This is a genomic window from Streptomyces sp. NPDC050617, assembly GCF_040654795.1.
GTDB lineage: Bacteria > Actinomycetota > Actinomycetes > Streptomycetales > Streptomycetaceae > Streptomyces.
On sequence record NZ_JBFAIS010000038.1, the window covers coordinates 1 to 57,671 of the forward strand.

A 57,671-nucleotide genomic window follows, 5' to 3' on the forward strand; every position below is an offset into this window, starting at 1 on the left:
GGGGGGCCCCCCCGCCCCCCGGGCGGGGGCCCGCCCCCCGGCCGGGGCCCGGCGGGGCGCCGCCCCCCCCCCTGGGGGGGGGGGCCGCCCCCACGACCCACCAGTTCGCGGGCCTGGCCGATGCCGGCTCCCGCGTGCGCGGGGGCCACCGGGCACACCGTCATTCGTAGCGTCCCCAGAACCTGGCGACGCCGTCCGCCAGGCGGCCGTAAGGGTTGAGGCCGCTGAGTTCCACGGCGCTTGTGGTCACGCCGAAGAAGGCTCGCCGGAGAATCAGGCCGACCTCTTGAGATTCCAGGTAGGTACGGGCGACTGCCCGGTCGACGTCGATGAACAGGCCCTCGTCCGTATCGCTCGTCGCCATTCCTTCAGAGCCGACGACGACGTGACTCCATATTCGAGGAATGAGGCTCCGCAACTCTTTCTGGGATTCGCGAGAATGGACCGGCTTCCCGTCCAGATCGAGAACTCCAGTATCGAACAGTTTGCACCATTTTTCCGACAAGGCGCACAAACTTTCCGTATCGGTGAGGCTCTCGCACCCTTCGAGGACCTCCTTCGCGTCGGCTCGAAGGGTCTCGATCACGGGATCGATCTCCGCTTCACGGGGAAGTCGTATCCTCCGGGCCGTTCGCCTTGCGAGGTCCTCGACAGCGGCCCGCGAATCGGCGCCCCTGTCACCGGCGCCCTGGGGCTCCTTGAACCACAGCGGCTCCCATTCGGGCGAGTGCAGCGTATTTCCGGCCGCCAGAGCGGTGGAGGAAACATCGGTCAGCCTCTCGCCGCGAGGAAGCCAGTCGAAACTGGCCCGCACGTCGTCTCGCGGCGTACGTGAAAGGCAGTCGATCTGAGCCCTTCCACGATATCGAGGAACCATCAGATACCACAGGCAGGCCCCCATGGCCATTTCTGCCGCTTCTTGGTGACCGTCCTCTTGACAGCCGCAATCGATAACGCGGTCCGTCACGGCGGCCAACGCGTTGGCGTAGCCGATTACGCTGCCGCTCCCCTTTGCGGACAGTGCCACATGAAGTTCGTTGAACGCCTCTCGGCTTGTATAGTCGGAGATGACATCGATGATGTCATTGTACCGAATGAGATTCTCGACGGCGCGCTTCATCCGGCCACAGGTCTGGATCGCTTGAAAACATCCGAGTTCATCCGAGAGGTGCCTGTACTCGGCTGTCCCCATGGCCAGGCGGTAGAAGCCGACCATGTCCCCGTCCCACCAACGGGCCACCAGGTATTCGTCGGGCGTGACGATCTCGGGAGCAGGCAGGCAATCTTCTTCCCCGCCTGAAGAATCCAGACAGGACTCCGTCATGGAATTCTTCATCAGGATGACCGCGTCGGTCACCGCCGAATCCTTCAGGGCCTGTGTCGCGGCTTTCCCGCCCAGGCACGCGAGACCTTCACTTGCTGCTGCGACGTATGAATCATAACCGCCCCCGGCTGAATCATCAGGGGCGCCGGGGTAGTCGACAGCCATAGTGAGGTTGCGCGTCGCTCCGCAGAGATCGAGCATCCGGCCGTCACGGACTCGCGGGATCTGCCAACGATAGATACTGGCAAAGAAGTCACGCAAAATCATCGGTATCGCCGCTTCGGCCGACGCGGCGTTTCGCGCCACGTACTCGTCCAGCAGCCTGCGAACCTCCCCTCCTTTTTTCGGATTAATTTCGGAGAGTAAATCCATCGCCTTGGACTGCGCTCCTTCCGCTCCCCATAGCTCGCGCCTCACCAAGGAGACCACATTCATCACCGTTTCAGCGACAGGGCTTGATTCTATCGACTCCCGCAGCTCGCCTGAATGCGCGGCCCGGATCACCTTCCAGCCCATATCGTCGCCCTGGTGATGCCGCCGCACTTTCCCGGACACGTGCGGAGTGTACGACGGCTCCGCAATCATGTACGTGGTCGCATCGCTATCCGAGTTCGGCGCCCCCTCGCCCTGGGCCCGGACCGCCTCCTTCCCCTCCGGGTTCATCCGAATATCGGCCAACTGAGTAAAACGTGTGCTGCCGGCATCGATGAGGCCACAGGATTCGGCACTCCACACATTGGCGAACGCGTCCATATGGCGCAACTCCTTCAGACGTTTCCGCGGAATTTTCCCGTGCAGCGCATGCAGGCCGTTGGACGGCTATCCGGCGAATCAGCCGGACAATCTCGACAGGGGACAGATGCAGCACTGTCGCAGCGAGCTGACGCCCCCGGAGCGATGCGCCAAGCGGAACAGACTTCCATCTGAACGCACTCTGCTGTGCCGGGCCAGACCAGCCCCGACCAGAATGTGTTGCAAGTTGCCCCGTGTTGAAAGCCTCTGATGACTCTCGCCGAGTGGGTGGATCAGTTCTGGGGCTGGGCAGGTGCCTTGTATGGTGCGGCGTCTTGAACCGACCGACGCACGGCGGCGGCAGACCGAGCCGTTGTTGCCGGTGGGGCGGCTGTTCCGTGGAACGGCACCCTGACCGTGAGAACGATCGTCAGCCGGCTTCGCGACACCGCTCAAGAGCCATCGGAAGCGAAGCGACCTAGGTGGTGGGGCCGGATGGTAAGCGGCCGGGCGCCGAATCTCCCCTTGCGGGCCCTGCTCGACGAAGCTCGGTGGACGGGGCGGGAACTGGCTGCCGCGGTCAATGCGTGCGGCGGCGAGAACGGCCTGATGCTGCGTTACGACCGTACGTCGGTCGCTCACTGGCTCGCCGGTACCCGCCCCTCCGCTCATATCGCCGAACTGGTCGCCGAAGCTCTCTCCCGCAGGCTCCACCGCCCCATTACGCTCGCCGACACGAATCTGGCCCGCCCCGATCACCCGACCCCCGCGAACGCCGCGCCTCGACAAGCGGAGGATCCGGTGGCGCGCCTGGTCGAGCTCGCCGGAACCGGCCGCGGCCGACGGGCGGTGCCGCGGCCCATGGCCTACAGCACCGGCACAACGCTCCCCGGCCTGCCCTCGCCCCTCTCCGCCGGCAGCCCTGCACCCACTTCTGCGTCCGCCGCCGCCAAGGTGGGGCCCGTGCACGGGCAGTCGGCGGAACTGATGGTCAAAGTCTTCGCGGACAGCGACGCGATGTTCGGCGGCGGCCGCGCCCGCACCGCGCTGACCGCCTACCTGGCCACCGACGTCGCCGGCCGGCTGCGTGCCCCCGCGAGTGCCAGTACCAGACGCCGTCTCCTCCGGACGGCATCCCAACTCGCCTACCTGGCCGGCTACATGTGCTTCGACGAGCATCTCAACGGCGTCGCCCAGGTCTACTACCGCAGCGCCGCCGAGTTCGCGGCGGCGGCGAGCGACCTGGTCGGGTACAGCACCGCGCTGCGCGCCATGAGCATCCAGGCCTACCACCTCGGCCACCGCGCCCAAGCCCTGGACCTGGCCGAGGCCGCCGGCCGCCACCACCACCGGGTGCCCGGCGGGCAGGCGGGGCTGCTCACCGCGCAATTGGCGGTGGCGGAGGCCGGGCGGGGCGACCGGCGAGCCTCCTTCAGCCATCTCGCCCAGGCCGAACGCCTCCTGGACCAGGGGGAAGACGATCAGGGCACCATCGGCGTCTACCATCCGGCGGCACTCGCCCACCAGGAAGCCGAGGTGCTGCTGTGTACGGGGGACCGTGCCGGTGCGATCCGCGCCCTGAACCTCTCACTGCGGCACCGGCCCGCGGGGGAACGGCGGGCACGCGCCTTGACCACCGCCCGCCTGGCCCACCTCCACTTCGACCAGGGCAGCATTGAGGAAGCCGCCGCCCGGTGCCACGCCTTCCTCGACGACGCGACAGGTCTGCAGTCCACGCGCGCCGATCAGGTGCTGGCGTCCCTGCGTTCCCGGCTACGCACCCACCAGCGATCGGCCGCGGTGCGGACGGTGATCGAGCGTCTCGACCAGGCGCGGCACACCGAATCCGCCGGCGCCTGAAGGAGCGTCAGGCACTTCCCCGGCGGCCGCGGGCATCGCCGTGGTGAACGTCTCCTGACGCGTCACCGCACACGGCCCCAGCCCCGAGAGCGCCTCCAGCACCCCGGACACCGCAGCCGGCGATACGCCGGATACGGCCGTCACCCCGACCGCGCCCGCCCCCGACAGCCACTGCGGCCGCACGTCACCGGCCGCCCCCGCCGCGTAGGCCCCCGTGCCCGCACGCTCCAGGACCGCCACCGCCGGCCGGGCGGCCCGCACGGGCCCTACCACCAGCACGACCTGGCACGCGGCCGCCAGCCCGCGCAACGTACGGATCCGGTCACCGGCGGCGTGGCAGTACGTGGCCGGGTCCTGCGGCAGCACATGGCCGAACCGGGCCCGCACCGCCTCCGCGACCCGCTCCGTCTCTTCCACCGGCAGCCCCGGCTGAAGCACCACCGCCACCCGTGCGTCGTCCGCCACCCGTACACGCCGGGCGCCCTCCTCGCTCTCCACCACGCGTACCGCCCCGGGCGCCTGGCGCACCAGGCCGGCCGCCACCGCATCGCCGGGCCGCCCCACCACGATCACCGTCTCCCCCATCGCGGCGAACCTGCGTACTTCGTCCTGGGCCGCCGCGATCAGCGGACACCCCGTATCCACCGGCCTCACTCCCCGCGAGGCCAAGCCGGCGCGGATCGCGGGCGGCGCTCCTTCCGGTCCGATGATCACCGTCGCGCCGTCGGGTACGGCCTCCACGTCCATAGCCGTCACCAGGACCCGACCGGTCCTGCCGTCCCGTTCCAGAGCCGGTTCCAACACCGCGCCGCCGAGCAGGGCGAGGGGGCCGGCCCCGGACGCCAGCGCCGCGTCCACCGCGGTCAGGGTCCGACGCGCACCTCCGCACCACGGATCCGTCCCGGCCACGACCACCCGGCGCGTACGCATCACCCTCGTCCACACCGCGAGAGCCCGGGCCACCGCCGGCTCCGACACCGGCGCCGACACCGCACCCAGCCCCACCGCACGCCCGTCCCGCCCTACGTAGGACAGCAACTGCCCCACCGAACCCGCCGCCTCGCCCCCGCACTCCGAGCCGGACCGCGTCACAGAGTCCGCGAACCGCACGGACAGTCCCGTACGCCGTAACTCCCCCGCCAAAAGCTCCGCACCCCGGCACTCCACATGGCCGCGCCCGGTATGGACCACCGCCCGCGCGACCACCACGTCACCCGCCGGCACCGCGTCCGGCGCCGTCCACCGATGCGATCTGAGCGTCCTTTGCACCTGCCTCTGTCCTCCAATCCGTACCCGGATGTCTGAGCAATCCCTGGTACACGGACAGACGGCCGCGACGAAAGCGGGAACGCCGCACTCGGAGTTCCCCGCCCGGCCCCCGACCAGGTGGGAACAGGATCGGAGGTTCCCACTGGGCGGAATTCACAAACGCGCAAGCGTTCAACGCGTGCACGCACCCGAAGTCGGCCCGGCCTTCCGCGGGTTCTCGTCCGGGCGTGTACTGGGAGACGCGGGACGGCGCCAGTCGGCCACTCCGCAGGCTTTCAACTCCCGGAATGGCGAGGGATTCTCATGGCTATGTCCGCGCGGGCCGACAGTCCTCCGCTGGATTTCGCGGAGATCCGCAGCGATGTAGAGGCGGTGTTGGACGGCTTCCTGGCAGCCAAGACTCACGTCGGCGCCGGGGGCGGCCGGGCCGTTGCGGACGAGGGCGCGGAAACGCTGCGCGCCTTCCTGAGCGGGGGCGGCAAAAGGATGCGGCCCATTCTGTGTGCCGTCGGCTGGTGCGCGGGGGGCGGCGGTCCACTGCCGCCCCAGGTGCTGCGGGTGGCCGGTTCCCTGGAGATGTTCCACGCGTTCGCCCTCATACATGACGACCTCATGGACTGTTCCAGCAGCCGTCGCGGCCGCCCCACGGTCCACCGGGCACTCTCGGCGCGCTACCGTCCGGGCAGGACCGCCGAGGCCGCCGACCAGCTCGGGGCGAACGCCGCGATGCTCATCGGCGACCTGGCACTGGCCTGGTCCGACGAGCTGCTGCATACCGCGGGTCTGACAGCGGGCGAGCTCGCCAGGGTCCTCCCCGTGGTCGACGCCATGCGAACCGAGGTGATGTACGGCCAGTACCTCGACCTCACCTCCACGGGACACCCCACGCCCGATGTCGACCGGTCCCTGGCGATCAGCCGGTACAAGACGGCCAAGTACACCGTCGAGCGGCCGCTTCACATCGGCGCGATCCTCGCCGACGCCGGGCCGCCGGTGCTGTCCGCGCTCAGCGCCTTCGCCCTCCCCGCCGGCGAGGCCTTCCAGCTCCGTGACGATCTTCTGGGTGTGTACGGCGACCCCGCCGCCACCGGAAAGCCGGCCCTGGACGATCTGCGAGACGGCAAAGCCACCGCCCTGATAGCCCTCGCCCTGCGACGTGCGTCCTCCGCCCAGATCAGCGAAGTACGCCCGCTCCTCGGATGCCCCACCCTCACCGAAGCGCAGGCAGAGGTCGCAAGGGGCGTCATATCCGATACCGGCGCCCGCGCCCGAGTCGAAGACATGATTCGCGTCCGTCATGAGAAAGCCGTACAGGCGCTGCGGAACGCGGACCTGCCGACCGAGGCCGTCGAGTACCTCACCGACATCGCACGCCTCCTGGTCGAGCGGGACCAGTGAACAGCGGTGCGGGCCTGGCGAGTTCGCGCAGGCTCCCCCACCGCACCCGACCGGCGGCTAGGCCCTGTCGTACGGTTCACGGATGTACGCTCGCCTTGCACGTGATCGCGGACCGCGCGTTCCCGCCCGGCCCCACGGCGGCGGGCGCGGCGCCTCCGACCCGCCGTCGTCGCAGGTCGGGGAAGTCTGGGGTGGAGGTGCCCGGAGCCGGACTTGAACCGGCACGGCCCGAGGGCCAGCGAGGTTTAAGCTCGCCGTGTCTGCATTCCACCATCCGGGCAGGGGCCCTCGGTCCGTGCGTACAGGGAGGCGCACGGCCCTCCCCTTGGAGAGCATGACGAGCCTAGCCCCGAGCGGCCCCCCGAACAGCGGAACGTTGGCCCGAGGTTGTCTTATTTTATTGGCAACTGAGGGTGCATCAGTACCCGGCCGACGCCAACGGCACATGCCACGGGCTGTTCCCGACCGGTCACCCTCCCGTCAGGGCCCGGAGGCGGAATTGTCGCAATCTCGCCGCCCCGAACGGGCCGCGGCCGTCGTTCCGGGGTCAGGGTCGCGCTCCTACCAAAGGATGATGTGACTCCTGCGCGGTACCTCCCTGGTCTCCCAAGGGAACGGGAGCAGGGTCTGATCCCCGGGCGGCTTTCGGCACGGACCATGGTGTCAGTCCCCAAAAAGCTCGTTCCGACAGGAGTCCCCCGCCGTGACCACCTCCCCCTTCGGCGCCCAGACCGCCGTACGCACCACCGCGGTGGCCGCCCGCGCCACGGATCTGACCAAGGTCTACGGACAGGGCGAGACCCAGGTGGTCGCGCTGGACGCCGTCTCCCTCGACTTCCACCAGGCGGAATTCACCGCGATCATGGGCCCCTCCGGGTCCGGCAAGTCGACGCTGATGCACTGCATGGCCGGGCTCGACTCGGTCTCCGGCGGTTCGGCCCGGATCGGCGACGTGGAGCTGACCGCGCTCAGCGACAAGAAGCTCACCCAGCTGCGCCGCGACAAGATCGGCTTCATCTTCCAGGCGTTCAACCTGCTCCCCACGCTCAACGCCCTGGAGAACATCACGCTCCCCATGGACATCGCCGGCCGCAAGCCCGACAAGAAGTGGCTGGACATGGTCGTCGACACCGTCGGCCTCTCCGGGCGGCTCAAGCACCGGCCCAACCAGCTCTCCGGCGGTCAGCAGCAGCGCGTCGCCGTCGCCCGCGCCCTCGCCGGCCGCCCCGAGATCATGTTCGCCGACGAGCCCACCGGAAACCTCGACTCCCGCTCCGGCGCCGAGGTCCTCGGCTTCCTGCGGAACTCCGTGCGCGAGCTCGGCCAGACCGTCGTCATGGTCACCCACGACCCGGTGGCGGCCGCCTACGCCGACCGCGTCGTCTTCCTCGCCGACGGGCGGCTCGTCGACGAGCTGCGCGAGCCCACCGCGGACGCCGTGCTCGACCGGATGAAGCGCTTCGACGCCCGGGGGCGCACCAGCTGAGCCGACGGAGCCGCTGAGCAGGCGCGCCGAGTCGGCCGGGCCGAGCGGACGCCCCGCCTCCCCGGCCCGTACGAGCCGATGGCCCGAGCCCGCCCGTAGGAGCCGACGCCGGCCCCGGCCCGCCCGTACGAGCCGACGCCGACGCCGACCCGCCCGTACGAGCTCAGCCGCCGCAGCACACCCCGCCCCCACCCGCCCAGACTTCCCCGCAGCCCCCGCGCCCCGGCCCCGTGCCCGGCCGACCACGGGCGCGGAGCCTCCCCCCAGGACTGACCATGTTCCGTACCGCCTTGCGCAATGTGCTCGCGCACAAGGCCAGGCTGCTGATGACCGTGCTCGCCGTCATGCTCGGCGTCGCCTTCGTCTCAGGCACCCTGGTCTTCACCTCGACCATCACCGGCGCTCTCCAGAAGAGCTCGGAAAAGGGCTTCACCAACACCGACATCGCCATCACCCCCTCGGGGTCCTCCGACAACAACAGCAACGAGGGCACCGACAAGCCCAGTGAGTGGCACGAGCTGCGCCAGAGCCTGCTGACGAAGGTCTCCAAGGTGCCCGGCGTCGACTCGGTCACCGGCACCGTCAGCGGCTTCGCCGCCGTCTCCGGCAAGGACGGCAAGCTCGTCGGCAACGGCTTCACCTCCGCCGGCGGCAACTACTACGCCGGCAAGGGCGGCGCCGATATCCGGTACCCGCTCAAGGACGGCCGCGCGCCGCACAGCCCCCACGAGATCGTGCTCGACACCAAGACGGCCGACCGCGCGGGCGTCAAGGTCGGCGACACCGTCCGGATGTCGGTCAACGGACCCGTCCTGAAGCAGAAGGTCGTCGGCGTCTTCACCACCGACGACGGCAACGTCACGGCCGGCGGCAGCCTCGCGCTCTTCGACACCCGAACGGCGCAGAAGCTCTACAGCAAGCCCGGCGAGTTCAGCGAGATCGACGTGAAGGCCGCACCGGGCACCTCCCAGGCCACGCTCAAGAGCGCGATCGACAAGGTCCTCCCCCACACCGCCAAGTCCACCACCGGCCAGAAGCTCGCCGACGACCAGGCCAAGGCCATCGCCACGAGCATGAGCGGCATGCAGACCGGCCTGCTGGTCTTCGCCGGCATCGCGCTCTTCGTCGGCATCTTCATCATCGCCAACACCTTCACCATGCTGGTCTCGCAGCGCACCAAGGAGCTGGCGCTGATGCGGGCGGTCGGCGCGAGCCGCCGCCAGGTGACCCGTTCCGTGCTCATCGAGGCGTTCGTGGTCGGCGCGATCGCCGCCGTCACCGGTCTCCTCGCGGGCATCGGCATCGGCGCCGCGCTGCGCGCCCTGATGAACGGCAACGGCGCCACCGTCCCCGACGGCCCGCTCGTCATCGAGCCCTCCACGATCGTGATCTCGCTGATCGTCGGCATCGTGGTGACCATGCTCGCCGCCTGGCTGCCGGGCCGCCGCGCCGCGAAGATCCCGCCGATCGCCGCCATGAACAGCGTGCACGCGGTCGCCACCACCCGGTCCCTGGTCGTCCGCAACACCATCGGCGCGCTGTTCTCCGGCGCGGGCATCGCCGCCGTACTGGCCGCCACGGGCATGGGCGCGGACAGCGGCAAGGGCGTGCTGGGCCTGGGCGCCGGGCTGCTGCTGATCGGGGTGTTCGTGCTGACCCCGCTGCTGTCCCGGCCGCTGATCGCCGCCGCCGGGCCCGTACTGCGCGCCTTCGGGATCTCCGGCAAGCTCGCCCGGCAGAACGCGGTCCGCAACCCCCGCCGCACCGCCGCCACGGCCTCCGCGCTGATGATCGGCCTCACCCTGATCACCGGTCTGACCGTCATCGCGGGCAGCGTCCAGAAGGCCGTCGGCAAGATGGCCACGGACTCCCTCAAGGCCGACTACGTCGTCTCCATGGCGAGCAAGCTCCCGCTCTCCCCGCAGGTCAGCAAGGACATCGCCGCCGACCCGAACGTCATCGCGTCCAGCCCGATGCGCAGCTCGGGCGCCCACATCAACGGCGACAGCGGCTATCTGACGGGCGTCAACGGCAAGGACCTCGACAAGCTCACCAAGCTCGACCTCGCTTCCGGGTCCCTGAACGTCGGCGGCCACAACACCGTCATGGACGAGGACTCCGCCAAGGAGCACGGTCTGAAGGCCGGCTCCTCCTACGTCGCGACCTTCGAGGACGGCAAGAAGAGCCGGATGACGGTCTCGGGCGTCTACAAGGGCAACGAGCTGATGCGCGGCATCCTGGTCGACACCGCCACCCTCGATCCGCACCAGAAGGACGCCACCGACCGGCAGGTGCTGGTCAAGACCAAGGACGGCGCGGGCGAGAGCTCCAAGGACGCGCTGCGCACGTCGCTCGGCGACAACCCGGCCATCCAGATCCAGGACAAGGGCGACATCGTCAACGAGATCGCCTCGATGGTCAACCTGATGCTGAACATGCTCTACGGGCTGCTCGCCATGGCCGTGATCGTCGCGGTGCTCGGCGTCGTCAACACCCTGGCCATGTCGGTCTTCGAGCGCTCCCAGGAGATCGGGATGCTGCGCGCCATCGGCCTGGACCGCAAGGGCATCAAGCGGATGGTGCGGCTGGAGTCGCTGGTCATCTCGGTCTTCGGCGGCGTGCTCGGCCTCGCGCTCGGCGTGTTCTTCGGCTGGGCGGCCGGCGAGCTGATCGGCACCAGCCTGGCCACGTACGAGCTGGTGCTGCCGTGGGGCCGGATGGGGATCTTCCTGCTGCTGTCCGCGCTGGTCGGCATCCTGGCCGCGCTGTGGCCCGCCCGGCGCGCCGCCCGGCTGAACATGCTGACGGCGATCAAGTCGGAGTAGTCCGTTCCACTCCAGCGCGCGCGGATGCCGCGCACAACAGGTCCGGCCCCGCGGTCTCCACCGCGGGGCCGGACCTTTCGCAGTCTTCGGTCAGGAGGCCGTGCCCCACTGCCGCATGCGCAGCGGCGTCCCGGACGTCCCGCTCTCGGGCGTACGGACCGCCAGCACCTGGTTGACGCCGATGCGGTTGCGCTCGAAGGAGAGCGCGGAGGCCGCCATGTACAGCCGCCAGACGCGGGCCCGGCCGGGCGTGGTCAGCCGGACCGCTTCCTTCCAGTGGCGCTCCAGGTTGGCCACCCACTGGCGCAGCGTCAGCGCGTAGTGCTCGCGCAGCGCCTCCACGTCGCGCACCTCGAACCCGGCCTCCTCCAGCTGGGCGACGGTCCGGCCGACCGGGGCCAGCTCGCCGTCCGGGAAGACGTACCGGTCGATGAACTCGTCGACCTGGTAGTTCTCCTCGTCGAGCAGCGGACGGCGGGCGATCTGGTGGTTCAGCAGCCGCCCGCCCGGCTTGAGGAGCCCATGGAGGTCGGCCGCGTACTCCGCGTAGAGCGCCGAGCCGACGTGCTCGGCCATGCCGATCGAGGAGATCGCGTCGTAGGGGCCGTCGTGGATCTGCCGGTAGTCCTGCACCCGGATCTCGACGCGGTCCGTCAGCCCGGCCTCGGCGACGCGCTTGCGCCCGTAGGCGGCCTGCTCCTCGGAGAGCGTGATCCCCACGGCGCGCACGCCGTACTCGCGCGCCGCGTGCAGCACCATCGAGCCCCAGCCGCACCCCACGTCCAGCAGCCGCTGGTCGGCTTCGAGGCCGAGCTTGCGGCAGACGAGGTCGAGCTTGTCGTACTGCGCCTGCTCCAGAGTGGACTCCGGGGACTCCCAGTAGGCGCAGGAGTAGACCATGGAGGGACCCAGCACCAGCTCGTAGAAGTCGTTGCCGACGTCGTAGTGGTGGCTGATGGCCTGCTTGTCGCGGCGCAGGGTGTGCAGCGGTCCGTGGCTCTTGGGGGCCTCCTCGCGCGGCGGCGCGGGCGGCAGGCCGGCCCCGGCGAGCGAGAGGAGCTCGCGGCCGGCGGCGCGCATCCGGGGGTCGCGCACGGCGGCGAGGGCGGTGGACAGTACGGGCTGGCGTCTGGCCGGGGTGCCGCGCTCCCAGATGAGGCCGGCCATCAGGTCGAGGGCTTGGTAGAGGTCGCCCTCCACGTCGATGTCACCGGCCACCCAGCCGCGGGCGAGGCCGAGCTCGCCCGGCTTGTAGAGGAGTCGTCGCAGGGCTCTGCGGTGGCGTATGACGAGCACGGGGGCGCCTGGCGGGCCGGCCTCGCTGTGGTCCCAGGCGCGGATGCGGACCGGGAGCGGGGCTCCCAGCACCTCCTCCGCGAGCGCGGTGAGCCGTCCAGCGGCGTCGGCCATGTCGCACACCTCCGTGGTGGAGCATCAGAGACAAAGTACGTTCACTGACCACGTAAACACCGGAGAGCTTCCATCCCATCCCGGAAACGGCCTGGAATCTGCAAAATAACCCGGTACGCCGAAGGACGCCCACCCCACGGATTGGTGGACGCCCTTCGGTTTCGGTCGTTGTTCGGCCCGGAAGGCCGGGGGCTCCTCAGCCCCGGAAGGCGGGCGAAGCCCGGCCCGACCGCGAGGTCAGGAAGCCTTCGCCTTCTCGCCCTTCGCGGCCTTCTCGCCCTTCGCGGCCTTGTCGGCCTCGTCGCTCTTCCCGGCCGGAGCGGCGGCCTGCGGGGCGGGCTTGGCCGCCTCGTAGAACTCCTCGCGGGGGTGCTCCATCGCGCCGAGGGAGACGACCTCGCGCTTGAGGAACATGCCGAGCGTCCAGTCGGCGAAGACGCGGATCTTGCGGTTGAACGTCGGCATCGCCATGCCGTGGTACGCGCGGTGCATGTACCAGGCGATCCGGCCCTTGAGCTTGATCTTCGTCTTGCCCATGACGATCATCGCGACGCCCTTGTGCAGGCCGAGACCCGCGACCGCACCCTTGTTGGCGTGGCTGTACTCCTTCTGCGGGAAGCCCCGCATGCCGGAGACGACGTTGTCGCCGAGGACCTTGGCCTGGCGCAGCGCGTGCTGGGCGTTCGGCGGGCACCAGGCGTTCTCGTTGCCGGCCTTGCGGCCGACGAGGTCCGGGACCTGGGCGTTGTCGCCGGCGGCCCAGATGTAGTCGGTGCCCTGCACCTGGAGGGTGGCGCCGGTGTCGACGTGGCCGCGCGGGCCCAGCGGCAGGCCGAAGCGCGAGAGGACCGGGTTGGGCTTGACGCCCGCGGTCCACACGATCGTGTTGGCGTCGACCTCAAGGTCGTTGTTGAGCACCACGTGGCCGTCGACGCAGGAGTTCATGCCGGTCTTGAGGTAGACCTCGACGCCGCGGCTCTCCAGGTGCTCCTTGCCCCAGGTGCCCAGCTTCGGGCCGACCTCGGGGAGGATCTTGTCGGCGACGTCCACCAGCAGGAAGCGCATGTCCTCGCGCTTCACGTTGGGGTAGTACTTGGCGGCGTCGCGCGCCATGTCCTCGACCTCGCCGACAGTCTCCGCGCCCGCGAAGCCGCCGCCGATGAAGACGAAGGTCAGCGCCTTGCGGCGGATCTCCTCGTCGGTCGTGGAGTCGGCCTTGTCGAGCTGCTCCAGGACGTGGTTGCGCAGGCCGATGGCCTCCTCGACGCCCTTCATACCGATGCCGTTCTCGGCGAGGCCGGGGATCGGGAAGGTGCGGGAGACGGCGCCCATGGCGATGACCAGGTAGTCGAAGGGCAGCTCGTACGCCTCGCCGACGAGCGGCGCGACGGTGGCGACCTTGCGGTCCTGGTCGATCGTGGTAACGCGGCCGGTGAGGACCTCCGCCTTGGGGAGCACACGCCGCAGCGGCACCACCACATGGCGGGGAGAGATGCTGCCGGCAGCAGCTTCAGGGAGGAAGGGCTGGTACGTCATGTACGAGCGCGGGTCGACGACCGTGACGGTCGCCTCGCCGTACCGCATCTTCTTGAGGATGCGGCGTGCCGCGTACAGGCCTACGTACCCACCGCCTACAACGAGGATCCTGGGACGCTCCGTGGTGCTCATGATTCGAGTATCCAGCACCCGCCCCACGGGGGTTCGTGAGCCCCTTCACAAGGATCGCCCCCCTGTCTGCTACACTCCGCCGCCACCGTGACCGACGCCATAGCCACATCAGGGAACCACAACCCCGCCGAACGCGTTGTTCACCCCCACTGAACTGGCCTTGTGATGCAATCCGCAACTAGACCACTGCCGGTTTTCACACGGACCACACACCCTGGGAAAACGCCCGTAACACATACAACAGGGGCCCCCGTCCCGTGGAACTAGGCCATAGGACCCAGAACCGAGGCCGACAGGCCCTTTTTCCTTGTGAAGAAGTTCACGAACTTTCTCGCGACGGCGGTTCACGGGGCCCGCGGGGCGGGCGGGAGGCCCGCCCCGGGGCGCCCGGGAACAGCCCCGTCACCCGCTCGGCCGAAGCGCGGGCAATGCTGTCGAGCACCTCCCCGGCCCGGGGCGTCGCCCACCATCTCGGCACGTGTACACGCTTCCGCGTACACTGCTCTCATGGCTGAGAACACCGTGACCGTACGGGAAGCCCGCGCGCATCTGGCGGACCACATCAACCGGGCCGAGGAGGGCACGCCTACGCTGATCACCCGCAACGGGGAGCCCGTCGCGGCCGTGGTGCCGATCGCGGACTTCAACGCGCTGGAGGAAGCGGCCGACGTGCTGCTGGCGCGCGAGGCCGAAGCGGTCCTGGCCCAGGGCGGCCCGACCGTGAGCATGGCCGAGCTCCTGGCGGACCTGTTCGACGAGCGCGCCGGCGACGCGGCGTGAAGTACGCGTTCCGGTTCACCGCGGCGGCCCAGCGACAGCTCCGAGCCATCGACCGGCCCGCCGCCATGCGTATCCTGGCCGCGCTGACCGCGCTCGGCGACGACCCTTACCGCGAGGACGCGGACGTCAAAAAACTCACCGGCCCCTCGGGCCTCTACCAACTCCGCGTCGGCAATTACCGGGTCGCCTACCAGGTCGAGGACGGCGAACTCGTCATCCTCGTCGTCAAGGTCGGCGACCGGCGCGACGTGTACCGCAACATCTGAGGCCTACTCGATCCGAGGCCTGCTCGATCTAAGGCCTACTCGATCTAAGGCCTACTCGTCGTCGAGTGCGGCCAGCGCGAAGGCGATGCCGTCCAGGATGTCGTGTTCGCTGACGACGACCTCGGCGGCGCCGGTGCGCTCCATCACCGACTGGAGCACGAGCGCTCCGGCGCCGATGACGTCCACCCGGCCGGGGTGCATCGAGGGGATCGCGGCCCGCTCGTCGTGGGTGGCCGCCAGCAGGGCGCCGGTGACCTCCTTGACCCGCTCGTAGGAGATCCGCGAACGGTGGATGGCGGCCGAGTCGTAGCGCTCCAGGCCGAGTTCGATGGCGGCGACCGTCGTCACGGACCCCGCGAGGCCCACGAGGGTGCGCGGCTCACGCAGCGGAACGGTCTCCTCCGCGAGGTCGAGCGCGGCGTCGACGTCGGCCCGTATCGCGCTGATCTCCTCGGCGCTGGGCGGGTCGTGGCGCACGTGCCGCTCCGACATCCGCACGCAGCCGATGTCCACGGAACGGGCGGCGCGCACCCGCTCGCCGCCGACCACGAACTCCGTCGAGCCGCCGCCGATGTCGACGACCAGGTACTCGCCGCCGTCCCCGGCCAGCTCCTTCGTCGCCCCGGTGAAGGAGAACTCGGCCTCCTGGTCGCCGGAGATCACCTCGGGCTCGACGCCCAGGATGTCCAGGACGCCCTGGACGAACTCGTCGCGGTTCTCGGCGTCCCGCGAGGCGGAGGTGGCCACGAAGCGGACCCGCTCCGCGCCGTGCTCCTTGATCACCGCGGCGTACTCGCGGCACGCGGCGAACGTCCGCTCCAGCGCCTCGGGCGCGAGCCTGCCCGTACGGTCCACGCCCTGGCCGAGGCGGACGATCGTCATCCGGCGGTCGAGGTCGACCAGCTCGCCGGTGGCCGCGTCGACGTCCGCGACCAGCAGCCGGATGGAGTTCGTACCGCAGTCGACGGCGGCGACGCGCTTCATTCGGCGCCCCCTTCGGCCTGTACGCCCTGCTCCTGGGCGTCCGCCGCCTGGCACGGCGCGACGCACGGGCCCTTGCGCCACCACTCCGGCAGCATCGCGATGGCCTCGTCGCCGAGCGGATTGACGCCCGGCCCCGCCGCCAGCGAATGGCCGACGAGGACGTGCAGGCACTTCACGCGGTCCGGCATGCCGCCCGCGCTCGGGAACCCTTCGAGCACCTCGATGGCGTCGCGGCGGGCGATGTAGTCCTCGTGCGCGGCGCGGTACGCGGCGGCCAGCTCCGGGTCGGTCGCCAGCCGGGCCGTCATCGTCTTCATCACGCCGTCCGCCTCCAGCGTCCCGATCGCGGAGGCCGCGCGGGGGCAGGTCAGGTAATAGAGCGTCGGGAACGGCGTGCCGTCCTCCAGGCGCGGCGCGGTCTCGACCACGTCGGGGTTGCCGCAGGGGCAGCGGTGCGCGATGGAGCGCAGGCCGCGCGGGGGGCGGCCCAGCTGCTCCTTGAACGCGGCGATGTCCGCGTCCGTCGGCGTCGTGGGCTCGGTCTGGGGAGGAGGGGTGTCCATGGGCTCGCTCGTGCTCGGTCTTCTCGTGTCTTCGGTCGGTGGCCCGGATCGTACGCGCCGGGGCCGTACGGACCGGCATCGCGGCCGTACGGGCGGGTGTCGCGCGGGGCCGGGGTCGTACGGGGGGTGTCTGTCGTACGGGGGCGGTGTCTGTCGTACGGGGGGCGGGGTCGTACGGGCCGGTGTCGCGCAGAGGCGGTGCCGTACGGGCCGGTCTTGCGCGCCGGGGCGCCGGGCGGCCCCGGCAGCCCCGCACGGAGGCAGGCGCCCGGCCCGGAGGGGCCCCGTCAGCGCCGCCCGTCGGCCTTGTCCACCCCGTCCCAGAGGTTGTCGGACCAGGAGCGGCCCGCGCCTCCCTGGTCCTTCGGCCGCTTGGCGTCGCCGCCGCCGTCCACCACGCTGTAGCCGGTCTCCCCCGGCCGTACGTAGTGCAGGTGCTCGCGCGCCTGCTGCTCGATGTACGCCGGGTCCTTCAGCCGCGCCTTCTCCTCGCGCAGCCGCTTGACCTCCTCGCGCGCCTTCTGCGACTGCCGCAGCTGGTCGCCGATGTCCGAGCGCTGGGTGATGAACTGCCGCATCGGGTAGGCCAGGGCGACGACCAGCGAGCAGACGACGAGCGCGAGGAGCGCCGCCCGGCCGGTGAGGCGGTTGCGGCGCACGGGCCGGGTCCGGTAGACGCGGGCGGCGGCCTGCTCGCCGAGCGCCTTGAGCCTGGTCGCCGTGGAGAACCGATCCGCCGGCACAGCCGCCTCCCCTGTCTCGCCTGTTGCGTCGCCCTCGTCACCCGTGCGACCCGCGTACGTACACGTCCCCGGCAACGGTACGGGACCGGTGCCGGGGACGCTTCGCTTACGCGCTCAGCCGCGTACGGCCGTGTTCCGCGAGCTCGCGGGCGGTGGTGTCAGCCCTTGAAGCGCGGGAACGCGGAGCGGCCGGCGTAGACCGCCGCGTCGTCGAGGATCTCCTCGATGCGCAGCAGCTGGTTGTACTTGGCGACGCGCTCGGAGCGGGCCGGGGCGCCGGTCTTGATCTGGCCGCAGTTGGTGGCGACGGCCAGGTCGGCGATGGTGACGTCCTCGGTCTCGCCGGAGCGGTGGGACATCATGCACTTGAAGCCGTTGCGCTGGGCCAGCTCGACGGCGTCGAGGGTCTCGGTCAGCGAGCCGATCTGGTTGACCTTGACCAGCAGGGCGTTGGCGGCGCCCTCCTCGATGCCGCGGCCGAGCCGCTCCGGGTTGGTGACGAACAGGTCGTCGCCGACGATCTGGACCTTCTCGCCCAGCTTGTCGGTGAGGACCTTCCAGCCCGCCCAGTCGTCCTCGTACAGCGGGTCCTCGATGGAGACCAGCGGGTAGGAGGCGACGAGCTCCTCGTAGTACTCCGTCATCTGCGCGGCGGAGCGCTCCTGGCCCTCGAAGGCGTAGACGCCGTCCTTGTAGAACTCGGAGGCGGCGACGTCGAGCGCCAGCGCGATGTCCTGGCCGGGCGCGTAACCGGCCTGCTTGATGGCCTCGATGATGAGGTCGAGCGCCTCGCGGTTCGAGCCCAGGTTCGGGGCGAAGCCGCCCTCGTCGCCGAGGCCGGTGGACAGGCCGCGCTCCTTCAGCACGCTCTTGAGCGTGTGGTAGACCTCGGCGCCCCAGCGCAGCGCCTCGGAGAAGGACTCCGCGCCGATCGGCGCGATCATGAACTCCTGGATGTCCACGTTGGAGTCGGCGTGCGAGCCGCCGTTGAGGATGTTCATCATCGGCACCGGCAGCAGGTGCGCGTTCGGGCCGCCGAGGTAGCGGAAGAGCGGCAGGTCGGACGCCTCGGAGGCGGCGTGCGCGACGGCGAGGGAGACGCCGAGGATGGCGTTGGCGCCGAGCGAGGACTTGTCCGCGGTGGCGTCCAGGTCGAACATCGCCTGGTCGATCAGGCGCTGCTCGGTGGCGTCGTAGCCGACGAGCTCCGGGCCGATCTGCTCGATGACGGCGAGGACGGCCTTCTCGACGCCCTTGCCCTGGTAGCGGTTGCGGTCGCCGTCACGCAGCTCCAGCGCCTCGAAGGCACCGGTGGAGGCGCCGGACGGCACGGCGGCACGGCCCGTGGAGCCGTCGTCGAGGCCGACCTCGACCTCGACCGTGGGGTTGCCTCGCGAGTCGAGGATCTCGCGAGCTACGACGACGTCGATGGACGGCACGAGTGTCTCCTTCATGGGGTGACTGGTTTCTGCACCCCGAGCCTAACGGGCCGGGGGACGTCCGCCCGCGCGCAGCCCGGACCGTGAGCGGAAAAATGGGCCGAAGAGCCAGATCAGAGGATGAATGACGGCGTTGTTCGCCGAAGGGGGAATGGGGCGGGAACCGGACAGGTCCGAAGGACCGGCGACGGGCCCCGGATATGCGAGTGCCCCGCTACGGCGCGATCGGGGGGGGGGATGGCGCGCCGGAGCGGGGCGGTCTCTCATGAGCGGAGAGACGGGGGCGGCGGTGAAGCCGCCCCCAGGGAACGGATCAGCTCAGGTGGAGCTGCTGACCCGGGTAGATCAGGTTGGCGTCGGAGACGATGCCCTTGTTCAGGTTGTACAGCTTCTGCCAGCCGCCCTTGACGCCGTGCTCCTTGGCGATCTTGCCGAGGGTGTCGCCGGACTTGACCTTGTACTCGCCGTCGCCCTTCTGGATGGACTTCGGCGCGACGGGCTTCGGCGCGGCCTGCTTGGGGGCCTGCTGCTTCGGAGCCTGCTGCTTCGGCGCGTAGTGCTTGGGGGCCTGCTGCTTCGGCGCGGCCTGGCGCTGGCTGCGGTCCGCGTGCTGCGTGCCGCGGCTGCTGGAGCCGGTGTCGACGCCGGCGGCGGGGCCGCCGGAGGTCAGGTTGCCGGCGCCGGCGCAGGACCAGGCGCCCGGGCCCTGCATGGCGAGCAGCTTCTCGGCGGTGGCGATCTGCTGGCCCTTGGTGGCCTGGTCGGCGCGCGGGGCGTACTGGGTGCCACCCGCGGCGGCCCAGCTGGACTGGTTGAACTGCAGGCCGCCGTAGTAGCCGTTGCCGGTGTTGATCGACCAGTTACCACCGGACTCGCACTGCGCGACCTTGTCCCAGGTGGAGACGGAGGCGGCGGAGGCCGAGGTGGCGCCCATCAGCGGGACGGCGACAGCGGCACCGGCGACGCCGGCGAGCGTGGCGACACGGACGGCCTTGGACGGACGGCGGTGCTTGCCCTTGGAGATAAGCATGTTGGTTTCCTCACCGACGCCTACGAGGTGAGCTGTCGGGTTCGGGCTGTGAGCTGCCCGGCCTCGTGTGCCGGAGCACACGGGGCTTCACCCCTAGCCGTCCCGGTCCCCGTCGGTGTCGACGGGCCGTTCCGGCGGCCTACCTGGTTCCCCCGCTCCTGCCTACGGCGCTTTCGCGACGAATCCAGCGACCGCCGGCAGGATTCGGCGTGGCGATCGTGGTGCTCACGGTGGCGAGCGGTGACGACGTTAAACACACTGCCCAGGAGGGTTCAAACCCCCCTCCCTGACGGCAGTTGCCTCTACTTACCCACAGAAACAGCGCATTTCCGCAGGTGAGAGACGGTAGGGAAAGATCGGACAGGCGGGGAACCCGGGACTGTCAACGAGACCCATGTCTCACTTTCCGCCGGAACGGACATACCGCCCGTACCGTCGGACTCACGTCCCGAGATCAAGCTTTTGACCAGGGAAAATGAGATCGGGGTCGCTTCCCACGGTGCTGTGGTTGCGTTCGTAGAGGGTGTTCCAGCCGCCGGAGACGGAGTGCTCCTCCGCGATCACGGACAGGCTGTCTCCCGACTGCACCGTGTAGTCACGGGGGGCCTGTTGGGGCGTACGGGACGCGTGCCCGCCGCGCGATTCCCCGCCGCGCGAGGCATGCCGGCCGCCGCTCCGCCCGCCGTCGTCCCGCGCGGGGCCTTCGGCGCCGTCGCTCCCCTTGCTCCCCGCGCTCCCCTTCTCCCCCTCATCGGAACCGCCGCGGTGCCGGCCCTCGCCGGACGTCGGTGTGCCCGTGGCCCCGGTCGCGGGGGTGGTGGGGTCGGCGGAGGTCCCAGGGGGCGTGGAAGGGGTGCTGGAGGGCGTCTGGGAGGGCTTGCCGCCGGGCTCGGGGCTCTCGGCCGAACCGGACCCCTTCTTACCGGCGTCCGCCTCACCGGTCCCCTTCTTACCCGGATCACTCGAATCACCCGGGCTGCCCGGACCGCCCGTACCGCTCGGCGTCGTGCTCGGCCCGCCCTTCGGGGAGTGGGTCTTGCCCGAGTCCGTACGGTCGTCGCCCGAGGAGCCCTTCGACGGCCCCGAGCTGTGCGACGGCGCGGGCGACTGGGCGGAGGGCTTCGAGGAGGACTCGGCGGACGGCTTCGAGGAGGGCGCCTCGGAGCTGCCGGGGTCGACGCCGGGGGCCGCGCTGCCGCGCGTGAGACCGGAGGCGACCGCGCAGCCCGACCAGGGCTTGGTGCCCTGGTCGTCCAGGATCTTCTGGGCCACGGCTATCTGCTGGGCGCGGCTGGCCAGGTCGGGTCTCGGCGCGTACGCCCTCCCCCCGTACAGATCCCAGGTCGACTGCGACAGCTGGAGCCCGCCGTAGAAGTCGTTCCCTTTATCGGCGCTCCACGTTCCGCCGCTCTCGCATTGGGCGACGCGGTCCCAGGTCGCGGTGTCCGCGGCGTTCGCACCGGTGGCCGCGAGCAGCGGCATGGCGATTCCGGCGCCCGTCACCCCCGCCGCTACGACGATGGCCGGGACCTGACGGGGGCGGCGGTGTCGACCGTTCCCGGTGCGCATGCGGTTGCCTCTCGTGTGACGGCTGAGTTGTCGGTTGTCGAGTCGTCGGTTGCCGAGTCGTCAGTTACTGAGTCGTCAGTTACTGAGTTGTCGGTTGCCGAGTTGTCGGTTGAAGATAGCGACGCGCTCAGACAGTCACAAGCCGATGTAGCCGAGGTCACGCGGAGGTCACATCGCTTGACGCTTCGTCACTTCTGGCGGGGCGTGAACTCCACGGGCAGCGTGCGCAGTCCGCGCATGATGAGTCCGCCGCGCCACCGCAACTCCTCCGGTTCCGCCGCGAGGCGCAGGTCGGGCAGGCGGCGCAGCAGGGTCGCGAGGGCGGCCCGGCCCTCCAGCCGGGCGAGCGGCGCGCCGATGCAGTAGTGGATGCCGTGCCCGTATCCGAGGTGCTGATTGTCACGTCGCGAGAGGTCGAGGGTGTCCGGATCGGCGAACCGCTCCGGATCGCGGTCCGCCGCCGCCAGCACGACGAGCACGGGGTCGCCGGTGCCGATCCGCTGCCCGCCCAGCGTGATCGGCTCGGTGGCGAACCGCCAGGTCGCCAGCTCCACCGGCCCGTCGTAGCGCAGCAGTTCCTCGATCCCGGTGGCGAGCAGGCTCTCGTCGCCCGCGTCCAGGGCCCGCTGCAGCCGCTCACGCTGGCCGGGGTTGCGCAGCAGCGCGTACGTGCCGTTGCCGATGAGGTTCACGGTCGTCTCGAACCCGGCGAACAGCAGGATGAACGCCATCGCCGCCGCCTCGTTCTCGCTCAGGTGCTCGCCGTGGTCGGAGGCCCGGATCAGCCCCGAGATCAGGTCGTCGCCGAGGTCCGAACGCTTGCGGTGGATCAGCTCCGCCAGATACGTACGCATCTTCTTCACGGAACGGGCCACCCCGCCGCGCGGCCCGCCGCCGTGCCGGATCATCATGCCCGCCCAGTCCCGGAAGTCGTCCTGGTCCTCGCGGGGCACGCCCAGCAGATCGCAGATCGCGTAGATGGGGAGCGGAAAGGCGAACTCATGGATGAGGTCGGCGCTGCCCCGCGCGGCGAAGGCGTCGATGAGGCCGTCCGTCAGGTCCTGTACGCGCGGCGCGAACTCCGCGACCCGGCGCGGCGTGAACGCCTTCGAGACCAGCCGCCGCAGCCGCGTGTGGTCCGGCGGGTCGATGTTCAGCAGATGCGTCATCAGGTTGGCGCTGCGCTCGCCCGGAATGCCGATCTTGCCCTTGCCGTGCGCGGCCTCGGAGTGGTGCACGGGGTTCTTCGACAGCCGCCCGTCGGCGAGCGCCTGCCGGGCGTCCGCGTACCGGGTGACGAGCCATGCCTCGACCCCGCTGGGCAGCTCGGTACGGCGTACGGGCGCGTGCTCGCGCAGCCACGCGTACGCGGGGTAGGGGTCGGCGGCGAATTCCCAGCTGAAGAGTGCGGGGACGGGGGCGTCGGCGTTCTTGTCGTGCACCCCCCGACGCTATAGGAGCCCGCACCCGCCGCCCGAGGGGCGTTCGGGCCTACGTGTGTCCCCCGCCGCCGCTGCCGAAGCCGCCGCTCCCCCCTTCGTTCCACTTGCGCGGCTGCTGCTCCGGGTCGCTGTGGCTGTCCGGGTCCGTCAGCTCGTGCGGCAGGTAACGGTGCCCGTCCGGAGCCAGCTCATCCGTAGCCCGCCCCTCCTTCACATAGCCGAGCGCGTCCCGCTCCCCGTCATGGCCGGGGCCGTGATCGGCGGCCACGGGCCCGCCCCCGCCCTGTTCCTCCGGCGTCTGCCACGAACCGGCTCGCTCCTGCGGCTCCTGCGGCGGAGCGGGCTCCTGCGCCCGCCGCTTGCGCCCGAAGGCCACAGCCCCGATCAGCAGGGCCACCACGATGATCCCGATGGCCAGCGGAGCAATCCCACCACGCAGCCCGTTATCGGCAGCGAGATCAAAAATCTCTGAGTGCATGGCACTGGGGTACCCCCCGATCGCCCAGACATGTCGCCCCATAGGCCGAACGGGTGTACGGACGCAGCGACCCCACTCCGCGGAGCGGACTGCCTGGCGGACCGGCGGGTGAGCTGGACCAGGCACGGCGAGGCCCCGTCCGCATCGGGCCTGGCGGGGCAGGCTCAGTCGTCGGTGACGGTTTTGGCGGGGGTGGGGGTGGGGGTGGGGGTGGACTCCGCGGCGCGGATCGTGTCGCGGTAGGTGCGGGCGGCCGCGCGCAGGGCCGTCTCCGGTTCCGTCCCCTCCGCCTCGGCCCGCACGGCGAGCGCCAGCAGCTCGTACCCGATGCCGGGCCCGTTCGGCGCCTCGACGTCGAGCCCGGCCCCGCGCGCCCGGGAGGCGAGCTTGGCGACGAGGGCGAGGGCGGGCTGGCCGAGCGGTACGCCCTCGGTGACCGACTCGCGCTGCTTCTCGATCGCCTTGGTCCGCATCCAGTGCTCCCGCACGTCTTCGGCGCTCTCCGCGCTCTCCGCCCCGAAGACGTGCGGGTGCCGGTGGATGAGCTTGTCGACGATGGTGCCCGCGACATCGTCGATGGCGAACGGCTCGTCCGGGTCGTCCTGGGCGATGCGCGCGTGGAAGACGACCTGGAGCAGCACATCGCCCAGCTCCTCGCGCACAGCCTCCCTGTCTCCTTCCTCGATGGCTTCGAGCAGTTCGTAGGTCTCCTCGACCGCGTACTTCGCGAGGTCCTCGTGCGTACGGACCCCGCTCCATGGGCAGGCCCGGCGGATCCGGTCCATGACCTGCACCAGGTCGAGCAGGCGCGCCCCCGGCAGGTCGTACGAGCCCGGCAGCAGCTCCAGCGCGGGCATCCGCTCCCGGCCGGAGCCCGCGAGCCGGGCGAGCCCGGCGGTGAGCGCCGACTCGCCCTCCGCCGAGGTGAGGACCACGGCGGTGCGCCCGCCGTCCAGGCAGTAGCCGACCAGCTCACGGGCGTCCGGCACCGCCCGCTCGGCCTCGACGCCGGCCTCCCCCAGATACGGCAGCTGAGGGTGGCCGGGGTCGGCGCACAGCACCCGGTCGGCTGTGCGCAGCACCTGCCAGGCGGGCCACGACAGCAGACCGGGGGCGACCCGGTGGCTGGTGGTCAGCAGGACGATACGGCCGGGGTCGGCCGCACCGTCCGCGGGCCCGGCGCCGCCCTGCGGGGCGGCGGCGCGGTGCGGGGGCGCGATGTCGTGGCGGTCGGAGCCGTCCGGCGCGGAAGCGTTCACGCCGTCGAGCGTAAGCGACCGCTCACATCTGCTGCTCGGGCGGAGCCGTGGCCGCGCGCAGCCACGGCTCACTGGCGGCCTGAGCGGTGCCGCGCCTGGCGTCCCAGCTGCCGTAGCGCGGATTGACGTCGACGCCGATGGACTTGGACGTCGCCATCAGTACCTGGTTGGTGCGGGCGGCCCCCAGCCGCTGGTCCAGCTTGGCGCGGGTGTAGTCCATCTTGATGGCCTGGTCGATCTGGCCCGGCGCGACGCCCAGCGACAGGAACCTGGCCCGCACCGCCTCCGCACCGCCGTTCGCCTTCTCCAGCGCGGCCCGCTGCCGCTGCACCTCACGGCGGGTCACGCCGACCCCGTTGTCCTCGGCGGCCTTGTCCACGATCCGGTACTGGATGAGGCGGACCAAAGTGTCCTGGCCGAGCCTGGGGCTGGCCGCGACGAGCTGCTCGGCCTGCGGCGAGCCCCGCTGCGCGTCCCGTACGTCCTTCACCTGGGCCTGGAGCTGGGACACGCTGATCCGGTCCTTGCCCACGACGGCTGCCGCGCCGGGATGCGGGGTGGAGCCGCACGCGGTGAGCAGGGGGGCCGCGACCAACAGTGCGGCGGCGGAGACGGAGAGCGCAGTCCTGCGGCGGTGCATGGAGCCTCCCGGCGAAGATCTTTTATTGCAAGGGCCGTGATGACAAGGGCCGTACGAAGCCCCTCCTGGAGGGGGTGGCGGTCGGATGACGAGCGGATGACGGGCGGTCGCATCGAGCTGGCGTTGATCGATGTTAGGGAGTCCGCGTGATCCAGGCCACTGATTCGACCAACGATTCGGGGCCGGTTGGGATACGAACGGAGATGCGGCGCGCTGGTGACGGTGTGACAGGGGGAACAGCCTTCCGGCTATGGGCCGTTCCGCACAGATTGCTCTCCTTCCTGGCTTCTGCGCCGACGCCTCCCTCTCTCCCCGGCTCAGCCCCCGCCCAACCCTTACCCGACCTCGGTCCTTGCCCGGTCTTGGTCCTTGCCCAGCCCCCGATCCTTGCCCGACCTCGGTCCTTGCCCGGCCCCCGAGCCCAGCCCCTGGCCCTTGACCGGCCCCGACCGGGTCGCTCCGGGCACCCGATCACCCTGGGCGGCCGGTCGCTCCGGACACCCGGCTCCCTGGGCGGCCGGTCACTCCGAGCGCGCGGTCACTCCGAACCGCGGTCACTCCGGGCGCGCGGTGCCGTCCGTCAGTCCGTCGTACAGGCCCTGTACGAGCTGCTCGCCGAGCCGCCCGGCGAGCCTCAGCGACTCCTCGAAGGAGGCGAGGGCCCGGAAGCGGCGGCCGTAGCGCCGCTGGTCGGACAGGGGTATGCGCGGCAGTTGGAGCCGGCGGACGTCAAGCCGGGTGGGGGTGGAGGCGTAACTGCTGGCCTGGCGCTGATTGGCGGTGCCGCGCAGGAATCCGGCGAGGAACCACGGATCGAGGGTGGCCGGGTCGGGCCGCAGGAGGTGCAGCCCACGGCCGAGCGCCGCCCCGGCGCTCGCCGCGTCGATGACACGGGCCACGGTGACATCGCCGAGGACGGGCACCACCACATCGCCCTCCTCGATGAGGATGGGTTCCTCGGCCGCGCCTTCGGGGAGCGTACCCGACGGCTCGGAGCCCGCTATGGCGTCATGGTCCGTCAGGACAGGAGGCGCGCCTGTCGGATCGGGGCTTGCGCCGCTCCCCCCGACGCGCAGCGCCAGGGCCCCAGTGCGGGCCAGTTCGCCGACGGTGGTGGTGGACCAGCGGCCCGGAACAGCGGCCTCCACGGGGGTGAGGGGTCTCGCGGGGTCGGGGGTGAGCCCGGAGGTTCGCCGCAGCGCGGTGGTGAGCCGCGCATGCACATCGGCCAGCTCGGCGGCCCCGCCGCCCGCCGTGGGCGGGGGCAGATGTCGGGCGGGGGCGAGGTCGACGTCGTCGTCGAGGACGTCGATGACCGGCAAGGAGCGGCAGACGCCGGGTTTTCCCTCGGTGGCGCCGTTCCGGTCGAAGTCCTGCCAGGCGTCGAGCACCGCCGTGCGCACGGCCTGCCAGGGCAGCTGGTCGCGGTTGGTAGCGGCCAGATCGGCGGTGTCGACGAGCAAGAGGTGTGGTGCGGGCAGGGGTTGGGCGGTGGGGCGGCGCAGCACCCATAGGTGCAAGGGGATGCCGTAGGGCGGCGCGGCCCCCGCGGGCAGCGCGATGACGGCGCGCAGCGCGCCGTGTCGGAGCAGGTCGGCGCGGATGCGGCGGCCGGAGCGGCGGGAGGCGGCGGCGGGCGGCATCAGCAGGACGGCGGTGCCCCCGGTGCGCAGCCGGGCGAGCGCGTGCTGGACCCAGGCCAGCTCGGATTCGGTCCGGGCCGGGTAGCCGTACTCCCAGCGGGGGTCGTACGCCAGCTCGTCATGGCCCCAGTTGCGTTCGTTGAACGGCGGGTGGCAGAGCACGGCGTCCGCCTCCAGTCCGGGGAACGCATCGGCCCGCAGGCTGTCCCCTGATCTCACTCGCACCTGGGCCGTGCTGTGCAGGGCGAGCCGCAGCGCGCCGAGCGCGGCGAGGTCGACGTCGGCTTCCTGGGCGAAGACGGCCCGAGTGTGCAGCGGTCCGCTGGTGTCGGCGGCGCGCAGCAGGCTGCCCGTACCGGACGCGGGGTCGAAGACGGTACGTACGCCGTCCGGGTCGAGACCGGATTCGGCGATGGCGGCCATCAGCTCGGCGGGGGCGGACGGGGTGAGGGTGTATTGCCGGGGGTTGGCGTCGAGCTGCCGGCCGAGCAGGAACTCGTACGCCGTCCGGGGGCCGAGGCCGGTGGCGAGCTCGGCTGAGCCGCGCAGAAGAAGAGCGGACGCGGCCACCTCGACCGGGCTGGGCAGGGCGACCGGGTGCCGGTTGCCGAGTCGGGCGGTCAGCGCGGCGCCGAGGGCCGGCGGCAGCGCCTCGGCCATTTCGGGGTCGGCGAGCTCGGCGAGCTCGGCCCAGTCCGCGGGCCGGTCCTGTACGAGCACGAGCACACTGCCCGCGTGACGGAGAGCTGTCACGGCGCCGGCCGGGTGCCCGGCGATCTGCTGCCAGACCCGCTCGCTCAGCGGGATCTCACCGACTTTCCCCTGGTCGCGCAGCCAACGCTCGATGGCGCTGAGCGCGAAGGTCGGGCTGGTCTCCGAGCCGCCGACGGGCTTGGGGAAGTCGTCGTGGCGACGGCGCCAGTTGCTGACGGCGGCGCGGCCGACACCGGCGAGCCGGGCGATCCCGGCTGCCGTCACCTCTGCTGCGTTGTCCGGCATGCGCTCCCGTCCCCTCGCACTCGTGAGTTGCCTGAACTGTTCCGCGGGTGCCGAACTGTTCCGAGCTGTTGTGACGCCGAGCATACCCATCGAATCCACGAAACCGCCTTCACGGCCGTGAACTCACTCGAACCGGTGAACATGGTTGACTCGATTCACAGGCCCTGCTGTCATTGTCGTATCCGCTCACGCGGCGGGTCCAGCGCACGAGGAAGAGGAGTGGGGAAGGGGAGCGGAAGGGCAGAGCCGAACCGCGCCCGCGAGCACGGGCGCGAGAAGAGAAGAGAGAAGAGACGAAGAGAGACCGGAGCTCGGAGCACAGAGCGCAGAGGGCGGAGCACAGAGGGCGGAGCACAGAGGGCGGAGCACAGAGGGCGGAGCACAGAGGGCGGAGCACAGAGGAAGAGAGAAGAAGGGGAGAAAGAAGGGCCCGATCCTCATTCGCGAAGGTCTGGTCGCAACCGACGACGGCCTGGCCGTCATCACTCTCACCAGAGAAGACCCGCGCGTCGCGGCGGTGGCTCGTACACGAAGAGCGTCCGAGCCGCCCCACCCTCTTCGCGTATCTTTTCGACAGCCCGGATCGACATTCTGGAGCGACGTCCTGGGGCGACGTACTGGATCGGCACCCCGGGCAAACGCCCTGAATCGACGCCCCGAACCGACGCCACGGACAAGGCCCACGAGCCCCACAAGCCCCAAAGCCCCGAGACCCGAGTCCCCAAGACTCCGAGACGAGGACCGCCCATGGACACGGCCGCAGCAGTCGCAACCCCCGGCCGCAGCACGGCCGAGGCCGCGCCCGCCGCCGGTGCGCGCGCCGCGGCCCTGCGCAACCCGCGCCTGGACCCGTACTGGCTCGCAGCCGCGCTCTTCATCGCCTTCGCCGCGCTTTCCGTCTGCCGCTACCGGCGCTTGCTGACGATGTCGTGGGACCTGGGGATCTTCGAGCAGGCCATACGCGCCTACGCCCACTTCCAGGCGCCGGTCGCCGATCTGAAGGGGCCCGGGACCAACATCCTCGGCGACCACTTCAGCCCGATCACCGCTCTCCTCGCGCCCTTCTACCGGGTCTTTCCCACACCTGTGACGCTGCTCGTCGCGCAGGCGGTGCTGTTCGCGGTCTCCGTCATACCCGTGGCGCGCGTCGCCGCCCATCTGCTGGGGCGCAAGCGCGGGCTCGCCATCGGTCTGGCCTTCGGGCTCTCCTGGGGTGTCCAGCGCGCCGTCGAATTCGACTTCCACGAGATCGCTTTCGCGATGCCGCTGATCGCCTTCTCCCTGGAAGCGGTCCTGCGGCACCGCTGGTGGACAGCGGTCTGCTGGGCGCTCCCCCTCGTCCTGGTCAAGGAGGACCTCGGGCTGACCGTCGCGGCCATAGGGGCCGTCATGCTGGTGCGGCTCCGCGGCAAGGAGCAGCCGCGCATGGTCGCGCTGGCCGCCGGGCTCGTCGCCTTCGGGCTCGTCGCGGCCGTCATCACCTTCGGCGTCATCATTCCGGGGTTCAACAACAGCGGTTCGTACGACTACTGGAACAAGCTCAACGGCGACGGCGGGCCGGCGCCCACCATTCCGTTCGACACGGCGGTCCGCACCCTGCTGTGGATCCTGTTGCCCACCACCGGGCTGCTCGCGCTGCGCTCCCCGTTGCTGATCGTGGCGCTGCCCACGATGGCCTGGCGGTTCCTGTCCCACGACGACCACTACTGGGGCGTCGACTGGCACTACAGCGCGGTGCTCATGCCGGTCGTGTTCATCGCCCTCGTCGACGCGCTCGCCGGGGTGGGCGCGAGCAGCCGCGCGTGGCTGCGCTCGTACGCCCAGCACATACCCGCGGCCGTGGCCGCCGCGGCGCTCGCGCTCACCACGTCACTCCCCCTGGCCGACCTCACCGAGGCCGACACCTACCGCAAGTCGTCGGCGGTCAACGCCGTCGACCGGCTCCTGAACCGCATCCCCGACAACGCGACCGTCGAGGCCAACGTCGGCCCGATAAGCAGGCTCACCGACCGCTGCCGAGTGTTCTGGATAGGAGGGACCGGCGGGATACGGCCCGACTATGTGGCGCTGCGCAACGACGAGGCGAAGACGCCGGCGGAACTGCTCGACGAGATCCAGCGGATGCATCCGGGTACGGCCTACACGTACCTCGGCGGCGACGGCGGGTACGTCGTGCTGCGGCGGGCCGCCCCCACCCCGGCACCCGCCACCGCCACCGCTGCCGCCACGCCAGCCGCCACCGGGGCCGCCGCGCCAGCCGCCGCCGGGGCCACCGCTGCCGCCGCACCCACCATCACGGCGGCTGCCGTGCCTGCCACCGCCGTTGCCTCACCCTGAGGCCGCCGCGCCACGCTCCGGCCTCACCTTGAGGCTGCCGCGCCACGCTCCGGCCTCACCCTGAGGCCGCCGCGCCACGCTCCGGCCTCACCCTGAGGCTGCCGCGCCGCGCAGCTGCCTCACGCCGAAGCCGTCGCGTCGCGCGCCTGACTCGCCCCGGAGCAGCTGCCCCTACGGAGTTACTTCGCCTTGAAGCGGACGGGGGCCTCGGTGGGGTTGCCGCCGGTGGGGAGTTCGGCGGAGGGGCAGGTGGTGAGGACCTTCTTCATCGCGTCGCGTTCGGCGGCGGTCACCCACAGGCCGTACTTCTTCTTCACGGAGACCTGGCGGGCGACGTAGTCGCAGCGGTAGGCCGTGTTGGAGGGCAGCCAGGCCGCCGTGTCGCCGTCGCCCTTCTGGCGGTTGGCGGAGGCGTCGGAGGCGATGAGGTTCAGCGGGTCGTTCGCGAGCGCTATGCGCTTGCTCGGCGACCACTGCCGGGCGCCTTTCTTCCAGGCGTCGGACAGGGCCACCGCGTGGTCGATGTCTATCTTGCTGTGGCCGCGTACGTAGCGGACGGTCTTGCCGGTGTAGGGGTCCTTGGTCAGCGTGCCGGAGGCGACCTTGCAGTGGCCGTCGGTGAACTTCACGTCCGTCAGATCGCGCTTGAGTATGTCGTCCCGGGTGTCGCAGTGGTTGCCGTCGGTGTCGAGCCAGGCGCGGCCGAAGCGGTCGCGGGCGTAACCGTCCATGGTGCCGCTCGCCTTGACCTTCAGTGAGGAGACGGCGGACAGGGCGCTGCCGGATTTTCCGGCGGACTGGTCTGCGGGCTTGTCCGCGGACTTGTCCTGGTTGCCGCCGCCGCTGTCGCCGTCCGGCGAACAGCCGGTGACGGTCACGGCCAGCAGGGCGGCGCCGGCGAGGGCGGTGCCGGCGAGCGCGCGGCGGCGGGAGCGGAGGCGGGCAGGCAGCGGGAGACTCTTCACGTCAGGGAACATCCACTCTGGGATCGGCGGCTGAAAGCGGGGCGCACCCCGCGCCCCGCAAGATCCTAAAACGGACAGACCGCCGTCCCCCGCGACAGAGCGGGGGCGGGTGCCGTCGCTTTCAAAGGCTGCCCGGCACCCGCCCCTGCGAACCCACGGTTACCAACCCACGGTTGCTAACCCACGGACGGACTCACAGCACCGGTTATGAGCTACGGCACCGCTGACGGGCCCGCGGCACCGGTTATGAGCCCACGACCGTGGTGAGGAACTCTCCTGTCCATGCCAGCAGTTCACGGCCCATCAGCGGCTTGCCGCCGATGCGGGCCGTCGTCGGGCGGGGCACGAGGAGCTGGTGGGTGGCCGGCTTCATGACGGCCCGGGGGTGGAGCCGCTTGAGGCGGAGCTCCTGCGACTCGCGCAGTTCCACCGGTCCGAAGCGGATGTTGGAGCCCTGGAGGGTGATGTCCGCGACGCCGCAGGACCGTGCGAGCATCCGCAGGCCGGCGACGAGCAGCAGGTTCTCGACCGGTTCCGGCAGCTTGCCGTAACGGTCGGTCAGCTCCTCGCGGACGGCCTTGATGTCCTCCTCGCTGGTGGCGGAGGCGATGGAGCGGTACGCCTGGAGGCGCAGCTGCTCGCCCGGCGCGTAGTCGTGCGGCACGTGCGCATCGACCGGCAGCTCGATCTTCACCTCCGGCGGCGCCTCGTCCTGCGTCTCCCCGTCGAGCGAGGCTCGGTAGTCGGCGACGGCCTCGCCGACCATGCGCATGTACAGGTCGAAGCCGACGCCCGCGATGTGCCCGGACTGCTCGCCGCCCAGCAGGTTGCCCGCGCCGCGGATCTCCAGGTCCTTCATGGCGACGTACATGCCCGCGCCCATCTCGGTGTGCTGGGCGATGGTGGCGAGCCGTTCGTGGGCCGTCTCGGTGAGCGGCTTCTCCGGCGGGTACAGGAAGTAGGCGTAGCCGCGCTCGCGCCCGCGCCCGACGCGGCCGCGCAGCTGGTGCAGCTGCGAGAGACCGAAGTTGTCGCCGCGCTCGACGATGAGGGTGTTGGCGTTGGAGATGTCGATGCCCGACTCCACGATGGTCGTGGAGACCAGCACGTCGAACTTCTTCTCCCAGAAGTCGACGACGACCTGTTCCAGCTGCGTCTCGCCCATCTGCCCGTGCGCCGTCTGGATGCGCGCCTCCGGCACGATCTCCCGCAGCCGGGCGGCGGCGCGGTCGATGGACTCGACCCGGTTGTGGATGTAGAAGACCTGGCCCTCGCGGAGCAGTTCGCGGCGGATGGCCGCGCCGATCTGCTTCTGCTCGTACGGGCCGACGAAGGTCAGCACCGGGTGGCGCTCCTCCGGCGGCGTGGTGATCGTGGACATCTCGCGGATGCCGGTGACCGCCATCTCCAGCGTCCGGGGGATGGGGGTCGCGGACATGGTCAGCACGTCGACGTTGGCGCGGAGCTTCTTGAGCTGCTCCTTGTGCTCGACGCCGAACCGCTGCTCCTCGTCGACGATGACCAGGCCCAGGTCCTTGAACTTCGTCTCGGAGGAGAACAGCCGGTGGGTGCCGATGACCAGGTCGACGGTGCCGTCCTTCAGCCCCTCCAGCACCGCCTTCGCCTCGCTGTCCGTCTGGAACCGGGACAGCGCCCGGACCTTGACGGGGAACTGCCCGTAGCGCTCGCTGAACGTGCCGAAGTGCTGCTGCACCAGCAGCGTCGTCGGCACCAGCACGGCGACCTGCTTGCCGTCCTGCACCGCCTTGAAGGCCGCGCGCACCGCGATCTCGGTCTTGCCGTACCCGACGTCGCCGCAGATCAGCCGGTCCATCGGGACGGACTTCTCCATGTCCTCCTTGACCTCGGCGATCGTCGTGAGCTGGTCGGGCGTCTCCGCGTACGGGAAGGCGTCCTCCAGTTCGCGCTGCCAGGGCGTGTCGGGGCCGAAGGTGTAGCCGGGGGCCGCCATCCGCGCCGAGTAGAGCCGGATCAGGTCGGCGGCGATCTCCTTGACGGCCTTCTTCGCGCGCGCCTTGGTCTTGGTCCAGTCGGCGCCGCCGAGCCGGTGCAGGGTGGGGGCCTCGCCGCCCACGTACTTGGTGATCTGCTCCAGCTGGTCGGTCGGCACGAACAGCCGGTCGCCGGGCTGGCCGCGCTTCGCGGGCGCGTACTCGACCAGCAGGTACTCGCGGGTGGCGCCCTGCACCGTGCGCTGCACCATCTCCACGTAGCGGCCCACGCCGTGCTGCTCGTGGACGATGAAGTCGCCGGGCTGGAGGGTGAGCGGGTCGATGGTCTTGCGGCGGCGGGCCGGCATCCGGCCCAGTTCCCTGGACGCGGCCCGCTGCCCCGACAGGTCCGTCTCGGTCAGCACCACCAGCTTCAGGCCGGGGTCCACGAAGCCGTGCTCGATGGAGCCGCACGCCACGTGCACCACGGACGGCGTGAGCTGCGCGAGCCCGCCCGTACCACTGCCGGAAGCGGCCCCACTACCGGAAGCGGCGCCGGCGCCGGTACCGCTGTCGGGCGCGGCGAGCCGGGCGGGGATGCCCTCGCCGGAGAGGACCTCCACGGTACGGGCGGCGGGGCCGTGGCCCTCGGTGACGAAGACCGTACGCCAGCCGTCGGCCAGCCACCCCTTGGTGTCGGCGAGGGCGCGGGCGGTGTCGCCGCGGTACACCTCGGGGGCGTGCATGCCCAGCCCCAGCGTGTCGTCGTCCAGCTCCTCGTCCGCGGCGAAGGGGCTGACCGACCACCACATCATGCCCAGGTCGCGGGCGTGGTCCCGGACGTCCGCGATGCCCCATAGGGATGCCGCGCCCACGTCGATGGGGGCGGCCCCGCCGACCGCCGAGGCCGCCCAGGACGCCTGGAGGAACTCCTGCGACGTCGCGACCAGGTCGGCGGCGCGGGTACGGACCCGCTCCGGGTCGCAGACCACCGTCATGCTCCCGGCCGGCAGCACGTCCAGCAGCAGCTCCATGTCGTCGACCAGGACCGGCGCCAGGGACTCCATGCCCTCCACCGCGATCCCCTCGGCGATCTTGCCGAGCAGTTCGCCGAGCTCCGGGTGGTCCTCGGCGAGGGCGGCGGCCCGCTGCCGCACGTCCTCGGTCAGCAGCAGCTCCCGGCACGGCGGGGCCCACAGCCCGTGCTCGGCGACCTCCAGGGACCGCTGGTCGGCGACCTTGAAGTAGCGGATCTCCTCGACCTCGTCGCCCCAGAACTCCAGCCGCAGCGGGTGTTCCTCGGTGGGCGGGAACACGTCGAGGATGCCGCCGCGCACGGCGAACTCGCCGCGCTTCTCGACCAGTTCCACCCGCGCGTACGCGGCCGCCGCCAGCCCGTCCACGATCTCTTCGAGGTCGGCGCTCTGCCCGCTGCGCAGACTAACGGGCTCCAGCTCCCCAAGCCCCTTGACCTGCGGCTGCAGTACGGACCGTACGGGCGCGACCACGATGCTCACCGGGCCGGCGGCCGGGTCGTCCGCGCTCGGGTGCGCCAGCCTGCGCAGCACCGCGAGGCGGCGGCCGACGGTGTCGGAGCGCGGCGAGAGCCGCTCGTGCGGCAGGGTCTCCCACGACGGGTACTCGACCACCGCGTCCTCGCGGCCCGCCGGCATCAGCGAGCGCAGCGCCGAGGCGAGGTCCTCGGCCTCCCGGCCGGTGGCGGTGACGGCGAGCACGGTGCGCCGCGCGCCGCCCTCCCCGCTTCCGCTCTTTCCGCTTCCGCCGCGGGCCAGCGCCGCGATGGTGAAGGGGCGCGCGGCCGGCGGGCCGACCAGGTCGATGTGGGGCCGGTTGCCGTCGGCTGCGGCCTTTACCGCTTCGGCGAGCGCCGGATCTTTGACGACTGCGTCGAGCAGGCCGTGCAGGCTCATGGAGGCTTCCGTCCCAGGGGAGTGGACTCGATAAGGGATAGCGAGGCGGAGTGGATGGATCGAGCGGGTTGATCGAGCGGATGAACTGTGTGGGCGGGTCGAGCGGATAAATCGAGTGGTGGGGCAATCGGGTGGACAACGCGAACCGCCCGACACGTCCAACGTGCCGGGGTTCTCCAGCCTACGACGGGGCACCGACACGCACACGCGGGACCGGTCCGGGCGCGCTCCCCCGCGATGCGCCCGGACCGGTCGTAGCAGGCCCACCCCCCATGGGCCCGCCCCCTTCAGGCCCACCCCCCGTGGGCCGTCCCCCCTCGGGCCTGCCCCCCGACGGGCCCTTTCCTCCGGCGGGCCCCGATCCCCCGTGGGCCCGCCTCCCCTGCACCGGCCGCCGGACCGGCGCGGGGAGTCTCACCTGCTCGTACGGCCCGGCCAAACCACCGCCCGCGCGACTGCCCATACCGCCCAGCCGAACCACCCGGCGCCACACCGCTCGCCCGACCGAACCCCCCGGCGCCGCCACTCGCCCGGCCCCGGCCCGTAGCGAGCGACTGCGGCGGCGGGAGCGCGCCGCGCCCTCACTCCGTGGCGATGGCGTTCAGCACATTCATCCGCCCCGCGCGGAACGCCGGTACGAGCGCCGCGACGAGCCCCACGACCGCCGACCCGACGAAGACCGCGCCGATCGTCGGCCAGGGGATCTCCAGCACCCCCAGCCCCTCCAGCGCCAGCAGCCTCTGGGCCGTCGCGCCCCAGCCCATGCCGAGCCCGAGCCCGAGCAGCGCGCCGAACAGGGCGATGACCACGGATTCGAGGCGGATCATGCGCCGCATCTGGCGGCGGGAGAGGCCGATGGCGCGCATCAGCCCGATCTCGCGGGTGCGCTCGACGACGGAGAGGGCCAGGGTGTTCACGACGCCCAGCACCGCGACGATGATCGCCAGCGCCAGCAGCCCGTAGACCAGGTTCAGCATCTGCCCGATCTGGTCCTCCAGGGTCTTCTTGTAGTCGGCCTGGTCGCGGACCTTGTACTGCGGGTAGTCGTGCAGCTTCGCCTTGAGCGCGCCGTACGCCGCCTTCTCCTGGCCTTCCTCGGCCGAGGCCAGCATCATCTGGCTCAGCGGCAGTTTGTCGGCCGGCAGATACCGCTGCACGGTGGCGATGCCCAGGTACTTCACGCCGCCGTCCATCGCGCTGTCGCCCGATGTGATGGCGCGCACCGTGAGCTGGGCGGTGCGCCCGCCCGCGAAGACGACGCCCAGCTTGTCGCCGATCTTGATGCCGTGGTCCTTGGCATAGTCGTCGCCCACCGAGATCGAGTCGGGCCGGTACGCGGCCGACAGGTCGCCCTTGACTGTCTCGGTCTTGAAGTCCCGCGCGTACGTCGGGTCCGCGGCGGCCAGCTCCTCCTTGACGGTCTTCCCGTCGGGCGAGGTGATCTTCGCGTTGACGTTCTTGTAGCGGGACACGTGGGACAGGCCCGGCGTCTGTTCGACCGCCTTCTCCGCCGCCGGGGTGAGCTGCTGCCCGGTGTCGGACTGGACGATGTAGTCCGCGCCGATCGTCTTGTCCAGTTCGTCGGTGGCCGAGGCGACCATCGAGGAGCCGACGACCGACAGGCAGGCCACCAGCGCGAGCCCGATCATCAGGGCGGCGCCCGTAGCACCGGTGCGCCGCGGGTTGCGCAGCGCGTTGCGTTCGGCCATCCGCCCCACCGGGCCGAAGGCCCGCAGGACGACGGCGCTCAGCGCCCGCACCACGAAGGCGGCCAGCAGCGGGCCGACGACCACGAAGCCCACGAGTGTGCAGAACACGCCCACGCCCAGCAGCAGCGAGCCCTGGGCGGCCGTGTCCGCCTGCGCGGCGCCGATCAGCCCGGCCGCGCCGACGGCCGTGAGGAGCAGGCCGACGGCGGCCCGTACGCGCCCCGCCGCGCCGTCCGCCGGGGTCCCGGCGTCCCGCAGCGCCGCCATCGGCGAGACCTTGCCCGCCCGGCGCGCCGGGAGGTAGGCGGCGACGACGGTGACGATGACGCCGAGCGCCAGGCCGATGGCGGGGGTGGTGGCCTTGACGGTCAGTTCGGAGGTGTCGAGCTTCATCCCGACGCTGCCCATGACCTTCATGAGCCCCACCGCGAGGCCGACGCCCGCCGCGATGCCCAGGACGGAGCCGACGACGCCGAGCATCAGGGCCTCGATGAGCACGGACCGGTTGATCTGCTTGCGGCTGGAGCCGATCGCCCGCATCAGGCCGATCTCGCGGGTGCGCTGGGCGACCAGCATCGAGAAGGTGTTGACGATGAGGAAGACGCCGACGAGGACGGCGATCCCGGCGAAGCCGAGCATCGCGTACTTCATGACGTCGAGGAACGAACCGACCTGCGCGGCGGCGTCCTTGACGCTCTCCGCCTTCGTCCGCACCTCGTAGCCGCCGCCGATGCTGTCGGCGACGGCCTTCTTGAGCTGCTCGTCGCTCACGCCGTCGGCGGCCGTCAGCTGGACGGAGGAGTACGCGGCGGCCGACCCGAGCAGCTGGGTGCGCGCGGTGGCGGAGTCGAAGTCGACGATGGCCGCGCCGGGGTTGGTGGTCTTGAACTCGGCGATGCCGGTGACGGTCGTCTCGACGGTGCCCGTCACGGAGACGGTCTTGATCCGGTCGCCGAGCCGCACGCCGTGCTTGTCGGCGGTGTCGGCGTCGATGAGCGACTCGGTGGGGCCGCGCGGCTCGTGCCCCTTGACGATGTCCATCTGCTTCTTCTCGTCGGCGCCCCAGTCGCCGGCGATGGTCGGGGCCCCGGACGTCGGGCTGAGGCTGTCGCCCTCGGCGTCGGTCAGGGCGACCTTGTCGGTGGAGACCGAGCCGACCGCCGACCGTACGCCTTCGACCTTCTGGAGCCGCCCGACCAGGCTCGCGGGGACCGTCTCGGGGCGGCCGGTGCGCTGCGCGTCCTTGTCGTCCTTCTCGGACTTCGGCTGGACGGTGACGTCCGAGGCGGTGGTGGCGAAGAGCTTGTCGAAGGTGGCGTTCATGGTGTCGGTGAAGACGAGCGTGCCGCTCACGAACGCCACCGACAGCAGGACGGCGACGGCGGAGAGCGCCATGCGTCCCTTGTGCGCGAGGAAGTTGCGCACCGAGGTCTTGAGAACGGTCACGACACCCGTCCCCGCGCGTCGAACGCCTTCATCCGGTCGAGCACCATCTCGGCGGTCGGGTTCGTCATCTCGTCCACGATCAGGCCGTCGGCCAGGTACAGGGCGCGGTCCGCGTACGAGGCGGCCACCGGGTCGTGTGTGACGATCACGATGGTCTGGCCCAGTTCGTCGACGGACCGCCGCAGGAAGCCCAGCACCTCGGCGCCGGCCCGCGAGTCCAGGTTCCCGGTCGGCTCGTCGCCGAAGATGATCTCGGGCCGGGCGGCGAGCGCGCGGGCCACGGCGACCCGCTGCTGCTGGCCGCCGGACAGCTGGTTCGGCCGGTGCTTGAGCCGCTCGGCGAGCCCCACCGTCCCCACCACCCGCTCCAGCCACGCGCGGTCCGGCTTGCGGCCCGCTATGTCCATCGGCAGCGTGATGTTCTCGATCGCGTTGAGCGTCGGCAGCAGGTTGAACGCCTGGAAGATGAAGCCGATCCGGTCCCGGCGCAGCCGCGTCAGCTTCTTGTCCTTCAGCCCGGTGATCTCGGTCTCGTCGAGCCAGATCTGCCCGGAGGTGACGGTGTCGAGCCCGGCCAGGCAGTGCATCAGCGTGGACTTGCCGGAGCCGGAGGGGCCCATGATGGCGGTGAACTGCCCGCGGGCGATGTCCACGTCCACGCTGTCGAGCGCGACGACCCGCGTCTCGCCCGCGCCGTACGCCTTGGTGACCTGCCGCGCGCTCGCCGCGACGGCCGTACGCCTTCCGCCGCCCCCGGTCCTGGGAATCGATACAGCCGTTGTCACAGTATGTCTCCTTGTTTCGGTACGTCCGGTCCCGCCGCCGGCGCTGCGGCGACACGGGTCATCGGGGTCAGTGGTGCCGCCGTGGTTCCCGGAGCGGGGAGTCGGGCGTACGTACAGCAGCGTGCTCGCATCACGGGGGGCGCACGATGGTGCCCGCATGCCTCTTGCCGGTGGTACCGGCACCACCCTCTCCGGCGGCGTCCCGCCCCTCCCGCGGCCGAGGCCGCGGGAACCGCCGGAGCCGCCCGCACCGGGCCGCCCGTCAAACAGGCTATGGAGCCCGGCGGCCCGGCTCGTCATCCGCCGGTACGAACGCCGAATCAGGCCAAGTGCGTAACTCCCCCTAGGGGTACGGACCTTGCGGACGGCCCCCGGCTCAGGGACGGCCGGCGTCCGGCCGCGGCGGAACGTACGCCTCCTGCGCCCTGACTGCCCCCGATACCCGGTACCGCGCCCCGCCCCCACGTGGAAGTGTGGGTCGTACACGGACCAGCGGTTCGACGGAGGGGGCACGGTGAGCGGCACCGAGCGGCGAACGGAATCGGCGGCGATACCCGAGGCGGCCCCCGGACCGTCGCACAGCAGACGCACCCCGGTGGCCGCCGCCCTGATGCTCGCGATGGCGCTCGCCGCCATCGACGGCACCATCGTCTCCACCGCCATCCCGCAGATCGTCGGCGACCTCGGCGGCTTCTCCGTCTTCTCCTGGCTGTTCTCCGGCTACCTGCTCGCCGTCACCGTCACCCTCCCCGTCTACGGCAAGCTCTCCGACACCTTCGGCCGCAAACCCGTCCTCGTCGTCGGCATGGCCGTCTTCCTGGCCGGGTCGCTGCTGTGCGCCGCCGCCTGGAACATGGCCGCCCTCATCGCCTTCCGCGTCCTCCAGGGACTCGGCGGCGGCGCCCTCCAGGGCACCGTCCAGACCGTCGCCGCCGACCTCTACCCCCTCAAGGAACGCCCCAAGATCCAGGCCAAGCTCTCCACCGTCTGGGCCGTCTCCGCCGTCGCGGGCCCCGCCCTCGGCGGCCTCCTCGCCGGCTACGCGGACTGGCGCTGGATCTTCCTCGTCAACCTGCCCGTCGGCGCCGTCGCCCTCTGGCTCGTCGCCCGCTACTTCCACGAGCCCCTGCGCGCCCGCACCGCCCGCGCCCGCGTCGACTGGCCCGGCGCGCTCGCCATCTTCGCCTGCGGCGGGCTGCTGCTCACCGCGCTCGTCCAGGGCGGCGTCGCCTGGCCCTGGCTCTCCGCCCCCTCCGCCGCGTTCTTCGCCGGCAGCGCCCTGTGCGCCGCCGCCACCGTCGCCATCGAACGCCGCGCCGCACAGCCGATCATCCCCGGCTGGGTCTGGCGCCGCCGCACCATCTCCGCCGTCAACCTCTCCCTCGGCGCGCTCGGCCTCCTGATGATCGCGCCGACCGTCTTCCTGCCCACCTACGCGCAGTCGGTCCTGGGCCTCGGCCCCATCCCCGCCGGGTTCGTCCTGTCCGTCATGACGCTGAGCTGGCCCATCTCCTCCGCCCTCAGCAGCCGCGTCTACACCCGCACCGGCTTCCGCAACTGCGCCCTCATCGGCATGGGCGGCGCCGCCCTCGTCCTCCTCGCGTTCCCGCTGCTCCCCTACCGCGGCGCGGCCTGGCAGCCGGCGCTCCTCATGCTGGCGCTCGGCGCGGCCCTCGGCCTCTTCCAGCTCCCCCTGATCATCGCGGTCCAGTCGTCGGTCGGCTGGTCGGAGCGCGGCACCGCCACCGCCTCGATCCTCTTCTGCCGCCAGGTCGGCCAGAGCGTCGGCGCGGCGCTCTTCGGGGCCGTCGCCAACTCCACGCTCGCCGGGCGGCTCGCCGACGCCCCCGCCGCGATACGGCCCGGCATGCCGGACGACCTCGACTCCGTCGCCCGCGCCCTGAGCCACCCCGCGGCCCTCACCGCCCGGACCGCCGACTACCTGCGCCACGCGGTCTCCACCGCCGTCGACCACGTCTACCTCGGCGCTGGCTGCGCGGCCCTCGTCGCGCTGCTCACGCTCGTACTCCTCGCGCCGCGCCGCTTCCCGGTACGGACGGAGGAGGAGGGCTGAGGGGGCGTACGGGCGCGGCAGGGGCTTACGGGCGGGGGCGTACGGGGGTTACGAGCGGGGGCTACGGGCTCGCGGGCGCTGTCAGGACTGTCAGGACTGTCAAGATTCCGAGCTGGGGGCGGGGCCCGGCACCGAGCCGGCGTCGGGCGGGGCGCCGCCCGCCTCGGCGGGCTCGGGGTCCGCGACCGGCTTCCCGGTCAGCGCGGCGAGGCTGCTGCGGACGTGCACCATGTGGGCGCGCAGCTCGTCGCGCTCCTCCTCGTGCTCGCGCAGCACCCGTTCCGTCTCCCGCTCCACGCGCTCGGCCCGCGCCCTGGCCTGCGAGACCAGCGACTCGGCCTGGGCCTCGGCGTCCTCCTGGCCGTGCCGGGCGGACTCCTCGGCCTCCGCGTACGCGCGCTGCGCCTCGGCCAGCACCCGCCGCCCGTACTCCTCCAGGTCCACAATGTGCGCGTCCGTGTCCGCCTCGTGCCCGGCGAGCTCCCGGCCCGCCGCCTCCCACCGCTCGGAGTGGTCCTTCTCCTGCTCGGCGAGGGTCTCGGCGGTGCGCTGCCGCATGTCCTTGAGCGCCGCGAGGGACTCGCCGCGCCGGGCCTTGACCTCGCGGCGCACCTCGGCGCGCAGGTCGTCGGCGATGCGCTGGGCGGCGGCGGTGGCCTCCTCGGCCCACTCCTCGGCCTCGGTCCGTACGGACGCGGAGTACGCGGCCGCGGCGTCGTGGACCGCGCGGGCGTGGTCGGCGGCGGAGTCGCTCAGCTCGGCGGCGGCGGCCTCGGCGCTGGCGCGCACCGCGGCGGCCTCGCCGTCAGCGATGGCGAGGAGGTCGGCGGCCCGGCCGCCGAGGCTCTCGTAGGTCTGCGGGGCGAGGTGGGCGACGACCTCGCGCAGGCGTTCCGCCTCGGCCTCCATCTCCTTGGCGAGCACGGTCAGCCGGGCGGCCCGCTCCCAGGCCGTATCGCGCTCGTGGGAGATGTCGCCGAGCGCGCGGTCGACCTGTTCGATCCGGTATCCGCGGCCCCGCACTACAGCGAAACCGTGGGGAGACATCGATGCACTCATCCTTCAAGCCCCTTTTGTCCGGCATGTAACGCGGTCCGGCGCACATCCTTGTGGATCGTCCGAAGTGCCCATACCGCGACACTCCGCCCACTCCACCAGTCAAGGATGCGTCAATTGGTGCCAGAAGTCGGAATCGGCCTGTCAGCGCGCAACGCGTCGAAGAGCCGCCGCGCCCCCGCCTCGTCCCAGACCAGCACGTCACCGGCGCCGGGCCGGTCCTGACCCGGACCGGCGACCGGCACCGTCACGCTCCGCCCCCCGCCGTCCGCGATCTGCTTCATCGACCAGCCCATCCTGCCCAGATCCCACACGCCCGTACCCTTGTCGACCGTCAGCGCCGACAGCCCCGCGTCCACCACCGGCACCAGCCGGAACGGATTGAGGAGGACGGACGCGCCGAGCATCCGGTCCGCGACCGCGCCCAGAAACCGCTGCTGCCGCTTGACCCGCCCCAGGTCACCCTGGGGATCGCTGTACCGGGCGCGGACGTAGGCGAGCGCCTGCGCGCCGTTCATGTCCCGGCATCCGCGGTCGAAGTCGGCCCCGGACTTCTCGTCGCGCAGCGGCTCGGGAAGACAGACGCGCACACCGTGCAGCGCGTTGACGAGATCGACGAAGCCGAGGAAGTTCACCTCGGCGTAGTGGCCCATCCGCAGCCCCGTCGCCTGCTCCACGGTCCGCGTCAGCAGCTTCGGCCCGCCCAGCGCGTACGCCGCGTTGATCTTGTTCTTGCCGTGGCCGGGGATCGGCACGTACGAGTCCCTGGGCAGACTCACCAGGTACGGGCCGCTGTCGCCGTAGTGCAGCACCATGATCGTGTCGGTGTTCAGACCGTGGTCGGCGCCGACGTGCAGTTCCTCGCGCTGCCGCGCGGTGAGGTGCGAACGGCTGTCGGAGCCGACCAGCAGCCAGTCCGTGCCCTTGCCGGCCGCCGGACGGCCCTCGTACCCGGCGAGCGCGCCGACCGTGTGCACCTGGGTGCCCGCCCAGAGGTAGAGCCCCGCGGCGAAGGCGATGAACAGCACCACCAGTGCCGCCAGCACGATCAGAATCCGCTTCGGCCAGCTCATCCGCCGGCCCCGCTGACGGCGCGGACGCCGCTCACGCCGCCGACGTCCGGACCGGTACAGCGTGGTGCTGCCGGGCTGCGGCGGCTCGGGGGTGCCCATAGGGAAAGGATCGAGGCGCCCGGCCGATACCGCAGGCCGGGCGCCTCGATCAGGTGATGGGGGGTCAGCGGCGGACGGCCCGCGTCAGACCGCCTCCGCCTCTTCCTCCGCTTCCTCCTCGATCTCCTCGATCTCCTCGATCGGCGGCACGGTCAGAACAGCCCGTCCCACATCTGTTCCAGCAGCACCGACCACCAGTTCTCCGGCGACGACAGGGCGGCCGGGTCCAGCGAGGCGATCTCCGCCTGGAAGTCCACGGTCCAGCGGCCCGCCTGCTCGGGGGTCAGCCCGTACCGCAGCCGCCACATCCGTCCCAGCAGGCCCAGGCAGCGTACGAACTCCGGCAGCCCGGAGTTCACGAACTGCGGCTCCACCGACTGCCCGTCCGGCCCCGCCTCGACCGGCACCGCGACGATGTGCGCCGTGCCGTACTGCACACACAGCTGACGCCCGAAGTCGCTGCCCATCACCAGGTACGAACCCGAGTCCGGCGCCGCCCGCACCCCGCGCTCCGCCGCCAGCTCCGCCAGCGTCGGCACCGGCCGGCCCGGCTGCGCCTGCGCCCAGAAGAACGGACCGAAGTCGAACGGCAGCCCCGCCCGTACGAGCGTCTGCGCGACCACCTCCGGAACGCCCTGCCGCGACACGGCCCGCTTGTCGAACCGGAAGACGCCCTGCGGGCCGAACGCCTGCGTCAGCTCCTGCGCGATCCCCTCCGGAGGGATCGGCGGCGCGGGCTGCACCTGGCCGGGGAGCGGCAGCGGAGCACGGTTCGGCGCGGGCCGCGCCGGACCGTCGGCGACCTGGTGCAGCTCGCCCTGGTGCTCGACGAGGTGCCGTACGCCCTGCTGCCGGGTCACGTGATCGCGGCCGTACGGAGCAGTGTGGCTGACCCGCACCTGCGGCCAGGTCTCACGCACCATACGGGCGCAGTAGCCGCCCGGCAGATCGCAGGACTCCAGCTCCGTGTGGAGCTCCAGCACCTGCTGCGGCGGCACGTTCATCGCGCGCAGCTCGTGCAGGATCTGCCACTCGGGGTGCGGCGTACCGGGCGCGCTGCGCCGGATGAGCTGCTGCTCGGAACCGTCCTGGGCCCGGTAGCGGAGCACCGCCATATAGCCCGGCCCCACGGTCGGCTGCCCGGCGGGCGGCTGCGGCGGATAACCGTACGCACCGGGCGGCGGCGCCACCCCCGCCACGGGCGCCCCCTGCGGAGGCGGCCCCTGCGGCGCCCCGCCGGGACCGGGCCCGCCGGGACCGGGCCCGGCGAGCATGGTGGCAGCGGCGTGCACACCGGGGGCGCCGGGCGGCGCGGGGTGGTTGGGGCCGCCGGCGCTGGGCTGGGCGGGGTGGCCCGGGGCAGCAGGAGCACCGGGCGGACTGGGCGGTCCGGGCGGTCCGGGGTGGTTGGCGGCACCCGCACCGGGCGTACCGGGCTGCCCCGGAGCACCGGGCGGGCCAGGGTTGTTGGGACCGGCGGCACCGGACCCCGGAGCGCCAGGCGCGCTGGGGTAGCCGTAACTGCCGGGCCCAGGGGCACCGGGCTGACCGGGTGCACCGGGAGCACTGGGCTGACCCGGAGTACCGGGCGGGCCAGGGTAGTTGGGAGCACTGGTGCCGGGCGCACCAGGCGCCGGAGCACCAGCCTGCCCAGGAGCGCCGGGCGCACTGGGATAGCCGTAACTGCCAGCCCCAGGCGCACCGGGCTGACCGGGTGCACCGGGAGCACTGGGCTGACCCGGAGTACCGGGCGGGCCAGGGTAGTTGGGAGCACTGGCACCGGGCGCACCAGGCGCCGGAGCACCAGCCTGCCCAGGAGCGCCAGGCGCACCGGGGTAGCCGTAACTGCCGGGCCCAGGGGCAGCAGGCTGACCGGGTGCACCGGGAGCACTGGGCTGACCCGGAGTACCGGGCGGACCAGAGTAGTTGGGAACACTGACACCGGGCGTACCAGGCGCCGGAGCACCAGCCTGCCCAGGAGCGCCGGGCGCACCGGGGTAGCCGTAACTGCCGGCCCCAGGGGCACCGGGCGCACCGGGCTGACCGGGAGCACCGGACTGACCAGACGCAGCAGGCGCAGCAGGCGGGCTGGGGTAGCCGTAACCGCCGGCGGGCGCGCCAGGCTGGCCGGGCTGCCCCGAAGCACCGGGCGGGCCGGGGTAGTTGGGGCCGCCGGTGCCAGGCGCGCCATGCGGCATGGGGCCAGGAGGAGCAGGCGGAGCGGAAGGCGCCGGAGGCCGGCCCGGCTGCCCCGGTGCGGCGCCGGGTGTGCCGGGGCCGGCGAGCATCGTGGGTGCGTACGCCACACCGGCCGGAGCGCCAGGCGCTGCGGGCGGCTGCGGGGTTCCCGCGCCGGGCGCGCCCGGCTGCCCCGGCCCGCCCGCCGGAGCGCCGGGGCCGCCGGTCTGCTGGCCGGGAACTCCGGGAGCCGACGGGGCCCCAGGGCCGTTCGGGGCGGCCGGAGCGGCCGGGGGTCGCGGCCCGGCGGCGGCCGGTACGCCCGCGCCAGGGCCTTCGCTGTCGCTGTCGCCGTCGGACTGCGGGACCAGCCGAGTCGGTACGTACCCGCCCGCGGCGCCCGCGCCCGGCGAACCGCCGGAGGCGCCGTCGTCGAGTGCCGGGGCGACCGCCGTCGGCGGCAGCGCGCTGCCCCTCGACAGCAGCTCGGTCCTGGCCTCGGGCCCCACGCCGGACGGCGGAGTGTCGTCGCTGTCGGAACCGCTGAGCGGCGGGGCGAAGACCGTGGCGGGCAGGTCGACGGACCGGCCGTCGCCGCCGTCGCCACCGCCGTTGGTGTCGGACCCGGCCCACGGCGTGGCCCCGGCGGCAGCCGGCGGCGCGGCAGGCGGCACCGGCCCGGCAGCGGCAGCAGCCGCACCGGAACCGGCCCCGGAACCTGAACCGGCAGGCGCGTCCGTCGGCGCCGACGAAGCGGGCTCAGGCCACGGCCCCGAACCACCCGCCGCCGCAGACGCGGGAGCGGGCGCAGGCGCACCAGCGGGCGGCCCCGACACGCCACCCGCCGCAGGCGAACCGGACTCGGCCGCGCCCGCCCCCGGAGCCGACGCCGCCGAAACCGACGCCCCCGAACCCCTCCGGTCCGGAATCCCTCTCTCGTCCGCCGCCTGCTGCAACCACTCCGGCGGACTCAGCAGAAACGACGTGGCCTCAAGATCGATGCGCTGCGGCGGCGCGTCCGCCGCGGGCGACGGCGCCTCGACGGTCCCGTACTCCTCCTCGTACCGCCGGATCACCTCGCCCACCGGCAGCCCCGGCCACAGCGTCGTCTCGCCGCTGTCCCGCGCGATCACCAGCCGGGCGGCGCCGCCGCCCCCCGTCGGACCGTCCTCGCGGTCCTCGGCCCAGGCGACGAAGCCCAGGTCGAACTCGCGTACCCGCACCTCGCGGTGGTGATACGCCGGCACATCGCCGTTGACCCAGCTCTCCGCGCGCTCCTGCGCCTGCGCGAACGTCACCATCGCGCTCACCCCTCCGCCGGGACGGCGGACGCGAAGCCGCCGTCCACCATCAGGTTCGCCACGGTCTCCAGTTCCGGCGGGCCGCCCGCCAGCCGCAGCAGGAAGGCGTCGAAGTCCTCCCCGCAGGGCAGCAGCAGCCGCTCGACGCGTTCCTGGACCGACCAGCCGTCCCGGTCCCGCGCGTCGTCGTACGCGCAGAACCACACCGAGCCGATGGCATCGCCTTTCACCTTCACGGCCAGCACGCCGCCCTGCACGAAGCCCACGCCCAGGTAGTCCTTGGTGAAGTGGTCGCGCAGACACTTGTTGATGTAGACGAGGTCGTTGACCGCAGCCTCGCCGCGCACCGTGAAGAACGGCTGGTCCACCAGGAGCCCCAGCTCCGGGTCGAGCGCCGCGCCGACCGGCGCGCAGCCGCCCGCCGCCTTCAGGAACGCCCGGTAGGCGCCCGGCAGCCGGTAGCCCAGGTCCTCCTCGACGCCCAGCACGTCGTCCTCCGCCACCGCGAGGTCCCGCTGCGGCAGCGCGAAGTGCACCGGCCGGGTCTCCTGGAGCGGCCGCGTGCCGCGCTTGGCGTGGTCGACGGCGGCCGTCGCCAGCCCGCCGTGGTGCCGCAGCAGCGCCTTGACCTCGACCGGCACCAGCTCCAGCCGGCGCGTGCCCACCACGTGGTGCCAGGTCCAGCCGTGCGGGGTCGCGACGGCCGGCAGGCTGGCCCACAGTTCATGGCCGTCCGCGTGCAGCGCGGCGTTCGCGGACACGTAGTCGGTGAGCCGCAGCTCGTCGACGCCGAACCCCTCCGGCGGCTCCGCGATCTCCGCGGCGGCCCGCGCGTACGGCGAGAAGTCCGGGAAACCGTCCCCGTCCACCCACACGCCCTTGGGGTAGCGCGCGGCCCGGACCGGATCCGGGAAGTGCACGACCTGCCCGGCATAGGCCGTGTTCGGTGGCGCGGCCTGCTGCCCGAGCCGACCTGTCGTCATGGCGGATGCCCCCTGCTGCGTCTGGGTGTTGCCAACAGCCTAAGCGCTGCCCGGACTGGGGCCCCGCCCCCGCCGTACGCCCTCCGAGCACGCCCTTGAGCGGCGGCGACCCCTGTCCGGCGCCGCCCGGCCCCGCCCGCCGCACCCGGCCCACGGCCCTCTCACGGCCGGCGGACTCAACGGCCCCGCCGCCCCCGGAAACCCCCGAGAACCCCTGAGAACCCCCGAAGACTCCGAACGCACCGCCGAACGCCCCCGAACCGAAAAACCCGTGAGCCGCCCGCGTCACACCCGGAAAATGTGTACGCAGCCGCGAACAGCCCGCACAGCTCCGCCAGAACCGCCACCACCGTCCCATCCGCCCCACTCATCACGACGACCCGTTACCTCACGGTGACCGCCCGCCACACAACTCGCGCACAACGCACACCTGACTTCCGCACCCGGCATCCCATTTGGCAATCTGATCCCCGCAACAGGGGGATTGCACGGGAGGGAAGAGCACCACATGCACACGACGCAAGACCGCGGCCCCGACGCCGCGCCCACGCCGGGCGACCCCCGGCTCAGCTGGAGCGCCACCGACGACTCGGTACAAGCGCCCCAGCTGCTGCACCGCCGCGACGGCATCCTGCCCGCCGTCGCCGCGGCCCTCTCCGTCCGCGGAAAGACCCTCACCGGCACCGCGGGCAGAGGAGAGCAGCCACCGACCCTCCACCCCCTGGTGCAGGACTACCTCGACACCCTCGCCAGCGCCCAGCGCGAACGCTTCACCGGCCGCTGCCCCGAAGCCGTGCTCCTCTCCCGCTTCCTCACCGGCGTCGACACGGGCCGCAGCAAACGCGCCTCCCGCAAACCCCTCTCCCAGGGCGAGGCCCGCCGCGCCCTCAAGCACTCCCGCCTGACCGCGCGCCACATCCGCGAGGACGGCGACCCCCGGCACGGCAGCTACGCCGCCCCCTGCCGCTCCTGCGACGCGCTCCTCGCCCACTTCGGCGTACGGACCGTCGACCTCGCCGCCCCGACCGACGACAACGGCAGGGGCTGAACACCGACATGCCCGACATGCGCGCCTTCGAACGCACCGCCGCCACCCGCTTCCCCGCCGCCGTCGACGCCGCCCTCCGCGAAGCGGGCTGGCAACCCGGCCGCTGGGACATCAAACAGGCCGAGCAGTGGGCCGACGCCCTCCGCGCCCACGTCTCCCCCGCCGGCCACCGGCACTCCGTCTTCCCCGCCGCCGTCGAAGCCTGGGCCGAATTCGGCGGACTCCACATCACCGCCGCCGGACAGGGCCGGCAGATCGCCCCCACGCCCTTCCACATCGACCCCCTGCACGGACTCCACCTCGCCCGCACCCTCGCCGACCTCGGCCGCGCCCTCGGCGTCGAGGTCAGCCCCCTCGGCGAGGAACCGCACACCCAGGCACTCCTCGCCGTCGACGCCGAAGGCCGCGTCTACAGCCTCGACCACACCGGCGACTGGTACCTCGGCACCGACATCGACCACGCCATCGGCACCCTCCTCAGCGGAGCCCAGCCCACCCGCCTCAGCCGCGCCTGACAGCCGCCGGCTCACGGGGGGGGGCGACAAAGCCGCGCGACAAAGCCGCGCGGGGAAGTCGCGCGACGAAACCGTACGGGGAAGCCGTGCAGGGGGAAGCCCCCCGTACGTACGCCAACGGGCGGCACGGACACGCCCGTAGGCACGCACAGCCGCACTCAGGAGCCCGTACGCACGTACAGCCGCGCTCCGGGAGCCGGTACGCGCCCGCGCGCGTGGACGCCCCTATGCCTCCACATGCCTCCACGCGCGCGGGACGGCCGTACGCGCTCACGCCCCAGCGGTACCGCCGCCGCTCAGCCCGCCCATCTCCCCGTCGTGAACGCCACCACCATCAAGGCCATCAACGGCCCCGCCACGCACACATACGCCTCCTTCACCCAGCGCCACCGCAGGCTGCACACCGCCAGCCCGATCCACAGCGGCCACCACAGCAACGTCGCGCGCGGCACCGACACGTACCAGTACGAGGTCCCCAACGCCCACAGGCTCAGCGCCATGTAGACCGTCTCCGGCCAGCGCCGCCGCCACGCCAGAACGCCCAGCAGCGCCACCCCCACCAGCATCGCGAGCAGTTCCCCCTGGAACATCACCGCGAACCCCGTGGACTGCACATGACCGAACGCCGACACCCAGGTGTTGTGCCACGCCTCCCACGGCGCGTGGAACTCGCGGTTCCAGCCGCGCTCCTCGGCGTGCTTCCACGCCATCAGGTCGCCCGTACGCGCGTAGAGATAGCCGAAGTAACCGGCGACGGGCAGCGCGGGCAACGCCAGCCACGGCAGCGACCGCAGCCGCTCCCGCAGCCCCCCGCCGCCCAGGAAGAACTCCGCCAGCAGCGCCGCCATCAGGAACAGACCGCTTATGCGAGTGGCCATCGCCCCCATCGCCAGCAGCGACGCCAACGGCCACCGGCCCCGCTTCGCCGCCAGCCAGGCAGGCAGCGCGAAGGCCAGGAAGATCGCCTCCGTATAGCCCGCCGCCAGGAACACCGCACACGGCGAGAGCAACAGGAAGAACGCGGCCCGCCGCCCGACGTCCACACCCTCCCCGGCCGCCGCCCCAGTCCGCTCGCCGCCGCCCAGATACAGCCGCGCGATACGGGCCAGCGCCACCACCGCGACGGCCCCCGCCACGAACGAGATCAGCAGCCCGCAAAGCGTCCACCCCACACCCAGCGAATGCAGCAGCCGCACCAGCGCCGGGAAGCCCGGGAAGAACGCCTCCCGGTTGTCCGGCTGCGCACTGCCCACCGCACCCTGGCCGTTGAAATAGCCGAACTCCGCTATTCGCTTGAAATGCCCCCAGTCCCACTGGTCCCAGCGGGCCACCCACGGAGCCGGCTCCTTCGCCCCCGGATCATTGGGAAAGATCCACGCGGCGGTGTACACGATGACCCAGACACCGATCCGGCTCAGCAGATACAAGCGCAGCACCGACCAGTCGGCCGGGGACAGCCGGCGCCACGGTCGGCGCCACGACCCCGATCCGGTCTCGTACGGGCCGACGGGCCGCAGCGCCTCCAACGACGGTGCAGTGACCATGGGTGAACGTCTCCTGACGCGGCGCCCGAAGGGCGCGGGAACCAGCTGGCGGCAGACCACCGCCGGGGTACGGACAAAGAACATAAGGACAAAAGTGCGAAGGGAGGAAACAGACAAGGGCGAGAACCGGACCCATGGCCGGACCAGGACTACGGCGGCCCGCCGGATCGCAGAGACGACAAAGAGGAGAGAGAAGAAAGAGAAGAGCCGGAAGAAACAGAAACAGAAGTGGAAGAAGAAGTAGAAGTAGAGGCAGTGGAAGAAGACGCGGACGACGGATCGGACTCCCGCGTCGAACCGAGCGTCGAAGACGGCGTGGACGAGGGCGGATACGACGGACTCGACGACCCCGCACCCCCCTCCGGAGGCCCCGTCTCACGCCCGCCCGTACGCTCCGTGGACGACGGCGCGGGCACACCCGACGGCACACCCGCCGGCGCCGTACCACCGCCACCGTCCCCGCCGGCCCGCGCCAGCACGGCCGCCACCGTCCCGCTCCCCCCGCCCACCACCAGACACGCCACCGCCGCGAACGCCGCCACCCGGCGCTGCCGCCGCCGTCTGCCACGCGCCGCCACCACCGCCATCGGCACCGGCGCCGCACCGCCCTGCCCGGCCGCCGCCAGCCCCTTCAGCCCGGCGGCCAGCCGGTCGGAACCGCCGGAATCACGCCGGTAGGAGTCGTACCGGCCCGAAACGTCAGCGCCGTCAGAACCGTCAGACACCGGGAGCCTCCTCGGAGTACGGGTCGCGCAACCGCCCGGCGAGCGCCGCCCGACCGCGCGACAGATGAGTCTTGACCGTCCCGCCGGACAGCCCCGTCTCGGCGGCGATCTGCTCGACGGACAGGTCACACACGTAGTGCAGCGTCACGGTCCGGCGCTGCTGCGGCGACAATTCCCGCAGTGCCTCCACCAGCTCCACCGGGCCCGTATCCGGACCCGCCACCTCCGGCGGCCCGCCATGCCGCCGCCAGGCATCCTCCGCCCGCCGCAGCCCACGCCACCGGCTCACCGCGAGCCGCCACGCGACCTTACGGATCCACGCCTCCGGAGCCCCGTCCCGAGCCAGCTGCCGCCGCCGGCTCCAGCCCCGGACGAACGCCTCCTGCACCACGTCCTGAGCCTCGTGCAGATCGCCGAGCATGACGTAGAGCTGGCCCGTGAGCCGTCTGACCGCGTGCTCGTAGAACTCCTCGAACTCCTCGACGGTCAAACCGGGCTCCAAATCCGTTCGGTCTCACACCCCATACGCACGGGACCCCGCCGCCGGTTGACAGCGAACGGCAGAAATCCGCGAAACCGAGCCGCGGGACGAACGACAAGAGCGCCGGACGACCGGCAGGACCGGCACCGGACGCACGCCACACCGCAAGAACGGACGACTACCCGCCCGTAAAACCCACACTCACGACGAACCCCCCGGAATCACCGCGGACACCCGGAAACCACCCGAGTCCGTCGGCCCCGACACGAACACCCCGCCCAGCGCCGACACCCGCTCCCGCATCCCCACCAGACCGTTCCCGCCGCTCGGCAACCGCACATCCGCACCTCCGTCCGACGGCCCGTTCTCCACCTGCAACGCGACCTCCGCCTCCCGACGCGCCAACCGCACCCGCGCCTTCGCACCCGGCGCGTGCTTGTGCACATTGGTCAGCGCCTCCTGGACGACCCGGTACGCCGTCTGCTCCACCGACGACCCGTACGACCGCTCCGCACCCTCCGCCAGCAGCTCCACGACCATCCCCGCCGCCCGCGACTGCCCGACCAGATCCTCCAGATCAGCGAGGCACGGACCCTCCCCGCCCTCACCCGTAACCAACGTCACACCACCCGCAGCCTCGGCCCCCGGCCCCGCCTCCGCCGGACCACCCGAAGCCACCGCCACAGCCGCCGCCGCCAACCGCGTCGGCTCGGCAGCCGACGGCTTCTCCGCCACCTGCCCCTCCGGCGTCCTGCGCAGCACCCCGAGCATCTCCCGCAACTCGGTCAGCGCCTGCCGCCCCATATCCCCCACCAGAGCCGCGTTCCTCGACGCCTTCTCCGGATCCTTCACCGCGACCGCCTGCAACGCCGCCGCATGCACCACCATCAACGACACCCGATGCGCCACCACATCGTGCATCTCACGCGCGATCCGCGTCCGCTCCTCACTCCGCGCCCACTCCGCACGCTCCTCCGCCCGATCCGCCAGCAGCGACAGCTCCCGCTCCAGACCATCCGCCCGCTCCCGCAGACTCTCCACCAACCGACGCCGCGCCCCGACATACATCCCCAACAGCACCGGCGGCCCCGACAACCCCAGCGCCACCAGCACCGAAATCGCCGCGATCAGCCACACACCCGGCGTATAACCGTCCTGCGCCATATCCCGGTCGAACCGCACGAACACCACGATCAACGACCCCACGACGGACATCCCCGCCAGCACCGCGATGATCCGACGCGGCACATCCGACGCCGCCAGCGTGTACAACGCCACCACGCCCAGCAAAAACCCCATCTGCGCCGGCGTCACAGCGATCGACACCAGCACCGCCGCCACCGGCCACCGCCTGCGCAGCAGCATCACCGACCCGGCCAGCGCCCCCACCAGCACCCCGAACCCCAACGGCAGCGACGCCTCGCGCGAGAACCCGGCCCCCTCCACCACGCACTCCAGCACCGAGACCAGAGTCAGACAGACATCCAGCACCAGACTCCGACGCCGCGCCCACCACCACGGCCCCGTCGGCGCACCTCGCACGCCCATTCCTGCGGCTTCCCCCGTTGCGGTCATGCCATCCAGCGTAAAGGGGGACGCCACCGGTTATCCGCTACGCGCAGCAGCACGCACCCGACCCGAACACACACGAAAAGCCCCCTATTCATCCGAACTATCGAATCGACCACGCTTTCGCCCCCTCTGTCCACGCGAACGGCGAGGCTGCCGCCATGACTGATGAACACGGGCGAGACCTACCGAGGCTGCCTCGTGGTCCGGGTGCGGCAAAGCGCCGACCTATACCGTCGCATCGAAGGCTGGTGGTACGGCATAGTGTTGGGAGCAAGGTCGACAGCCTGACGCGATGTCCGGTTTAGACACTTATTATCCCCCGTGGTGTAATCAGGCAGCACTATGGTTTTTGGTACCATCTGTCCAGGTTCGAATCCTGGCGGGGGAGCAAGCTGAGTTCGGGTCCTGACCCCCAGGTCAGGACCCTTCCTCGTTTCAGGTCACTTACGCACCGGTATCCTTCGGTTGTCCACCACCCGAAGCCGAAGGGCACACCCGTGAGCGCCAACCGCCCGGCAGCCGTCGTCGTCCTCGCAGCGGGTGAGGGCACCCGCATGAAGTCGGCTACCCCCAAGGTCCTGCACGCGATCTGCGGACGGTCTCTCGTCGGACATGTCGTCGCCGCCTCCCGCGAGCTGGATCCCGAGCACCTCGTCGTGGTGGTCGGGCATGCCCGCGAGGAGGTCTCCGCGCATCTCGCCGAGATCGATCCCGCCGTCCACACCGCCGTGCAGCACGAGCAGAACGGCACCGGCCATGCCGTGCGCATCGGGCTGGAGGCGCTGAGCGACGGCGGCGTCGCGCTCGACGGCACGGTCGTCGTCGTCTGCGGCGACACCCCGCTGCTGACCGGCGCGACGCTGCGGCAGCTCGCCGAGACCCACGCCGCCGACCGGAACGCGGTCACCGTGCTCTCCGCCGAGGTCCCGGACTCGACCGGGTACGGGCGGATCGTGCGGGACGGCGCCAGCGGCGCGGTGACCGCGATCGTCGAGCACAAGGACGCCACGGAGGCGCAGCGCGCGATCAAGGAGATCAACTCCGGTGTGTTCGCGTTCGACGCGCAGTTGCTGACGGACGCGCTGGGCAAGGTGCGTACGGACAACAGCCAGGGTGAGGAGTACCTCACGGATGTGCTCGGCATCCTGCGGGAGGCGGGGCACCGGGTGGGGGCGGCCGTGGGTGGTGATCACCGGGAGATTCTGGGGATCAACAACCGGGTGCAGCTCGCCGAGGCGCGCCGGCTGCTCAATGAGCGGCTGTTGAACGCGGCGATGATGGCGGGTGTGACGGTCGTGGATCCGGCGACCACGTGGGTGGATGTGTCGGTCGAGTTCGAGCCGGACGCGCTGGTGCATCCGGGTTCGCAGCTGCTGGGTTCGACGCGGCTGGCGGCCGGGTGCGAGGTGGGGCCGAACGCGCGGTTGAAGGACACGTCGGTGGGTGCGGGCGCGGTGGTCACGAATACGGTCTCGGACGGTGCGGAGATCGGTGCGGGGGCGAGTGTGGGTCCGTACGCGTATCTGCGGCCGGGTACGCGGCTGGGTGTGAAGTCGAAGGCCGGTACGTATGTGGAGATGAAGAACGCCGTGATCGGCGAGGGTACGAAGGTGCCGCATCTCTCGTATGTGGGTGACGCGACGATCGGTGAGTTCACCAATATCGGCGCGGCGAGTGTCTTTGTGAATTACGACGGTCAGGCGAAGCACCACACCACGGTGGGGGCTCATTGCCGTACCGGTTCGGACAACATGTTTGTGGCTCCTGTCACGGTCGGGGACGGTGCTTATACGGCGGCGGGGTCGGTCATCACGAAGGATGTGCCGCCTGGTTCGCTGGCGGTGGCCCGTGGCCAGCAAAGGAATATCGAGGGTTGGGTGGCGCGTAAGCGTCCGGGGAGCGCCGCCGCGCAGGCTGCTTCCGCCGCTGGTGCGAAGCCTGACGCCGAGCAGTGATCGCGAAGGGGTGCGTCGTGCGGGGCGTACCGTGATAGGCGCGCACAAAGTGCCCACCATTTCATTGAGCTGGCAAGGAGACCGTGCTGTGACCGGGATCAAGACGACCGGCGAGAAGAAGCTGATGCTCTTCTCCGGCCGCGCCCACCCCGAGCTTGCGGAGGAGGTCGCTCATCAGCTTGGGGCGCACCTGGTCCCGTCGAAGGCGTTCGACTTCGCCAATGGCGAGATCTATGTCCGTTTTCAGGAGTCGGCGCGTGGTGCCGATTGCTTTGTGATGCAGAGCCATACGGCTCCCATCAATAAGTGGATCATGGAACAGTTGATCATGGTCGATGCGCTGAAGCGGGCTTCCGCCGAGAGCATCACCGTGATCCTGCCGTTCTACGGCTATGCCCGGCAGGACAAGAAGCACCGCGGCCGTGAGCCGATCTCGGCGCGGCTGATCGCCGATCTGCTGAAGACGGCGGGTGCGGACCGCATCGTGACGGTGGACCTGCACACGGACCAGATCGTGGGCTTCTTCGACGGGCCGGTGGACCACCTGTTCGCGCTGCCGGTCCTCGCGGACTACGTGGGTGCGAAGGTCGACCGTTCGAAGCTGACGATCGTCTCGCCGGACGCGGGGCGCGTGCGCGTCGCGGACCGGTGGTGCGACCGGCTGGGCGCGCCGCTGGCGATCGTGCACAAGCGGCGGGACAAGGACGTGGCCAATCAGGTCACCGTGCACGAGGTCGTCGGCGATGTGGAGGGCCGGGTGTGCGTCCTGGTCGACGACATGATCGACACGGGCGGCACGATCTGCGCGGCGGCGGACGCGCTGTTCGCGAATGGTGCGGAGGACGTCATCGTGACGGCTACGCACGGTGTGCTGTCGGGTCCGGCGGCGGACCGGCTGAAGAACTCGAAGGTGAGCGAGTTCGTCTTCACGAACACCCTGCCCACCCCGAGCGAGCTGGAGCTCGACAAGATCACGGTGCTGTCGATGGCGCCGACGATCGCGCGGGCGGTGCGCGAGGTGTTCGAGGACGGTTCGGTGACGAGTCTCTTCGAGGAGCAGGCCTGACGGCTCCGGGCCCCGTCTGACGGGGTGGGCGACCGCGGTCGCTTGATCGATTTCTGGGCGGCCTCCCCGCCGGGTAGACTCACAGGGTTGCTCGGCGAGGGAGGCCGCATCCGTGTGGTGCGGCGGTCCGTTATCGACGCGCTCTTCGTAGCAGGTCTGTCGTGGGCCGGGTGACGCCCGCTGGATACGTCTACTACGAGGAGTCACCATGGCCGAGGTCAAGCTCGCCGCCGATGTCCGTACCGAGTTCGGCAAGGGCGCCGCGCGCCGTGTGCGCCGCGAGGACAAGGTTCCCGGCGTCATCTACGGTCACGGCGGCGACCCGAAGCACGTGGCGATCGACAGCCACGCCCTGATGATGGCGCTGAAGACCCCGAACGTCCTGCTGAACCTGGACGTCGACGGCAAGAGCGAGCTGGTCATCCCCAAGGCTGTGCAGCGTGAGGCCATCCGCGGCTTCCTGGTCCACGTGGACTTCCTGGCGGTCAAGAAGGGCGAGAAGGTCACCGTCGAGATCCCGATCCACACCGAGGGCGACCTGGCGCCGGGCGGCAACCTGCTGGAGCACATCCTCAACACGCTGCCGGTCGAGGCCGAGGCCACCCACATCCCGGAGTCGGTCACGGTCTCCATCGCGGGTCTGGACGCCGGTCACTCGGTGCTCGCCAAGGACATCACCCTGCCGGCCGGCAGCACGCTGGCCGTCGAGGACGACGCCGTGGTGCTCCAGGTCGTCTCGGCGCAGGCCGAGGCCGCCGACGAGTCGGCCGAGGACGCCGAGGGCGCCGAGGCCTGAGCGGTTCCCTCCGCGGGGCGTCCTGGTCCGTGGGCCGGGTGCTTCCCGCGCCGGTAATCTCTTCTTCAGCCGCCGTTCCACGCCGCAGGCGTCGGGACGGCGGCTGAGTGGCTTCAAGGAGACATGCAGATGACGGATGCAGCGGGGCCCTGGCTGATCGTGGGGCTGGGCAATCCCGGCCAGGAGTACGCGGCCAATCGCCACAATGTGGGCTTCATGGTCGCCGATCTGCTCGCGGAGCGGATGGGTTCGAAGTTCAAGGCGCACAAGGCG

43 protein-coding genes, 2 tRNA genes and 1 riboswitch (1 of these 46 running past the window's edge) are annotated in these 57,671 nt (G+C 71.5%); of the genes, 18 read left to right on the forward strand and 27 right to left on the reverse strand.

From position 1 onward, the window contains the following. Positions 1-160: 160 nt before the first annotated feature. A complete protein-coding gene (locus tag AB0I49_RS34115) occupies positions 161-2,077 on the reverse strand; it encodes a hypothetical protein (RefSeq protein WP_363231077.1) in 1,917 nt (638 codons plus the stop codon). A 588-nt stretch (positions 2,078-2,665) separates the two neighbouring features. Here AB0I49_RS34115 and AB0I49_RS34120 point away from each other — a divergent pair. Continuing rightward, a complete protein-coding gene (locus tag AB0I49_RS34120) occupies positions 2,666-3,916 on the forward strand; it encodes a hypothetical protein (protein WP_363231078.1) in 1,251 nt (416 codons plus the stop codon). On the opposite strand, the gene AB0I49_RS34125 is transcribed toward AB0I49_RS34120, so the two are convergent. Next, positions 3,830-5,026, reverse strand: coding sequence for a hypothetical protein (locus AB0I49_RS34125; RefSeq protein WP_363231079.1), 1,197 nt, complete (start codon positions 5,024-5,026; stop codon positions 3,830-3,832). The genes AB0I49_RS34120 and AB0I49_RS34125 overlap by 87 nt on opposite strands. 462 nt (positions 5,027-5,488) lie before the next feature. On the opposite strand from AB0I49_RS34125, the gene AB0I49_RS34130 reads away from it, so the two are divergent. Continuing rightward, a complete protein-coding gene (locus AB0I49_RS34130; protein ID WP_363231080.1) occupies positions 5,489-6,583 on the forward strand; it encodes a polyprenyl synthetase family protein in 1,095 nt (364 codons plus the stop codon). A 198-nt stretch (positions 6,584-6,781) separates the two neighbouring features. Here the strand turns inward: AB0I49_RS34130 and AB0I49_RS34135 are convergent. Further along, positions 6,782-6,863: transfer RNA gene (locus AB0I49_RS34135), tRNA-Leu, on the reverse strand. 423 nt (positions 6,864-7,286) lie between these two features. Between AB0I49_RS34135 and AB0I49_RS34140 the strand changes: the two genes are divergently transcribed. Next, positions 7,287-8,069, forward strand: a complete 783-nt coding sequence (locus AB0I49_RS34140) for an ABC transporter ATP-binding protein (RefSeq protein WP_363231081.1) — start codon at positions 7,287-7,289, stop codon at positions 8,067-8,069. Between the two features lie 275 nt (positions 8,070-8,344). Beyond that, positions 8,345-10,894, forward strand: a complete 2,550-nt coding sequence (locus tag AB0I49_RS34145; RefSeq protein WP_363231082.1) for an FtsX-like permease family protein — start codon at positions 8,345-8,347, stop codon at positions 10,892-10,894. 90 nt (positions 10,895-10,984) lie between these two features. Here AB0I49_RS34145 and AB0I49_RS34150 read toward each other — a convergent pair whose 3' ends face one another. Next, positions 10,985-12,304 carry a cyclopropane-fatty-acyl-phospholipid synthase family protein gene (locus tag AB0I49_RS34150; protein ID WP_363231083.1) on the reverse strand — a complete coding sequence of 440 codons (1,320 nt, stop codon included), beginning with the start codon at positions 12,302-12,304 and terminating at the stop codon, positions 10,985-10,987. A gap of 237 nt (positions 12,305-12,541) precedes the next feature. Then, the gene (locus tag AB0I49_RS34155) at positions 12,542-13,972 is read right to left on the reverse strand and encodes an NAD(P)/FAD-dependent oxidoreductase (RefSeq protein WP_363231084.1); all 1,431 of its coding nucleotides are present in this window, start codon (positions 13,970-13,972) and stop codon (positions 12,542-12,544) included. A gap of 507 nt (positions 13,973-14,479) precedes the next feature. On the opposite strand from AB0I49_RS34155, the gene AB0I49_RS34160 reads away from it, so the two are divergent. After that, positions 14,480-14,752, forward strand: coding sequence for a type II toxin-antitoxin system Phd/YefM family antitoxin (locus tag AB0I49_RS34160; RefSeq protein ID WP_363231085.1), 273 nt, complete (start codon positions 14,480-14,482; stop codon positions 14,750-14,752). Then, positions 14,749-15,018 (forward strand): type II toxin-antitoxin system RelE/ParE family toxin, encoded by a 270-nt coding sequence (locus AB0I49_RS34165; protein WP_363231086.1) that lies wholly within the window; start codon positions 14,749-14,751, stop codon positions 15,016-15,018. The genes AB0I49_RS34160 and AB0I49_RS34165 overlap by 4 nt, the downstream gene beginning before the upstream one ends. 51 nt (positions 15,019-15,069) lie before the next feature. On the opposite strand, the gene AB0I49_RS34170 is transcribed toward AB0I49_RS34165, so the two are convergent. From AB0I49_RS34170 to AB0I49_RS34220, 11 genes are all read right to left on the reverse strand, one after another. Next, complete coding sequence (locus AB0I49_RS34170; protein WP_363231087.1) at positions 15,070-16,002, reverse strand: Ppx/GppA phosphatase family protein; 933 nt, start codon at positions 16,000-16,002, stop codon at positions 15,070-15,072. Continuing rightward, complete coding sequence (locus tag AB0I49_RS34175; RefSeq protein ID WP_363231088.1) at positions 15,999-16,565, reverse strand: DUF501 domain-containing protein; 567 nt, start codon at positions 16,563-16,565, stop codon at positions 15,999-16,001. Before AB0I49_RS34175 ends, AB0I49_RS34170 begins: the two co-directional genes overlap by 4 nt. A 287-nt stretch (positions 16,566-16,852) precedes the next feature. Beyond that, positions 16,853-17,308 carry a septum formation initiator family protein gene (locus tag AB0I49_RS34180; protein WP_363231089.1) on the reverse strand — a complete coding sequence of 152 codons (456 nt, stop codon included), beginning with the start codon at positions 17,306-17,308 and terminating at the stop codon, positions 16,853-16,855. 158 nt (positions 17,309-17,466) lie between these two features. Then, complete coding sequence (gene eno, locus AB0I49_RS34185) at positions 17,467-18,747, reverse strand: phosphopyruvate hydratase (protein WP_363231129.1); 1,281 nt, start codon at positions 18,745-18,747, stop codon at positions 17,467-17,469. A gap of 313 nt (positions 18,748-19,060) precedes the next feature. Next, positions 19,061-19,777, reverse strand: a complete 717-nt coding sequence (locus tag AB0I49_RS34190; RefSeq protein WP_363231090.1) for a transglycosylase family protein — start codon at positions 19,775-19,777, stop codon at positions 19,061-19,063. 2 nt (positions 19,778-19,779) lie between these two features. After that, a riboswitch (cyclic di-AMP (ydaO/yuaA leader) is annotated at positions 19,780-19,924 on the reverse strand. Positions 19,925-20,218: 294 nt separating this feature from the next. Next, positions 20,219-21,346: a transglycosylase family protein gene (locus AB0I49_RS34195; protein ID WP_363231091.1), complete on the reverse strand. Its 1,128-nt coding sequence runs from the start codon at positions 21,344-21,346 to the stop codon at positions 20,219-20,221. A gap of 188 nt (positions 21,347-21,534) precedes the next feature. Further along, positions 21,535-22,788: a cytochrome P450 gene (locus AB0I49_RS34200; RefSeq protein WP_363231092.1), complete on the reverse strand. Its 1,254-nt coding sequence runs from the start codon at positions 22,786-22,788 to the stop codon at positions 21,535-21,537. A 49-nt stretch (positions 22,789-22,837) separates the two neighbouring features. Continuing rightward, the gene (locus AB0I49_RS34205) at positions 22,838-23,266 is read right to left on the reverse strand and encodes a DUF6479 family protein (RefSeq protein ID WP_363231093.1); all 429 of its coding nucleotides are present in this window, start codon (positions 23,264-23,266) and stop codon (positions 22,838-22,840) included. Positions 23,267-23,430: 164 nt separating this feature from the next. Continuing rightward, complete coding sequence (locus tag AB0I49_RS34210) at positions 23,431-24,486, reverse strand: nucleoside triphosphate pyrophosphohydrolase (protein WP_363231130.1); 1,056 nt, start codon at positions 24,484-24,486, stop codon at positions 23,431-23,433. Positions 24,487-24,547: 61 nt separating this feature from the next. After that, positions 24,548-25,165, reverse strand: coding sequence for a SurA N-terminal domain-containing protein (locus AB0I49_RS34215; RefSeq protein ID WP_363231094.1), 618 nt, complete (start codon positions 25,163-25,165; stop codon positions 24,548-24,550). Between the two features lie 554 nt (positions 25,166-25,719). Beyond that, positions 25,720-27,807 carry an N-6 DNA methylase gene (locus AB0I49_RS34220; RefSeq protein ID WP_363231095.1) on the reverse strand — a complete coding sequence of 696 codons (2,088 nt, stop codon included), beginning with the start codon at positions 27,805-27,807 and terminating at the stop codon, positions 25,720-25,722. A gap of 747 nt (positions 27,808-28,554) precedes the next feature. On the opposite strand from AB0I49_RS34220, the gene AB0I49_RS34225 reads away from it, so the two are divergent. After that, a complete protein-coding gene (locus AB0I49_RS34225; RefSeq protein ID WP_363231096.1) occupies positions 28,555-30,144 on the forward strand; it encodes a DUF2079 domain-containing protein in 1,590 nt (529 codons plus the stop codon). Positions 30,145-30,323: 179 nt separating this feature from the next. On the opposite strand, the gene AB0I49_RS34230 is transcribed toward AB0I49_RS34225, so the two are convergent. The 4 genes from AB0I49_RS34230 to AB0I49_RS34245 form a co-directional block, all read right to left on the reverse strand. After that, positions 30,324-31,109 carry an HNH endonuclease family protein gene (locus tag AB0I49_RS34230; RefSeq protein WP_363231097.1) on the reverse strand — a complete coding sequence of 262 codons (786 nt, stop codon included), beginning with the start codon at positions 31,107-31,109 and terminating at the stop codon, positions 30,324-30,326. Between the two features lie 244 nt (positions 31,110-31,353). Further along, a complete protein-coding gene (mfd, locus tag AB0I49_RS34235; RefSeq protein ID WP_363231098.1) occupies positions 31,354-34,992 on the reverse strand; it encodes a transcription-repair coupling factor in 3,639 nt (1,212 codons plus the stop codon). A 581-nt stretch (positions 34,993-35,573) separates the two neighbouring features. After that, complete coding sequence (locus AB0I49_RS34240) at positions 35,574-38,147, reverse strand: FtsX-like permease family protein (RefSeq protein ID WP_363231099.1); 2,574 nt, start codon at positions 38,145-38,147, stop codon at positions 35,574-35,576. After that, a complete protein-coding gene (locus AB0I49_RS34245) occupies positions 38,144-38,932 on the reverse strand; it encodes an ABC transporter ATP-binding protein (protein WP_363231100.1) in 789 nt (262 codons plus the stop codon). Before AB0I49_RS34245 ends, AB0I49_RS34240 begins: the two co-directional genes overlap by 4 nt. Positions 38,933-39,542: 610 nt before the next feature. Between AB0I49_RS34245 and AB0I49_RS34250 the strand changes: the two genes are divergently transcribed. Further along, positions 39,543-41,006 (forward strand): MFS transporter, encoded by a 1,464-nt coding sequence (locus AB0I49_RS34250; RefSeq protein ID WP_363231131.1) that lies wholly within the window; start codon positions 39,543-39,545, stop codon positions 41,004-41,006. 99 nt (positions 41,007-41,105) lie between these two features. Here the strand turns inward: AB0I49_RS34250 and AB0I49_RS34255 are convergent, their stop codons facing one another. From AB0I49_RS34255 to AB0I49_RS34265, 3 genes are all read right to left on the reverse strand, one after another. Further along, positions 41,106-42,053, reverse strand: coding sequence for a cellulose-binding protein (locus AB0I49_RS34255; RefSeq protein WP_363231101.1), 948 nt, complete (start codon positions 42,051-42,053; stop codon positions 41,106-41,108). 122 nt (positions 42,054-42,175) lie between these two features. After that, positions 42,176-43,135, reverse strand: coding sequence for an LCP family protein (locus tag AB0I49_RS34260; protein ID WP_363231102.1), 960 nt, complete (start codon positions 43,133-43,135; stop codon positions 42,176-42,178). 251 nt (positions 43,136-43,386) lie between these two features. After that, the gene (locus AB0I49_RS34265; protein ID WP_363231103.1) at positions 43,387-46,497 is read right to left on the reverse strand and encodes an SUKH-4 family immunity protein; all 3,111 of its coding nucleotides are present in this window, start codon (positions 46,495-46,497) and stop codon (positions 43,387-43,389) included. Between AB0I49_RS34265 and AB0I49_RS34270 the strand changes: the two genes are divergently transcribed. Further along, positions 46,397-46,648 (forward strand): hypothetical protein, encoded by a 252-nt coding sequence (locus tag AB0I49_RS34270; RefSeq protein ID WP_363231104.1) that lies wholly within the window; start codon positions 46,397-46,399, stop codon positions 46,646-46,648. The genes AB0I49_RS34265 and AB0I49_RS34270 overlap by 101 nt on opposite strands. 70 nt (positions 46,649-46,718) lie before the next feature. Here the strand turns inward: AB0I49_RS34270 and AB0I49_RS34275 are convergent, their stop codons facing one another. After that, positions 46,719-47,696, reverse strand: coding sequence for an HNH endonuclease (locus AB0I49_RS34275; protein WP_363231105.1), 978 nt, complete (start codon positions 47,694-47,696; stop codon positions 46,719-46,721). Positions 47,697-48,204: 508 nt separating this feature from the next. On the opposite strand from AB0I49_RS34275, the gene AB0I49_RS34280 reads away from it, so the two are divergent. Both AB0I49_RS34280 and AB0I49_RS34285 read left to right on the forward strand, forming a co-directional pair. Further along, on the forward strand, positions 48,205-48,744 hold the full coding sequence (locus AB0I49_RS34280; protein WP_363231106.1) for a YwqJ-related putative deaminase: 540 nt from the start codon (positions 48,205-48,207) through the stop codon (positions 48,742-48,744). A 17-nt stretch (positions 48,745-48,761) separates the two neighbouring features. After that, complete coding sequence (locus AB0I49_RS34285; RefSeq protein WP_363231132.1) at positions 48,762-49,259, forward strand: SUKH-3 domain-containing protein; 498 nt, start codon at positions 48,762-48,764, stop codon at positions 49,257-49,259. A 296-nt stretch (positions 49,260-49,555) separates the two neighbouring features. On the opposite strand, the gene AB0I49_RS34290 is transcribed toward AB0I49_RS34285, so the two are convergent. Next, a complete protein-coding gene (locus tag AB0I49_RS34290; protein ID WP_363231107.1) occupies positions 49,556-50,803 on the reverse strand; it encodes a mannosyltransferase family protein in 1,248 nt (415 codons plus the stop codon). On the opposite strand from AB0I49_RS34290, the gene AB0I49_RS34295 reads away from it, so the two are divergent. Both AB0I49_RS34295 and AB0I49_RS34300 read left to right on the forward strand, forming a co-directional pair. Beyond that, entirely contained in the window at positions 50,802-51,047 is a 246-nt protein-coding gene (locus tag AB0I49_RS34295; protein WP_363231108.1) for a hypothetical protein, read from the forward strand. The genes AB0I49_RS34290 and AB0I49_RS34295 overlap by 2 nt on opposite strands. Positions 51,048-51,058: 11 nt before the next feature. Further along, positions 51,059-51,481: a hypothetical protein gene (locus AB0I49_RS34300; RefSeq protein ID WP_363231109.1), complete on the forward strand. Its 423-nt coding sequence runs from the start codon at positions 51,059-51,061 to the stop codon at positions 51,479-51,481. Positions 51,482-51,520: 39 nt separating this feature from the next. On the opposite strand, the gene AB0I49_RS34305 is transcribed toward AB0I49_RS34300, so the two are convergent. Both AB0I49_RS34305 and AB0I49_RS34310 read right to left on the reverse strand, forming a co-directional pair. Beyond that, entirely contained in the window at positions 51,521-52,018 is a 498-nt protein-coding gene (locus AB0I49_RS34305) for a SigE family RNA polymerase sigma factor (protein ID WP_363231110.1), read from the reverse strand. A gap of 192 nt (positions 52,019-52,210) precedes the next feature. Continuing rightward, positions 52,211-53,584, reverse strand: coding sequence for a histidine kinase (locus AB0I49_RS34310; protein ID WP_363231111.1), 1,374 nt, complete (start codon positions 53,582-53,584; stop codon positions 52,211-52,213). A 312-nt stretch (positions 53,585-53,896) separates the two neighbouring features. On the opposite strand from AB0I49_RS34310, the gene AB0I49_RS34315 reads away from it, so the two are divergent. From AB0I49_RS34315 to pth, 5 genes are all read left to right on the forward strand, one after another. Further along, positions 53,897-53,969 (forward strand) — tRNA-Gln (locus tag AB0I49_RS34315). A gap of 109 nt (positions 53,970-54,078) precedes the next feature. Continuing rightward, on the forward strand, positions 54,079-55,536 hold the full coding sequence (glmU, locus tag AB0I49_RS34320; RefSeq protein WP_363231112.1) for a bifunctional UDP-N-acetylglucosamine diphosphorylase/glucosamine-1-phosphate N-acetyltransferase GlmU: 1,458 nt from the start codon (positions 54,079-54,081) through the stop codon (positions 55,534-55,536). A gap of 88 nt (positions 55,537-55,624) precedes the next feature. Then, a complete protein-coding gene (locus tag AB0I49_RS34325) occupies positions 55,625-56,602 on the forward strand; it encodes a ribose-phosphate diphosphokinase (protein WP_363231113.1) in 978 nt (325 codons plus the stop codon). 208 nt (positions 56,603-56,810) lie between these two features. After that, positions 56,811-57,398, forward strand: coding sequence for a 50S ribosomal protein L25/general stress protein Ctc (locus AB0I49_RS34330; protein ID WP_363231114.1), 588 nt, complete (start codon positions 56,811-56,813; stop codon positions 57,396-57,398). Between the two features lie 129 nt (positions 57,399-57,527). Further along, a protein-coding gene (gene pth / locus AB0I49_RS34335) for an aminoacyl-tRNA hydrolase (protein ID WP_363231115.1) crosses the window boundary here: on the forward strand, positions 57,528-57,671 show its 5' portion. The gene runs 447 nt beyond the window's last position; 144 of the gene's 591 nt are visible here — the first part of the coding sequence; it begins with the start codon at positions 57,528-57,530; its stop codon lies beyond the right edge, outside the window.

Coding starts and splice junctions, on each gene's coding strand:
- AB0I49_RS34290 (WP_363231107.1), bottom strand. CDS start 50,803: ATGGTCACTGCACCGTCGTTGGAGGCGCTGCGGCCCGTCGGCCCGTAC.
- AB0I49_RS34260 (WP_363231102.1), bottom strand. CDS start 43,135: ATGAGCTGGCCGAAGCGGATTCTGATCGTGCTGGCGGCACTGGTGGTG.
- AB0I49_RS34120 (WP_363231078.1), top strand. CDS start 2,666: ATGCTGCGTTACGACCGTACGTCGGTCGCTCACTGGCTCGCCGGTACC.
- AB0I49_RS34160 (WP_363231085.1), top strand. CDS start 14,480: ATGGCTGAGAACACCGTGACCGTACGGGAAGCCCGCGCGCATCTGGCG.
- AB0I49_RS34175 (WP_363231088.1), bottom strand. CDS start 16,565: ATGGACACCCCTCCTCCCCAGACCGAGCCCACGACGCCGACGGACGCG.
- AB0I49_RS34285 (WP_363231132.1), top strand. CDS start 48,762: ATGCGCGCCTTCGAACGCACCGCCGCCACCCGCTTCCCCGCCGCCGTC.
- AB0I49_RS34225 (WP_363231096.1), top strand. CDS start 28,555: ATGGACACGGCCGCAGCAGTCGCAACCCCCGGCCGCAGCACGGCCGAG.
- AB0I49_RS34295 (WP_363231108.1), top strand. CDS start 50,802: ATGGGTGAACGTCTCCTGACGCGGCGCCCGAAGGGCGCGGGAACCAGC.
- AB0I49_RS34130 (WP_363231080.1), top strand. CDS start 5,489: ATGGCTATGTCCGCGCGGGCCGACAGTCCTCCGCTGGATTTCGCGGAG.
- AB0I49_RS34255 (WP_363231101.1), bottom strand. CDS start 42,053: ATGTCTCCCCACGGTTTCGCTGTAGTGCGGGGCCGCGGATACCGGATC.
- mfd (WP_363231098.1), bottom strand. CDS start 34,992: ATGAGCCTGCACGGCCTGCTCGACGCAGTCGTCAAAGATCCGGCGCTC.
- AB0I49_RS34150 (WP_363231083.1), bottom strand. CDS start 12,304: ATGGCCGACGCCGCTGGACGGCTCACCGCGCTCGCGGAGGAGGTGCTG.
- AB0I49_RS34215 (WP_363231094.1), bottom strand. CDS start 25,165: ATGCACCGCCGCAGGACTGCGCTCTCCGTCTCCGCCGCCGCACTGTTG.
- AB0I49_RS34220 (WP_363231095.1), bottom strand. CDS start 27,807: ATGCCGGACAACGCAGCAGAGGTGACGGCAGCCGGGATCGCCCGGCTC.
- AB0I49_RS34330 (WP_363231114.1), top strand. CDS start 56,811: ATGGCCGAGGTCAAGCTCGCCGCCGATGTCCGTACCGAGTTCGGCAAG.
- AB0I49_RS34155 (WP_363231084.1), bottom strand. CDS start 13,972: ATGAGCACCACGGAGCGTCCCAGGATCCTCGTTGTAGGCGGTGGGTAC.
- AB0I49_RS34195 (WP_363231091.1), bottom strand. CDS start 21,346: ATGCGCACCGGGAACGGTCGACACCGCCGCCCCCGTCAGGTCCCGGCC.
- AB0I49_RS34250 (WP_363231131.1), top strand. CDS start 39,543: ATGCTCGCGATGGCGCTCGCCGCCATCGACGGCACCATCGTCTCCACC.
- AB0I49_RS34310 (WP_363231111.1), bottom strand. CDS start 53,584: ATGACCGCAACGGGGGAAGCCGCAGGAATGGGCGTGCGAGGTGCGCCG.
- AB0I49_RS34115 (WP_363231077.1), bottom strand. CDS start 2,077: ATGGACGCGTTCGCCAATGTGTGGAGTGCCGAATCCTGTGGCCTCATC.
- AB0I49_RS34170 (WP_363231087.1), bottom strand. CDS start 16,002: ATGAAGCGCGTCGCCGCCGTCGACTGCGGTACGAACTCCATCCGGCTG.
- AB0I49_RS34190 (WP_363231090.1), bottom strand. CDS start 19,777: ATGCTTATCTCCAAGGGCAAGCACCGCCGTCCGTCCAAGGCCGTCCGT.
- AB0I49_RS34275 (WP_363231105.1), bottom strand. CDS start 47,696: ATGACGACAGGTCGGCTCGGGCAGCAGGCCGCGCCACCGAACACGGCC.
- AB0I49_RS34145 (WP_363231082.1), top strand. CDS start 8,345: ATGTTCCGTACCGCCTTGCGCAATGTGCTCGCGCACAAGGCCAGGCTG.
- AB0I49_RS34205 (WP_363231093.1), bottom strand. CDS start 23,266: ATGCACTCAGAGATTTTTGATCTCGCTGCCGATAACGGGCTGCGTGGT.
- AB0I49_RS34280 (WP_363231106.1), top strand. CDS start 48,205: ATGCACACGACGCAAGACCGCGGCCCCGACGCCGCGCCCACGCCGGGC.